The organism is Nonomuraea sp. NPDC003560, assembly GCF_042878785.1.
Lineage (GTDB): Bacteria > Actinomycetota > Actinomycetes > Streptosporangiales > Streptosporangiaceae > Nonomuraea.
Map to the genome: position 1 here is coordinate 505,126 of NZ_JBIAOF010000001.1, position 52,647 is coordinate 557,772.

The window sequence follows — 52,647 nt, forward strand, 5'->3', positions numbered from 1 at the left end:
GCGCCTCCCACCCGGTCTTCAGCCCGCCGAGGAAGCCCGCCGGCTCCTCGGCCGGGTCCTCGACCACGGTCACCGGCCCGACCAGCCGGAGCGTCAGCGTGGCCATCGCGACCTGGGTGGCCAGCTCCTTCTGCTGGGCCTGCAACGCCTCCAGGTCCGCCTCGCGGGAGTTGATCTCCCGCTCCACCTCCAGCACCTGCCCGATGGTCTCGGCCTTCTTCAGCAGCGTGCGCAGCGACTCCAGCGACTTCCGCGCCGACCTCAGCCGGCTCTCGACGTCGGCGACCTGGAGGGTGACGTCCTGGGTGCCCTGGGTCATCGAGAGCTGCTTGCCCAGCTCCTTGCCCAGCCTGGCGGTCACGTCGGCGTACCGGGCAGGCGGGATCTTGAACTCCAGCAGGGCCGAGTCCTCGGTGTCGCCGGCCGACTCGGCCTCCTCCTTCGACAGGTAGCCGCCCGCCGCCGTGACGAGCTGCTTGGCCTGCTGCGCGGCCGAGGTGACCTGCTTGGCGCGTACGGTCATGCTGCCGGTGTAGATCACCTGCCGGTCCGGCTGCCGCTGGGCCAGCTTGACGCCGGAGACCGCGCTGTCGCCGTCCTGCGGCGCGGCTTGCCTCTTCGGCGCGGCCAGGTCCCGCGCCTCGGGGGCGGCCATGCCCTGCGAGGCCACCGCGGGCGAGCCGCCCGACGACATCTCGATGTTGCCGCCGCCGCAGCCCGCGAGCAGCAGGGTGGCGCAGGCCGAGAGCGCGATGCCCAACCGGATTCTCCTCATGCCCTTATGACGGAAACGGGATCACCCCGGTTTGGCGACATACATCACGGTAGGGTCACGTGCCCCAATCAGCTGGGCGGTCTGCCGAGGCGGTAGCGTCAGGAGACGTGGAAGGGAAACGGGCGCACGTCGTCGTCATCGGCGGTGGGATCTCCGGCCTGGCGGCCGCGTGGTTCCTCCGTCAGGGTACGAGCGAGCAGGTCAAGGTGACCGTGTTGGAGGGCAGCCCCCGCCTCGGCGGCAAGCTGCACGCCTCCGAGGTCGCGGGGGTGAGCCTCGACGCCGGGGCCGAGGCCATGCTGGCCCGCCGGCCGGAGGGCGTCGAGCTGGCCAAGGCCGTCGGGCTGGAGGACGAGCTGGTCCTGCCCGGCACCGTGCGGTCGGCCGTCTACTCCAGGGGCGCGCTGCGGCAGATGCCGAAGGGGCACGTCATGGGCGTGCCGGCCGACCTGGCGGAGCTGGCCAGGTCCGGCATCGTCTCGCCCGGCGGCCTGCTGCGGGTGCCGCTCGACCAGGTCCTGCCGCCCACGCTGGTGCGCACCGACGTGTCCGTGGCCTCCTACATCCGGGCCAGGATGGGCGGTGAGATCGTCGAGCGCCTGGTCGAGCCGCTGCTCGGCGGGGTCTACGCCGGCCGTTCCGACATGCTGTCGCTGGAGGCGACGATGCCGCAGGTCGCGGCCGTCGCCAGGGCCGAGCGCTCGTTGCTGAGCGCCGCCCGGCACATCGTCGAGGACGCGCCCAAGAACGGCGGGCCGGTCTTCACGACGCTGCGCCAGGGCCTGGGCGGCCTGCCCGAGGCGGTGGCCAAGGCGTCCGGGGCCGACGTCCGGACCGGCGTGACCGTGCGCGAGCTCCACCGCGCCGAGCACGGCTGGCGGCTGGTCGCCGGGCCGGTGCCGCGGCCCGAGGTGATCGAGGCCGACGCGGTCATCCTGGCCACGCCCGCGCCCGCCGCCGCCCGCCTGCTCAAGGCCGAGGTGCCCAAGGCCGCCGCCGAGCTGGCCAGGATCGAGTACGCCAGCATGGCCGTCGTCACGCTCGCCTACCCGATCGACGCGCTCCCGCAGCCGCCGACCGGCAGCGGCTACCTGGTGCCGCCGGTGGAGGGCCGGCCGGTCAAGGCGGTGACGTTCAGCTCGGTCAAGTGGCCCCACCTGGCCCAGGACCTGCTGCTCGTACGCTGCTCGGTCGGCAGGATCGGCGAGGAGCACCTGCTCCAGCGCGACGACGCCGAGCTGGTGTCGCTGGCCACGGCCGAGCTGGCCGACGTGATCGGCGTGCGCGGCCTGCCGGTCGACAGCCGGGTCACCCGCTGGGGCGGCGGGCTGCCGCAGTACAACGTGGGCCACCTCGACCGGGTGGCCAGGGTGCGCGCCGCGGTCTCGGGCGCCGCCGGGCTCGCCGTGTGCGGCGCGGCCTACGACGGCATCGGCGTCCCCGCCTGCATCGCGACCGCTCGCACGGCCGCGGCCCGGATTCTGGACCACCTGTCGCGAGAAGGAGAATGAAGGACATGACAGAGGGCGCGCCGCGGCCGAAGGCCCGCGATCTCAACCAGGTGATCCGTTACACCATGTGGTCGGTCTTCCAGGTGACCGAGCAGGTCCCGGGCAACCGGGAGAACATGGCCGACGAGGTCGAGGAGCTGCTCGCACAGGCGGCCGGCAAGGACGTCGTGACCAGGGGGGTCTACGACGTCGCCGGCTTCCGTGCCGACGCCGACTACATGTTCTGGTGGCACGCTCCCACGCCCGAGGACCTCCAGGACGTCTACTCCCGGTTCCGCCGCACCGGCCTCGGCCGGCACAGCAGGCCGGTCTGGTCGGCCATGGCGCTCCACCGGCCGGCCGAGTTCAACAAGTCCCACATCCCGGCCTTCCTGGCCGAGGAGGAGCCGCGGGCGTACGTCAGCGTCTACCCGTTCGTGCGCTCCTACGAGTGGTACCTGCTGGAGGACTCCGAGCGGCGGGCGATGCTGGCCGAGCACGGCCGGATGGCCCGCGACTACCCCGACGTGCGGGCCAACACCGTGGCCTGCTTCTCGCTCAACGACTACGAGTGGATGCTGGCGTTCGAGGCCGACGAGCTCCACCGCATCGTCGACCTGATGCGCACGCTGCGCGGCGCGCAGGCCCGCCGCCACACCCGCGTGGAGATCCCGTTCTACACGGGCGCCCGCAAGCCGGTGCAGGAGCTCGTCGCGGCCCTGCCCTAGCGGTCATGGCGGCCCGAGGCAGCGAGGAACGTCGGGGCCAACTTGACGATCTCCCTGAAGTGATCTATCCCCTTTGTCACAATCGAGGGTGAATTCCCTTTCGGTGGCGTAACGTCGGTGGCACGGTCCACGCAGGGGCTAGGAGGGCCGGGTGGAACAGTCCGCGGAAGGTCAGGGCCCCGGGCGCCGGCGCGCGCCAGGCCGTCATGCGGCGTTACGGGACACGACACCGTCCGCCCGGCAGCCCGGCGACCGGGCGGAGCCCCGCACCGGCGGCCGGGCTGAGGCGCACACGGGTCACGCGCGGGTGAGCGGCGGCCCGGCGGAGGCGCGCACGGGTCACGCGCGGGCGATCGGCGGCCCGGCGGAGGTGCGTGCGGGACGCGGGCGGCGTGGGCGGCGGCGGCGCGGGCGTGCGGGAACACGGGGCCTGGCGGCGGGCGCGGTGGCGCTGGCCGGGGGAGTGGCGCTGCTGCTCGGCCTGAACGGCGCGTTCGGCGGCACGGTCGCCGCCTCCGGAGCCCCGGCCGGCGCGGAGGGCGCCACGGCCCGGCAGGACCCGGCGGCCGAGGGCGGCGTCCCGGCGAACCCGGGACGGGCGCCGGCCACCGGCAAGGGCGCCGCGGAGGCGCGCGAGCTGCCGAAGGGCCAGGCCCGGCCGAGCACGCCGGCCACTGCCGACCCCGCCGGCTCAGGGACGCCCGCCCGGACCGGCGCCGCCGACCCCGCCGCGAAGCCGGACGCCGTCCAGGGCAAGCCGGACACCGTCACGGGGAAGACCGAGACCGGCGACGCCCAGGTCAGCCTGCCCGAGGCCGACGACCCGGGCGCGGCCAAGGGCGGCGACTCGGCCGGTTACAAGGCCGACGGACCGTCGCGGCACACCGACCGGGAGGCCGCGGAGTACTTCCGCGCCCGTTGGGGGCGGGGCGACAAGGCGATGAAACACCTCAAGGACATCCGCACCGTAGGCGGATATCTGCGCATTTACACGAACTTACCGGACAGCGCCGACAACTCCGCCGCGGCCATCACGCTGTGCAAACGCGGCCTGGAGTACCTCAGGGCGAACGGCGTGAAGCGTCCGATCGTGTTCGTGCAGGCGGAGTTCGGCGAGAACGGGAACCCCGTCCTCGCCAACATCCTGGGCCCGTCCGACCATAGTTGCCGTGTCACGTACCCCCGGCCGAACTGACGTGCGTCGGGAAACGCGGGAGCCGCCGAGGCGGGCTAGCGCACCCGGACCCTCGTCTTCGAGCACACCTCACACCGCTGAGTCACGACACGCCCGATCGTCTCAATCGTCACCCAGCGGTGGCGAAGATGGACACGGCCCACAAGCAGGCCCCTACCCCTTGTGGACGATCGGTACGCTCTGTCGCTGATCGATCACCCCTTGGGTTCGAGCCTCAGTGAGACCGAGTTGATGCAGTAACGGTCGTCGGTCGGCGTCGGATAGCCCTCGCCGTGGAAGACGTGACCGAGGTGGGAGTCGCAGCGGGCGCAGCGCACCTCCGTGCGCACCATGCCGTGACTGTCGTCCTCGATCAGCCTCACCGCCTCCGACCCCGACGGCTCGAAGAAGCTCGGCCATCCGCAGTGCGACTCGAACTTCGTGTCGGACCGGAACAGCTCGGCGCCGCAGGCGCGGCACGAGTACACGCCCTCGGTCTTGGTGTCGACGTACTCCCCCGTGAACGGGCGCTCGGTCCCGGCCTCCCTGAGCACGTGGAACTCCTCAGGAGAGAGCCTGGCCCGCCATTCGGCCTCGCTCTTGACCACCTTGTCCATGCGTCCAGACTACGAGATCCGGCAAAAAGAGATCTCCGCAGGGTGAAGCATCCTTTCTCGGCCGAATTCGCGTCTTTGTCGGTAAGGGGGTGTCATCGCCTCCTGCCAAGGGGTGAGATCGTCCGCGGCTCGCCGTAGCGGCACAGCCCACGCCCGTGCTGGCGCCGCTGGCGACCCGAGATGGCCGGCCGGGTGGCGCGCCAGCGCCCGGAACGGCGATGGATGATCTTAGGTCCGTCCCGTCGAGCCCCGGTCCCGCCACCGACGCGGCTCCGGGACGGGCCCGCCTCTCACGTCGGCCCTGTCGTCGGCCCTGTTGTCGGGTCTGTCGTCGGCTGTTCTGTCGGCGCGGGGGAGTAGGTTCGGTGGCATGGCATCGCCGTTCATAGAGCTCAAGGTGGGGGAGCGGACCGTCAAGGTCACCAATCCCGACAAGGTCTACTTCCCGGAGATCGGGGCGACAAAGCGGGAGCTGGTCGAGTACTACGTGAGCGTCGGCGAAGGGGCCCTGCGCGCGCTCAGAGACCGGCCGACCAACATCAAGCGCCATCCTGACGGCGTCCAGACCGAGGCCATCTACCAGAAGCGCATGCCGCCCAGGCATCCCGAGTGGCTGCAGTCGGTCACGGTCACCTTCCCCAGCGGCCGCACCGCCGACTCGCTCCGGGTCACCGAGGTCGCCGCGATCGCCTACTGCGCCAACCTGGGCACCATCGACTTCCACCCCTGGCAGGTGCGGGCCGCCGACGTCGAGCACCCCGACGAGCTGCGCATCGACCTCGACCCGCAGCCCGGCCTGGAGTTCGACGCCGCGCGCCGGGCCGCCGAGCGCACCCGCGAGGTGCTCGACGAGCTGGGCATGGCGGGGTTCGTCAAGACTTCGGGCAACCGCGGGGTGCACATCGCGGTGCGCATCGAGCCCCGCTGGGACTTCGTCCAGGTGCGTCACGCCGGCATCGCGCTGGCCAGGGCGGTCGAGGCCCGCGATCCCGACCTGGTGACCACCGCGTGGTGGAAGGAGGAGCGCGGCGACCGCGTCTTCATCGACTTCAACCAGAACGCCAGAGACCGCACCGTCGCCAGCGCCTACTCCGTCCGGGCCCAGCCGCACGCCCCCGTCTCGACCCCGCTGACCTGGGACGAGCTGGCCGACGCCGACCCGCGCGACTTCGACATCCGCACCGTCCCGGCCCGCTTCGCCAAGCTGGGCGACGTGCACGCGGCCATCGACGACCGGGCGTACTCGATCGAGCCCCTGCTGGAGATGTACGCCGCCGACGACCGCGGCGACCTGCCCTACCCGCCCAACTACCCGAAGATGCCGGGCGAGCCCAAGCGCGTCCAGCCCAGCAAGGCCAGGAACGCGCCGGAGGAGCAGTGATCACTCACGTGCCGGGCGAGGCGGGAGTCCCGGTCACCGACGGCTGACCTCCGGTGTCGGCAACCCGAAAGGCCGGCCCCCGTCGTGAGGCCGGCCTTTTCGCGGGAGCCGGTCAGCAGGTGTCGGCTCCGTCGAAGGTGCGCACGCCGCGCGGCACGCGCGAGTAGATGGTCTCGCCGGGGTCCACGGTCTGGCAGGCGCCGTCCGTCCCGCGCGCCCAGATGATCTTCAGTCGCAGCCGGTAGCCGCAGTCGTTGCGGGCGTAGCCGGTCTTGGTGATGGTCCCGGTGTTCTGCCAGACGGTCACGCACGACGGCGCGTTCCCGGCCGGCGCCGCCCAGGCCGGCAGCGAGCTGAAGGTGCAGCACGCGACGGCGAGGGTGGTGAGGGCTGCTCGGGTGGCTGGGCGCATGTGAGGTGTCCTTCCGTTCCGGCCTCGGCCAGGCGGCTGCCTGGGCAGGGGGCGAGGTGGAGACATAAGCGAACATCTCAGATCGATAACGGCGGTGGCGATCGTGAGCTGGTACAGGATGCGAGCCGCAGGTCTGGGCGTGTCGCGCGTAACGCTGGGACGACGCTTCCGAAAATGTGGTCGAGTCCCCACAAAGCCCTGCACCCCTTCCGCCTGACGAAACGCACCGGATGGCATGACGGACAAGACGCTCCGGACGGCATGACGCCGGAAGTCACGCGGTTCGGGCCGAACCAGTCAGGCGTTTCCCGCATCGAAACGGTCATGAACTCAAGCGCCACGCACAAGAGCAGCCCGATGGCCCGCCGACTCCGCGTCTGGGCGTCGACCGTCGCCCTGTCGACCTCACTGGCGCCGATCCTCGCCACGGGCGCCGCCTTCGCCGCGACCGGCCCGGCGGCGACCGACCCGTTCCAGGGCATCGACTGGGCGCCCGTCGTGGAGCGGGCGCTGCACTGCCCCAAGCCGGGGCCGAAGGACAAGTGGTACGTCGTCCGCGCCCGGGTCGCCGCGGTCGGCGACCTCACGCGGGACGGGCGTCCGGACACCGTCGTCACCTCGTCCTGCCCGAGCCCCACGGCGGGCAACCCGGTGCTGGCCTTCGTCTACGACGGCGCGTCCCGGCGTTCGGCCCCGCGGCTGATCGGCACGCTCGGCAAGAACCGGTACTTCAAGACCCAGACCGTCGCCGTCCAGAACGGCGAGGCGCGCCTGAGTGGCAAGGTGGTCAGCGACAAGGCTCCCCGGTGCTGCCCCGACCTGCTCGTCCGCCAGACCTACAAGTGGACCGGCAAGGCGTTCAAGCGGACGTCGGAGAAGCTGGCCAAGCTCTCCTGAGCAGGACGGCGGCTGTGGGCCGCACGGCCGGACCCGGCGCCTGGGACGGGACCCGACGGCCCGGCCGTGCGGCGGCACAGGAGGTGCGGCCGAGATCGAAGGTAACTCCCGTACCTCCCGCTGGGGGAGAAATCGGATATGTAAACTTCCGCCCCCGGTAGGGGATTCTTCATCCGAGTAGAAGAAACCTCATCCCCGGCGAAACGCCGAAGCACCCGTCCCGAAACGGCCTCGGACGGGTGCGCGCCTCGGACGGGTGCAGGTTCGGACGGGTGCGGGCCGCGGAGAGGTGCCCGTCCGGGCAGGTGCGGGGCCCGGACGGGTGCCCGTCCGTGCGGTCAGCGGCGCACGAGGTGGTGCGGCGCCAGTTCGCGGGTCTCGCCGCGTTCCAGGTAGACCACCCGGTCGGCCAGGCCCACCTGCTCGATGTGGTGCCGGAAGTCGTCCAGCGGTGAGCTGAAGACGCCGTAGTCGTCGTAGTGCACCGGCACCACGGTGTGCGGGTTGATCAGGTCGACCCAGGTCGCGCCCTGCTCGCCGTCCATGGTGACCAGCAGGGTGCCGAGCAGGCGGGTGCCGCCCAGGTGCACGAGCGCGAGGTCGACCTCCGGGAAGCGACGCGGGATCGCCTCCAGGCGGCGGTCGAGCAGGGTGTCGCCGCTGATGTGCAGGCGCAGCTCCACCAGGCCCTCGGGGCCGCGGAACTCCAGCATCGTCCCGATCACCGGCGGCAGCAGCGTCTCGGCGGGGCCGGGCGCGTGCCTGGCGGGCAGGGCGGTGACGGTCACGCTGCCCTGCGGGCCGCTCAGCTCGTGCTGCTCCCACACCTCCAGGCCCGTGCTGCGGCCGAAGCCGCGGCGGCGCAGCGTGCGCGCCGCCTGCCGGGTGGTGATGATCTGGGTGCCCTTGTCCAGGCCCTTCTCCGTCACCCGGTCCCAGTGGTCCCCGTGCAGGTGCGAGAGCACCACCGCGTCGATGGGCGGCAGGTCCGACACGTCGATGGCCGGGTCCTTCAGCCGGCGCGAGCTCAGGCCGTAGCCCAGGTACGCCCGCTGGCCGCGGTGCAGGAAGTTGGGATCCGTCAGCAGCGTGAAGCCGTTGTAGCGGATCAGCGTGGTCGCGTTGCCGATGAACTGCAGGCTGCCCTTCATCCCGCTCACCCCGGATACGGAGGGTGCTGGCCCGGAGGCACGCCGCCGCCCTTGCCGCCGCCCTTGTGTCCCTTGTCGCTGCCGTGCGGACGACCGGCCCGCTTGCCGCCGCTCTTGGACTCCGGCACGGCGTCGGTGGATTTCGAGTTCGCGCCGGACTTACCCGACCGGCGAAGTTCGGGCTGTTGCGGATTACTCATGGCTTTTGTCCCCCTTTGCGGCTTATCACCTACCTCGCTGCTCCGCCGCCAAACCCGCCGCCAAACCCGCCGCCCGCGGCGCCTACCGGGTCAGGCCCGCGTCGTGGGCGATGAGGCTCGCCTGGGTGCGGTTGTGGCAGCCCAGCTTGTCCAGCAGGCGCGACACGTACCCCTTGACGGTGGGTTCGGCCAGGTGGAGGCGGGCGGCGATCTGCGCGTTCGACAGCCCCTCGCCGAGGCAGGCCAGCACCTCGCGCTCGCGTCCGGTCAGCGACTCCAGCAGTTCGCGGGCGCGGGCGCGGGCCGGGTCCGCGGCGGCCGAGGCCGCCACCAGCCTGCGGGCGGCGACCGGCGACAGCACGGTGTGCCCCTCGGCGGCCACCCGGACGAGCCCGATGAGGTCCTCCGGCGGCGTGGACTTGACCAGGAAGCCGGCGGCCCCCGCGCGCAGGGCGCGCAGCACGTACTCGTCGGCGTCGAACGTCGTCAGCACCACGACGACCGGCGGCCGGGGCAGCTCGGCCAGGCGTTCGATCGCGGTGAGCCCGTCCACGCGGGGCATGCGCAGGTCCATCAGCACGACGTCCGGACGGCTGCGCACGACCGCCTCGACGCCGGCGGCGCCGTCGTGGGCCTCGTCCACGACCTCGATGTCGGGCGCCGAGCCGAGGATGGTGCGCAGGAAACGGCAGACCATCGGCTCGTCGTCCACGACCACGACCCTGATCATGTCGCCACGTACGCCGGGAGAACGGCCTCGACGGTGAACCCGCCGTCGGGGGCCGGCCCGGCGCGCAGCGTGCCGTGCACGACCTCGACCCGTCGCCGCAGGTCGGCGATGCCGAGGCCGGAGCCGGTGCCGGCCAGGGGGCCGCCGGGCAGGCCGGTCGGCGGCGTGTTGCGCACCGTGAGCCGTACCCGCGCCTGGCCGTACTCGATGCGCACCTGCACCCGCGCGCCCGGCGCGTGCTTGCGCACGTTGGTCAGCGCCTCGCGCACGATCCGGTACGCCGTGCGCCCCACCACCGGCGAGGCCAGCGCCCGGTCACCCTCCTCGACCAGCTCGGCCGGGGTGCCCACGGAGGCGGACTCGGCGACCAGCGCGGCGAAGTCGGCCGCCGACGGCGGCACCTCCGGCTCCGGCGCGGTGCGCAGGACGCCGATCAGGTCCCGCAGCTCGTCGAGCACCTGGCAGCCCGCGGCCCGCAGCTCCTCTGCGGTCTGCCGGGTGTGCTCGTCGGCCGCGGTGACCCGCAGCGCACCGGCCTGCAGCACCATGAGGCTCACCCGGTGGGTGACGACGTCGTGCATCTCGCCGGCCAGCCGGGCGCGCTCCTCGGCGCGGGCCTGCTCGGCCAGCAGGTGCCGCTCGCGTTCGGCCCGTTCGGCGCGTTCGACCAGCATCCTGAGCACCCGCCGCCGTCCGTCGAGGTAGAGCGCGAGCAGCGGGCCGACGGCCGTGCGCAGCACCCCGTCGACCAGCACGCCTGCCGACGGGTCCCACACCCGCGCGATCACCATCGTGTACGCGGCCAGCGCGGCGACGGCGATCCGCCGGTCCCTGCGGTCGTAGAGCGGCCCGTACGCCGCCGCGATGGTCGCGAACGGCGCCCACACGTTCCCCTGCCCGGCCGGGACCAGCACGCCGCCCGGCGAGATCAGCAACGTCACCACGAGCGTGTACGTCCCCAGCACGCCCAGGACCGTCAGCGGCGCCCGGCGGCGGGCCACCAGCGACAGGCACGCGGCCGCCTGGACCGCCAGCAGCGCCCAGGCGAGCGGACCGGGACGCTCGGGCCACCACGACAGGCCGAGCAGCGTCGAGCCGGTGTCCAGCAGCGCGAATCCGCCCGCGATGGCCACGTCCAGCACGCGGGAACGGCGACACGCCCCTGCACCCATGCCGCAAACGCTACGACATCCCCACATGCCGTAAATATCGGGTAAGCGGGAAACCATACGAAAGTCGCATGCGCTCCCGCCGATCGTCGCCCCGGTGACCGACGGCTCGCCCTGCCGCACGGCCACCCCGCCGCCGTGCAATGAACCCATGACGAACCTCCCCCCGCTGGGCCGCTACGAGATCGACACCGAGAACTCCGCGATCCGCTTCACCACCCGGCACCTGTACGGCCTCGCCCGCGCCCGCGGCACCTTCGACGTCAGGGGCGGCACCGTGGAGGTCGCCGAACCGCTCGCCGACTCCCGCGTGCGCGTGGAGATCGACGCCGCCGGCTTCCACACCGGCAACCACCGGCGCGACGAGACCGTGCGCTCGTCCCGCTTCCTCGACGCCGTCCGCCACCCCCTCATCACCTTCACCGGCGGGCCCACCGGCGACGGGACGCTGACCGGCACGCTCACCGTCACCGGCGTCGAGCGCCCGCTCACCCTCACCGTCGAACGCTGCGACGTGACCGCCAACGGCTTCACCGTCGTGGTCGCCGCCCGCGTGGACCGGACCGCCTTCGGGGTGACCGCCATGCCCGGGCTCGCCGCCCGTCACCTGGCGATGTCGGCTGAGGTCAGGTGCGTGCGGGCGGGCGTCACGGATCGCGGGGAAGGCCCAGCGCGCGCTCGGCGATGATGTTGAGCTGCACCTCCGTGGTGCCGCCGCCGATGGTGAAGGCCCGGGTGGTCAGGATCGTGCGGTTCCAGTGGCGGTCGGACGGCGCCAGCGACCAGCAGAACTCCGAGACCGCCTGCGCGTGCCGCATGCCGAGCAGCTTGCGCACGCTGGAGGCGGGCCCCGGGTCGGCCCCGGCCAGCCTGGACAGCGTCACGCGCAGCCCGAGCGCCGAGATCGCCTGGCCCTCGGCCCACAGGCGGCCCGCCTGCTCGCGTTGCGACTGCCGCAGCGGCGGCAGGGTCCCGATCAGCCGGATCATGTCGGTGTGCCGGGAGCCCGGCCCCCAGGAGTCGCCGAGCGCGACCCGCTCATGGGAGAGCGTGTCGCGGGCCACCCGCCAGCCGCCGTCCACCTCGCCCACCACCAGGTCGTCCGGGACGAAGACGTCGTCGAGGAAGACCTCGTTGAAGATCTCGTCCCCGTTGATCTCCTTGAGCGGCCTGATCGTGACGCCGGGGGCGGACATGTCCACCAGGAAGTACGTGATCCCCTCGTGCTTGGGCCTGCCGGGGGAGGTGCGGGCCAGGCAGATGCCCCAGTGGGCGTACTGGGCGAGGGACGTCCAGATCTTCTGGCCGGTCAGCGACCAGCCGCCCGCCACGCGGGTGGCCCTGGTGGACAGGCCGGCCAGGTCGGACCCGGCGCCCGGCTCGCTGAACAGCTGGCACCACACGAGCTCGCCGGTGAACGTCCTGGGCAGGAAACGGTCCCGCTGCTCGGGGGTGCCGTACGTGACGATGGACGGGACCGCCCAGGCGGCGATCCCCAGGTTGGGACGCTTGAGGTCGCGGAACTCCTGGTGGATGATCACCTGTTCCAGCGGCGTGGCCGCGCGGCCCCACGGCCTGGGCAGGTAGGGCATGATCCAGCCCTCCCGCGCGAACCGGCCCAGCCGGGCGAGCGGCTCCTCGCGCCGCAACGACTCGGCCTCCGCCCTGATCGCCTCCCTGAGCGGGACGGACTCCTCGGGCAGGTCGGGCTCCATCGCGCGGCGGGCGCCCGCCAGGGCCAGCCCGGCGACCTGCTCGGCCCACGGCCACGGGTCGCCGGCGAGCATGCGGCCGGACAGGGCGCGGCGGTAGTGGCGGTGGGCGTCGTGCTCGAAGGTGTAGCCGATGCCGCCGAGCACCTGGATGGCGTCGGCCGCACAGCGCACCGCCGCGTCCGGCCCCAGCACCGCCGCCACCCCGACGGCCAGCCGCACATCGTCACCGAGCCCGCCGGGTTCACCGGGCCCGGGAGACACGCCGGGTGGGCCGGACGCGCCGGGCCCGTTCGCGGGTGGGGTGTCCAAGGCGCGGGCGGCGTCCCAGACGGCGGCGCGGGCCTGCTCCAAGGCCACCAGGGCGGCCGCCACCCGGTGCTTGACGCCCTGGAACTGGCCGATCGGGCGGCCGAACTGCTCGCGTACCTTGGCGTGGGCGGCGGCCGTGCCGACCGCCCAGGCGGCGGTGCCGCACGCGTCGGCGCCCAGCAGCACCGCGGCCAGCTCCCGCACCGGCACCGGCCCCAGCAGGCGCTCCGGCGGGACGTCGCGGCCCGCGACGGCCGTGACCGTGCACAGATCCCGGTCCAGGTCGACGCCCTCGGCGGGCTCGGCGCGCACGCCGGCCCGGTCGAGCAGCGCCCACCCGTCACCGTGCGGAACGAGGAACAGGTCGGCCCCGGCCGCCCCGAGGGCGAGCGGCCCGAGCACGACGGCCGCCGTCAGCGACCCGTCGGCCAGCCCGCGCAGCAGGCCGGGCGCCCGCCCGGACCGGGCGAGCGCCGCCGAGGCCAGCACACCCGGCAGGTACGGCCCCGCCACCCGCAGCTCGCCCAGCACCTCCAGCGCCACGCACAACTCGACCAGCCCGTACCCCTGCCCGCCGTGCTCCTCCGGCAGATGCAGCCCCAGCAGCCCCTGCCCGGCCAGCGCCCGGTGCTCGACGGTACGTCCCGCCAGCCCCCGCACGGAGTCCGCCAGCGCCCGGTGTTCCTCGGTCAGCCCGATCCCCATGGACGAACACTAGAACGATATTCGGTCGATCTCCAGGGCCCGGGAAAACCGTTGGCGCGCGACCGGAGGGGGTGGTTAGCCTGGCAACCGTCCTGTTCGGTGCGACTTGTGGAGGTGGGTTGATGACCGGCACGGCGCCCAGCGCGCCTCTCTCGTGCCGCGGGTGTGCTCGCCTCCCTGTGTTCCAGAGCCTGAGGACGAGTATCTGAAGTCCTGGCCTCAATGTGCCGGACCGCCTGTGGCACCAGCGTGCCTGTGAGGCCCGCTCGGCGCTCCCTTGCTGCCTTTTTCACGACAAATCCGGCAAGGAGAACCCAGGTTGTCTGCCAACGGCAAACCTCGTTCCATCATCAGCACCGACACCTTCGCCTGCGTCCGCTGCGGCCTGACCGTCGCCGCGTACGCGCCCGGCGGCGTCCGCCGTAACCACTGCCCGAGCTGCCTGCACTCGTTGCACGTGCTCGACCGGGTGGAGGGCGGCCCGTCGGAGTGCCGGTCGCGGATGAACCCGATCTCCATCGCGGTCCTCCGCACCGGCGACTGGATGATCATCCATCGCTGCTCGCGCTGCGGCGAGCTGACGTCCAACCCGATCTGCGGGGACGACAACCAGCTCATCCTCATGCGCATGGCCGTACGCCCGCTCGCGCAGCCGCCGTTCCCGCTCGAAGCGTTCGGCGATCTGTGACATGCCCAGGAGGAACCCTGGCCGGGCCAGGCCGCAACAGCCGAAGGCCATGCGACGTGACGAGCGCGGCGACGCGTTCCGCTGCGTCGGCTGCCGGCTGGACGTACCGATGGACGCGCCCGGCACGGCGCACCGCAACCACTGCCCGCACTGCCTGACCAGCCTGCACGTCGACCAGCGGATCCCGGGGGACCGGCGGGCGGGCTGCCGGGGCCCGATGGCGGCGCTCAGCGTCACCGTCAGGCCGGACGGGGAGTGGCTGATCATCCACCACTGCCAGGCGTGCGGCGGGCTCAGCGCCAACCGCATCGCCGGCGACGACAACGCGCTGGCCCTGCTGCGCATCGCCGTACGGCCGCTGTCCGACAGCCGCCTGCCGGTGAACGCCCTGCTGGCGCTCTGACGCAAGGCGCTGTCAGAGAGGTGCCTTGACGACGGCGGGCCGCCCTCCGGGGCGGCCCGCCGCTCGCGTCGGCCTACTCGCGTCGGCCTAGTCGTCGCCGAACTCCAGGCGCAGGGCCAGCGTGAAGTCGTTCACCGCTTCCTCGTGCCGCTCCATCTCCTGGAAGATCTCGCCGCGCACCCGGTAGGCCCAGATGTACTCGGGGTCCAGCTCGATGGCGCGGTCCAGGTCGCGCAGCGCGGCCTCGTTGTCGCCCATCTCGCTCAGCACCGCGCCCCGGCTGCCGAACGCGCGGTCGTTGTCGGGGTCGAGCTCGACCGCTCGGTTCAGGTCGGCCAGCGCCTCCTGGTAGCGGTCGGTCATGCGCAGCGCCTCGCCGCGCCGGCTGAGCGCCCGCACGTGATCGGGGTCGGCCTCCAGGGCCCTGGTGTAGTCGGCGATGGCCTCGCTGTAGAGGTGCATGCGCTGGTACAGGTCACCGCGCGCCACCCACGAGTACGCCAGCTCCTCGTTCAACGCGATGATCTTGGCATGCTCGTCCAGGGCCTCGTCCAGCCGGTCCATGTCCACCAGGGCGTCGGCCTTGGCCTCCAGGATCCACAGGGACTCGGGGGCGAGGGTGAGCGCGTGGTCGAAGTCGTCCATCGCCTCCTCCAGCCGGCCGAGCGCCGCGTACGCCTGCCCGCGCGAGCCCAGCGCGTACGCGCTGTCGGGTTCCAGTCTCAACGACTCGTCGAAGTCGGCCAGGGCGGCCTCGTACCGCTCGATGACCCGATGGCTCTCACCGCGCAGCCGCCAGGCCCGGGCGTTGTCCGGGACCAGCGTTATCGACTCGGTCAGATCGGCGATAGCGGCCTCGTGCCGCGACAGCGCGATGTACGATTCGGCTCGGCTGCGCAGCACGGACGCCCGCGACTGGGCGGCTGCCTCGGACAGCTCGGTCAGCTCGGACTGGTCGTTGATCCCCTCGCTCATGGAGGGAATCTATCTAACTAAATCTGGATGATGGCCGCCTTTTCCCGGGTGTACTCCAGGACGGAATCGTGGCCGTACCCGCTGTCCTTCACGCCGCCGAACGGCAGGCCCGGAGGCATCTGGCGGTAGGTGTTCACCCACACGGTGCCGCTCTGCAGATCCCGCACGAACCGGTGCGCCCGTCCGAGGTCCCGCGTCCACACCCCGGCCGCCAGCCCGTACGGCGAGTCGTTGGCGATCTCCAGCGCCTGCTCGTCGCTCTCGAACGGGATGGCCACCGCCACCGGCCCGAAGATCTCCTCCTGGCAGATGCGCAGGCCGTTGTCCTCGGTCGTGTAGAGCGTGGGCTCCACCCAGTAGCCGCCCGGCAGGCCGGGCACCACCTCGGCCCCCGACCGCCCGCCGAAGACCAGCTCGGCCCCCTCCTTCTCGGCCGTCTCCAGGTACGAGCGCACCCGCTCGAACTGCCCGGCCGACACGATCGGGCCCATGGTCGTGGCCAGGTCGAGGGGGTCGTCCAGGACCAGCCCGGCGCAGATGTGCCTGATCCGCCCGAGCAGGTCGTCCCAGATCGACCGGTGGACGAGGATGCGCGAGCCGGCCACGCACACCTGCCCGGCGTTGCCGGTGTAGACGGAGTTCACGGTGACGCCCTGCGCGGCGGCGTCCAGGTCGGCGTCCGGGAAGACGATGTTGGGCGACTTGCCGCCCAGCTCGAACGTCAGCGGCTTCAGCGCGTCCGCCGAGGCCCGGGTGATGGCCTGGCCGGTGGCCGTGGAGCCGGTGAGGCTGATCTTGCCGACGTCCCGGTGCCGGACGAGCGCGTCGCCGACCTCCTCCCCGAGCCCGCTGACGATGTTCAGCACGCCCGGCGGGAACACCTCGGCCAGCAGCTCGCCCAGCCGCAGCACCGACGCGCCGGCCTGCTCGGCGGGCTTGACGATCACCGTGTTCCCGGCGGCCAGGGCGTAGGCCGCCTTGGCGGAGAAGGTGGAAATGGGGGAGTTCCAGGGGATGATGCAGACCGCCACCCCGTACGGCTCGCGCCGCGTCAGCCCGAGCGTGTCGGGCCCGAGCAGGACGGTGTCGCCCTTGACCGCCTCCAGGCACTGCCCGGCGGCCAGCTGCCACAGGTACGCCATGCCCGGCAGGTCCTTCTTGAGCGTGTCGCGCAGGATGCGGCCGTTGTCGCGGGTCTCCAGCCGGGCCAGTTCCTCGGCGTGCCGGGTGAACACCTCCGACACCTTGCGCAGGAAGTGCGCCCGGCCCAGGGCGGGCATGGCCGACCAGGCGGGGAAGGCCGCCCGCGCCGCCGCCACGGCGGCCTCGGCCTCGCGTGCGCCACTGGCCGGGATCCGGGCCCACGCCTCGCCCGTGGCGGGGTTGACGGTGTCCATCGTCCGGTCCGCGGGGACCAGCTCGCCGCCGATGAGATTGCGGTAGTCAGGCACGCGCCCAAGCATATGCTTGCTTGCCGTGGGCGGGCCAGCCCTGGATGGATCGGGGCATAATGGTCTTCCGTGAAAATCGACCTGACCTGGCCGGAAACCGCCGACGAGCCCCTGCTCGCCGCCGTCCACCGCGTGCTGCACGCCGTCGTCGAGCTGGGCGGCGCGGTCGGCTACCTGGCGCCGCCCACCAGGGACGAGACCGACCCGTGGGTGGAGGCCACGCTCGCGATGGCCAGCAAGGGCGAGGGTCGGCTCGCCCTCGCCACGGTCGACGGCACCGTGCAGGCCATGGGCCTGTGGCGGCGCGGCCAGGAGGCGGTCTTCCGGCACTCCGGCGAGATCGGCAAGGTCATGGCCCACCCACAGGCACGCGGACTCGGGCTCGGCCGGGTGGTCGTGTCCGGCCTCGCGGACGACGCCCGCTCCGCCGGCATCGAGACGCTCACGCTGCGGGCGCGCGGCAACAACCACGGCGCGATCGCGCTGTACGAGAGCCTCGGGTTCCGCGAGTGGGGGCGGCTGCCGAACGTGGTCGAGGTGGGCGCATGGCGCTTCGACGAGGTGAACATGTACCTGGAGCTCGGCCGCCCGCCCGGCACCATCCTGCACGGCTCCTCCCCGGGCGGCCCCGGCTCCTCCCCACAGCCCGGCTCCTCCCCCCAGCCCGGCTCCTCTCCACAGCCCGGCGATTCCCCGGGCGGCCCCGGCTTCTCGCCTCAGCCCGGCTAGGATCGGGGCATGCTGCTGGCCCCCGGAGTGCACGCCGTCGTCACCGACCGCCACGGAGGGGTGAGCGCCCCGCCGTACGGCTCACGCAACCTCGGCGGCATGGTCGGCGACGACCCGGCGGCCGTACGGGCCAACCGCGAGGGCCTGGCGGCCGAGCTGGGCGTGCGCGCCGTCGTCTACATGCGCCAGGTCCACAGCGCCGACGTCGCCTACGTGAGCGAGCCGTTCGGCGACGACCCGCCGCCGCTCGACGGCGTGTTCACCACCGAGCCGCGCCTGGCGCTGGCCTCGCTGGGCGCCGACTGCCCGGCCGTGCTGCTGGCCGACCCCGAGGCGCGCATGGTCGGCGCCGCCCACTCCGGACGTCCCGGCACGGAGGCGGGCGTGGCCACCGCCCTGGTCGAGGCCATGGCGGCCAAGGGCGCCCGGCCGGGCCGGATGGTCGCGCTGATCGGCCCCGGCGCCTGCGGCCGCTGCTACGAGGTGCCCGAGGACCTGCGCGAGCAGGTGGCCTCGAAGGTGCCGCCGACGTGGTCCACGACGTCGTGGGGAACCCCGGCGCTCGACCTGCGGGCCGGGATCGAGTCCCAGCTCAGGGCGGCGGGCGTCGCCGACGTGCGGCACGACGCGCGCTGCACCATCGAGTCCGCCGAGCTCTACTCCCACCGCCGCGAACAGCCCGGCGGCCGCTTCGCCGGCCTCATCTGGCTGACCTGACCCGGAAGCCCGCCCCCGGAGGGGGTTACTTCTCGCGGGAGCCGTTGAAGACGACGTTCACGATGATGATCCCGACCCAGATCGGGATCAGCGCCATCGCCCGCCCGCCCCCCGCGAAGGCGAGCGCGACCGTGGACAGAGTGCCCAGCGAGAGCGAGACGATCGCCAGCGCCAGCCGCTGGCCGTCGGACCCCCTGGCGGGCGCCTTGGCGCGCGGGGCCGTGCCGGCCAGGCGCTCGTCGACCCGCCGGTCGACCTCCTGGCCCACCTTGTCGAGGAACGACTCCACCAGGGCGTCCTCGAAGTCGGGGCCGAGGTCGCGCCGCGCGGACACGGCCGCCTTGAGCTCATCACCGGTGGTCATAAGGGAGAGACTAGACCGCTTTGCCCCCTAACGGGCGAGGATGTCGTCGAGGTCGTAGCTGACCGGCCGTTCCAGCTGCTCGTACGTGCACGACTCGGGCGTGCGGTCGGGCCGCCACCGCCGGAAGTGCGCCGTGTGCCGGAACCGGTCGCCCTCCATCTGGTCGTAGGCCACCTCGATCACCAGCTCGGGCCGGAGCGGGATGAACGACAGGTCCTTCTTGGCGTTCCACCGCGACACCGCGCCCGGCACCCGCTGTCCGCCGGTCGCGGGCCCCGCCGCCGGCTGCCCGGCGTTGGCCGTGGCCTGCTCGGCCCAGTGGCCCCACGGGTGCTCGCTCAGCTCCGCCAGGTACGGCTTGAGCTCCTCCACCAGCTCGGCCCGGCGCGCCATGGGGAACGAGGCCGCCACGCCCACGTGATGCAGCCGGCCGTCGTCGCCGTAGAGGCCGAGCAGCAGGGAGCCGACGATGGGCCCGGTCTTGTGCTCGCGGTAGCCGCAGATCACCACGTCGGCCGTGCGCTCGTGCTTGACCTTGAACATCGTGCGCTTGTCGGGCACGTACGGCTGGTCGCCCGGCTTGACGATGATGCCGTCGAGGCCGGCTCCCTCGAAGGCGTCGAACCATTCGCGCGCCTGCTCGTCGGCGGTGGTGACCGGCGTCAGCCGGACGGACCCGCCCTGGTGCGGGAACAGCTCCTCCAGCCGCCGCCGCCGCTCGGAGAAGGGTTCCTCCATCAGCGACTCGTCGCCCACGGCCAGCAGGTCGAAGGCGATGAACTGGGCCGGCGTCTGCTCCGAGAGCAGCTTGACCCGCGAGGCGGCCGGATGGATGCGCTGCTGGAGGGCGTCGAAGTCGAGCTGCGCCCCCCGGGGCAGCACGATCTCGCCGTCGATCACCACCTTGCCGGGCAGCTCGGCCTTGACCGCCTCGACCAGCTCGGGGAAGTAGCGGGTGAACGGACGCTCGTTGCGGCTGCCGAGGTAGACCTCGTCGCCGTCCCTGAACACGATGCAGCGGAAGCCGTCCCACTTGGGCTCGTAGAACAGGGTGCCGTCCTGCTTGGGCATGGCCTTGACCGGCTTGGCCAGCATCGGCGGCACGGGCGGCCGGACCGGGAGGTTGGGCACCGGCTCCGGCTCTTCGACGGGCTGCTCGGTCATGGGCTCTGCTCCCTCGTGTATCTGCAGAAGAGGACCCCCTCCTCTTCCAGGACCTGGCGGAGGTCAAGCGGGACCTGCGCGGCCACGCCGTTCAGTATGCGGGCCGCGCCGCCCGCGACCAGCATGGGACTCACCGACAGGCACAACTCGTCGATGAGGTCGTCGGCGGACAGCTGCGCGTTGATGCGCGGGCCGCCCTCGCACAGGACGCGGGTCAGGCCGCGCTCGTGCAGCTCGCGCACGGCCAGCCGCATGTCGACGCCGTCGTCGCCGGCGATGATCAGGTCGGACCGCCGGCCGGCCAGCTTGCGGCGCTCGGCGGGCGCGGACTCGCAGGTGATCACGATCGTCGGGTTGGTCGCGTCGGTGAACAGCTCGCCGTCGAGGTCGAGGTCGAGGCTGCGGGTGATCACCGCGATCGGCGGCACGTCGGGACGCCCGGCCCGGATCGACGCCCAGGAGGCGCGCGGCTTGACCGGGCCGTAGCCCTCGGTGCGGACGGTCGCCGCCCCCGCGACGATCACGTCGGACAACCCGCGCAGGACGGCGAAGATGCGCTTGTCGCCCCTGCTCGACAGCCCGCCCGAGCGCCCCTGCAGCCACGCCGCGCCGTCGGCGCTGGACACCATGTTGAGCCGCAGCCAGGGCCGCCCCTCGGGGTAGGCGTACGCCTCGGGGATGTCCGGATTGTCTTGAAAGTCGGGATAGATGCGCCGCACTCCTCTACCTTGGCACACCCCACCGACAAACCGTCCCCAGGGGTTTTGCGGCTGACAGCACTTTTGAGTAACTGAAGGACGAAAGGCCCGGAGACTGCATACGGTGGCGGCAGAGCCTCGCCGGGAGGGGACATGGGCCTGCTCACCGCCGTCACATGGACGATCGCCGCACTGATCGGGGTCTACCTGCTCTACCGCTGGCTCTCGGCCGGCGGCCTGCGCCGCCAGGAGGCCAAGGTCACCCGCTTCCCGGTGACGCTGCTGCTGTCCCATCCGGCGCTCGCGGCCGCGTCGCTGGCCTGCTGGGTGGCCTACCTGCTGACCGGCCGCGCCCCGCTGGCCTGGCTCGCCCTCTGCGGGCTCACCGTGGCCGCGCTGCTGGGCTTCACGATGTTCACCCGCTGGCTCGGCGGCGGACGCCACCAGCGCCGGGTCACCGGCTTCCCGGTGCTCGCCGTGGTCCTGCACGGCGTGGCCGGGGTGACCACGTTCGCGCTGCTCCTCGTCACGGCCGGCATCGCCCGCGTCTTCTGACGGCCCGCCGGCGACATCGGCCCGGCGGCTAGGGCGTCTGCGGCGCCCTGGGCAGCCGCAGGACCTGGAAGGACCGGCCGGTCACCGCCACCAGGTCGCCCGCCCGCCACCGCTCGTCGCCGAACGCCTCCTCCACCACGTCGTGACAGGTGTCGAGCACCGGCAGCCACTCGGCCCCGAACTCCGGCCCCGGCAGCGTGAACGACAGGTTCTCGTGGTGGGCGTTGATGAGCAGGAGGAAGGAGTCGTCCACGATCCGCTCGCCGCGCGGGCCGGGCTCGGTGATGGCCTCGCCGTTGAGGTAGACCATCAGCGACTTGGCGTAGCCGGTGTGCCAGTCGCCGGCCGTCATCTCCTTGCCGCCCGGGGTCAGCCAGACCAGGTCGCGCTTGCCGTTGTCGGGGTGGCGGCCGTGGAAGAAGCGGCGGCGCTGGAAGACCGGGTGCTCGCGGCGCAGCTTCGACAACGTCTTGACGAACTCCAGCAGGTCGGACTCGGCGTGCAGCATCGACCAGTCGATCCAGGCCAACTCGTTGTCCTGGCAGTAGGCGTTGTTGTTGCCCCGCTGGGTGCGGCCGATCTCGTCGCCGTGGGAGAGCATCGGCACGCCCTGCGACAGGAACAGCGTGGTCAGGAAGTTGCGGCGCTGGCGGCGGCGGAGGGCGACGATGTGCGGGTCCTCCACCGGGCCCTCGGCGCCGCAGTTCCAGGACCGGTTGTCGTTGGTGCCGTCGCGGTTCTCCTCGGCGTTGGCCTCGTTGTGCTTGTGGTCGTAGGAGACCAGGTCGGTCAGGGTGAAGCCGTCGTGGCAGGTGACGAAGTTGATCGAGGCCACCGGGCGGCGGCCGGAGGACTCGTACAGGTCGGCCGAGCCGGTCAGGCGGGAGGCGAACTCGGGGAGCGCGGAGTTGGTGCCCCGCCAGAAGTCGCGCACGATGTCGCGGTACTTGCCGTTCCACTCGGTCCAGAGCGGCGGGAAGTTGCCGACCTGGTAGCCGCCCGGCCCGACGTCCCAGGGTTCGGCGATCAGCTTCACCTGCGAGATCACCGGGTCCTGCTGGATGAGGTCGAAGAACGCGCTCAGCCGGTCGACGTCGTGCAGCTCCCTGGCCAGGGCCGAGGCCAGGTCGAAGCGGAAGCCGTCGACGTGCATCTCCAGCACCCAGTAGCGCAGCGAGTCCATGATGAGCTGCAGCGCGTGCGGCGAGCGCACGTTGAGCGAGTTGCCGCACCCGGTGTAGTCGAGGTAGTAACGCCGGTCGCCGTCGTGCAGTCGGTAGTAGTTGACGTTGTCGATGCCCCGGAAGCCCAGCGTGGGGCCCATGTGGTCGCCCTCGGCGGTGTGGTTGTAGACCACGTCGAGGATGACCTCGATGCCCGCCTCGTGCAGCGCCCGCACCATCGCCTTGAACTCCAGCACCTGCTGGCCGCGGGTGCCCGAGCCGGAGTAGCGGCCGTGCGGGGCCAGGTAGGCCATCGTGTTGTAGCCCCAGTAGTTGGTCAGCCCCCGGGCCACCAGGAAGTGCTCGGGCACGTAGTGGTGCACCGGCATGAGCTCGACCGCCGTCACCCCGATGGACAGCAGGTGCTCGATGATCGCCGGGTGCCCGACCCCGGCGTACGTGCCGCGCAGGTCCTCCGGCACGCCCGGGTGGCGCATGGTGAGTCCCCGCACGTGCGCCTCGTAGATCACCGTCTCGTGGTACGGGATGCGCGGCGGCCGGTCGTTGCCCCACTCGAAGAACGGATTGATCACCACGTTCTTCGGCATGTACGGGGCGCTGTCCTCCCTGTTGCGCACCGACGGATCGGTGAAGTAGTAGGGGAACAGCGCCTCGTTCCAGGTCAGCTCACCGTCGATGGCCTTGGCGTAGGGGTCGAGCAGCAGCTTGGAGGGATCGCAGCGACGCCCCTGCGACGGCTCGTACGGCCCGTGGACGCGGTAGCCGTACCGCTGGCCCGGCTGGATCCCCGGCAGGTAGCCGTGCCAGACGAAGCCGTCGACCTCCGGGAGCGGCACCCGCTCCTCGCTGTCGTCGTCGTGAAAAAGGCACAGCTCGACCCGCTCGGCGACCTCGGAGAACACGGCAAAGCTGGTGCCGACGCCGTCCCAGGTGCCGCCGAGTGGATAGGGTTCGCCCGGCCAGACCTCGCGCATGTGACCCAATTGTCGCACGCGAATGCGTTCCTGTTAGAGGAGTTCGGCTTTCAGGGTGATCGTGGTGCCCGCCAACGCCTTGCTGACCGGGCAGTTCGCCTTGGCGGTCGCGGCGGCCTCCTGGAACTGCTCGGCCGAGACGCCCGGAACGTGCCCCTGCACGGTGAGCACGATGCCCGTGATGCCCTCGCCCGGCTGGAACGTCACGTCCGCGCTCGTGCGCAGCGACTCCGGCGGCGTGCCGGCGCCGGCCAGGGCGTGCGACAGGGCCATGGAGAAGCAGGAGGAGTGGGCGGCGGCGATGAGCTCCTCGGGGGAGGTGCGGCCGCCGGGAGCCTCGGCCCTGGAGGGCCAGGAGACCTCGAACGTGCCCACGCCCGAGCTGTCGAGCGAGACGGTGCCCGAGCCGTCGAGCAGGGCGCCCTTCCATTGCGTGGTGGCGGTGCGGGTGGTGGCCATGGCGGGTGATCCCTCCGGTCGTCGTCCGTTCGACACTATCGCGGGGCCGCGGAGCGGGTGGCGGGGGGCGTTCGCCTCAACATTTCCGGCGAATGGTGACATGCTCGGGTCGCGGCGCGCCCGCCCGCCTTGGTCCGGACCACGGGAGTGTGGTGCCAGTGGAGGCACCGTACGACGACCGCCTGCTGCACCAGCGGGTGGTCGGCGGCGACGAGTCGGCGCTGGGGGAGGTCTACGATCGGCTGTCCGCACTGATCTTCGGGCTCTCCTTACGGGTCACCAGGGACCGCGTGATCGCCGAGGACATCACGCAGGAGGTGTTCCTGGTGTTCTGGGAGCGCCCGCTGGCCTACGACCCCGGACGCGGCCCGCTGCGCGCCTGGCTGGCCACGATCGCCCACCGCCGCGCGGTCGACCACGTACGCGCCGAGGAGCGCCGCCGGGTCTCCGCGCTCGGACCGAGGCTGTTCGAGCGCGAGCCCGCCAGGCTGGAGGAGGCCGTGCTGGCCGCCGAGGAGGCCGAGCGCGTGCGGCAGGCGGTGACGTCGTTGCCCGAGGGGCTGCGCCGGCCGGTGGAGCTGGCCTACTTCGGCGGCCGGACGTACCGGCAGGTGAGCGAGGAGCTGGGCGTGCCCGAGGGCACGGCCAAGTCGCGCATCCGGCTGGCGCTGCGGCGCCTGGCCGACGCGCTGGCGGAGGAAGAAGCGTGATGGATCCTGTCGAGCGCCTGTATCTGGACACGTTGATGGAGGATCCGGCGGTGCCGGTCCGTTCCCTGCGCCCGCAGCTCCTGGCCGGGGCCAGGGCCCGCCGCCGCCCCGCGGCGCCGACCGCCGGCTGGGCGCTGCCGTACGCCGGTCGCGTCGCCGCCATGGACGCGCTGCTGGCCGCGGCCGCGGACGACGACTGGGCGCGCGTCATCGTCGAGGGCTGGACGCTCCAGGAGCTCGTGGCCCACCTGGCCGCCAAGGACGGCCTGCTGGCCGCCTCCGTCGGCGCGCCCGTGCTCGGCCCGCCGCTGGCCGCCCGGGACGCGGCCGGCCGCACGGCGGACGTGCAGGCGTACGAGCGGGCCCGCAGCCCGGAGCAGACCAGGCGAGACTGGCGGGCCCAGGCCGACGCCCTCTGCCGCCACCTGGGCGGCCTCGACCCGGCCACCCCGGCCACGGTGGACGGCATGGAGACGGTCGTGCGCGACCACGTCCTGGCCAGGAGCCTGGAGACGTGGGTGCATGCCGCCGACGCCGCCACGGCGGCCGGGGTGCGCCTGCCCGACCCGGTGCCCGAGCACATCCGCCCCACGGCCGACCTGTGCGCCCGCCTGCTGCCCTGGACGATGCTCCTGTCCGGCCTGGACGGCTCCGGCCGCACCCTGCGCCTCACCCTCACCGGCGCGGGCGGCGGCGACTGGCGCATCCCGCTCGGCGTCACCGACACCGCCCCGGGCACGCCGGACGCCCACCTGACCGCGGACGTGGTCGCGTTCTGCTTCCTGCTGGGCGGCAGGGGCGAGCCGGACGCCTTCCCCGCCGAGCTCAGGGGCGACCTCGCGCTGGCCCGCGACGTCCTGACCTCGGCTCCCGCCCTCTCGGGACCGTGAGCTGGTAAGCTGTGATCGATCTGTGACCTAATATAGGGTGATAAATCGGGATCCATAGGGAATCCTTTGATCCGAAGTCCAGCAGAGGGCTTCACTCACGTAGAAACGTGGCGTGCCTCTGCCTGGGCTTTTTCCATGGACGGGGCCGCCTTCGGGCATATGGAGCTACTCAGATGGCCGTCCTGGATATCGCACTCGACGAAATGACCGCCGAACAGCTTCTGGCTGAGATGAACAGGCCGGAAGCCTCGGACGAGCACAAGGCCCGCATCCGTGAGCGCGTCGTCACCATGTACGACTCCCTCGTCACCGAGGTCACCCGTCGCTACCGCCACCAGCGCGAGCCGATGGAGGACCTGCGCCAGGCCGCGTACGTCGGCCTGATGAAGGCCATCAACGGCTTCGACCCCGAGCTCGGCCACGAGTTCCGCGGGTACGCCATGATCACGATGGTCGGCGAGGTCAAGCGGCACTTCCGCGACCGCACCTGGGCCGTCAAGGTGCCGCGCGTCTACCAGGAGCGCCGGCTGGAGCTCAACAAGGCCACGGCCGACCTCACCCAGACGCTCGGCCACTCGCCCACCGTCGCCGAGCTCGCCGCGCACATGAACATCACCGAGGAGGACGTCCTGCTCACCCTGGACGCCTCCACCGCCTACAGCGCCCTGTCGCTGGACGCCCCCGTCGGCGGCGACAACGACGGCGCCGACCTCGGCGACTTCCTGCCCTCGCAGGACGAGTCGCTGGACACGCTGCTCGGCAAGTACTCCGTCAAGCCGCTCATCGACGCCCTGCCGTCGCGGGAGCGCAACATCCTGCTGATGCGCTTCTACGGCAACATGACCCAGTCGGAGATCGCCGCCGAGTTCGGCATCTCGCAGATGCACGTCTCCCGCATCCTGCGCGCCGTGCTCAACCAGCTCCGCACCGCCCTGTCGGACTGACCGGGTGGGCGGGCGGCCCCTGCTCCAGGGCCAGAACCCAGGCCCCCGGCGGCCCCGCCCAGCGGGCGGCCGCCGGGGGCGACAGGGTCACTCCCCGCCGATCCCCGTGACGAGGTCTCGGGCGTAGTCGTCGTCGCTCTCCTCCAGCACCCGCCTGACGCCCCGCTCGGCCCGCTCGTCGCCGCGCGCCGCGAGCCCCCGCGCCGCCTCGGCCACCGTGCGCAGGTCGGCGTCGGCCAGCCGGTCGGCCAGCGCCTCCCGGATGCGGGGCGTGTCCGCCGACAGCCCGGCCAGCCCGGCCGTGGCCCAGTCGCGGATCTCGGCCTCCTCGTCCCGGGACATCTCGATGAGCAGCGACAGGCCCTCCTCGTGGTCGGCGGGCAGGACGTCGGCCAGCGCGATGGCGTCCGTCATCGTGCGCTTGTGGCCCGGCCGGCCGATGATGTCGAGCACGGCGGGCAGCGCGCGCGGGTCGCCCTGGTGGCCCAGCGCGGCCAGCACCGAGCGCAGCACCTGCGGGTTGCCCTCGGTGGTCACCATCTTCTGCAGCAGCGCCAGCGTGCGGTCGAGGTAGGGCTTCTCGCCGTCGGCGAACCCGAACTGGGCGATCGCGTCGACCCCGAACTCCCGCTCGCGCGCGTCCTCGCTCACGCACAGCCGGGACAGGGCCTCGTAGGTCTCGTCGTCGGCCCGCCGGCCGAGCGAGTCGGCCACGATCCACCAGGTCTCGGCGTCCTCGTCGACGTCGCGGTGGGCGACGGCCCTGGCGACGAGCTGATCGACCGGCGTGTGGACGCCCGCCGCGTCCTCCAGGACGGTCGCCACGGCGGCGTGGCCCCGCTGGGCCTGCACCTGCTCGGTCTGCGAGCCGTCGGGGGAGCGGCCGGCCACGGTGACCAGCTCGGTGCCGTCCTTGGCGTACTGGCGGCCGACGACGTACTCCCAGCCCTCCTGGGCGATCTGGTCGAGCAGCGCGGACTCCAGGTGCACGCCCACCCAGTCGGTCGCGATGTCGAGCGGGCTGTCGCCGTCGCCGTCGAACTTCTCGTGGTCGGCGCCCGCCTCCAGCAGCGTCTGGACCACGCCCAGCGCCCCGCGCCTGGCCGCCAGCGTGAGCGGCGTGTCGCCGTCGTCGTTGGCCGCGTCGACCTCGGCCCCGGCCTCGATCAGCACGCCCGCGGTCGCGGCGTGGCCGTTGGCGGCGGCCCAGAGCAGCGCCGTCCAGCCGCCGGCCTCGCGGCCGTTGACGTCGGCCCCGGCCGCCAGCAGCGCCTCGGCGACCTCGACGCGGTCCCAGGCGGCGGCCGCGCAGAGCGGCAGCCCGGCCTCCTCGCCCTCGCTGGCCTTGTTGGGGTCGGCGCCGCCGGTGAGCAGCTTGCCCACGGTCTCGGTCTCGCCGTTCAACGCCGCGCGATAGAGCTGTTCCTCATGCATGACAGGACCCTAGCGTCTTCGCAGCCCTCGGTCGCCGGAGCACGCTGAGGGCCGGTCTGGAGGCCCCGGAACCCATCCAAGGGTGTACGGATGTTCCTCCCTGGGGAGGAGCCCCAACCGGCCCAAGACGCGATATGTTGCGTCTATGACAGATCCGGGTGAGGTGCGCGCGTCGGACGCCGAGCGCGAGGCCGTCGTGGAACAGCTCCGTGTCGCCTCGGTCGAGGGCCGGCTCACGCTCGCCGAGCTGACCGACCGCACCGAGGCCGCCTACACCGCGACCACGCACGCCGAGCTCGCCCTGCTCACCCAGGACCTGCCCGTGGGCGGGGGGCCCGCGCCCACGCCCGCCCCGGCCCGCGAGGGCGGCAAGCGGCGCTGGTTCGTCGGCATCATGGGCGACACCAAGCGGCGCGGCACCTGGCGCATCGACCAGGAGCTCGGCGCGGTCGCCGTCATGGGCGACGTGCTGCTCGACCTGCGCGAGGCCGAGGTGCGCACGGACGTGGTCGACGTCACGGCGGTGTCCGTGATGGGCGACGTCAAGATCATCGTGCCCGACGGCGTGAACGTCGACCTCGACGGCGTCGCCGTGATGGGCGACAAGAAGGTCGACGTGCTGGAGGCGGCCCCCGGCATGAACGTGCCGGTGATCCGGGTGCGCGCCTACGCCGTGATGGGCGACGTCAAGGTGCTCGGCGACTCCCGCGCCCAGCCGGTCAAGCGCGGCCTGGCCGCCTGGCGGGAGCACTGGCGGGCGCTGCACGGCGACGACTGGCGCGAGGTCGGCCGCCAGATGCGCGACGACGCCCGCGAGGTCGGCCGGCAGATCCGCGACGAGCACCGCGCCCTGGAGCGCGAGCGCCGCGACCGCCGCCGCGACTACAGGGGTTACTGAGGCCGTGCAACGCGGGCGGGGGTCTTCGGCGTAGTGATCGGTGAACATCACCGGACAGTGAGGACCCCTCGATGCGGGATCGTGCCGACTTCGAGCGATACGTCGAGCAGCGCTCGGCCCGCCTGCTCAGGACGGCGTACCTGCTGTGCCGCGACTGGGCGACGGCCGAAGACCTGACGCAGACCGCGCTGGCCAGGGCCTGGCTGGCCTGGCGGCGGGTCGGCGCGAACCCCGACCCGTACGTCTACCGCATCCTGACCAACACGCACGCCTCCTGGTGGCGGCGGCGCTGGCGGGGCGAGGTGGCCACGGGCGAGCTCCCGGACCGCCCCCAGGAAGCGGACGACACGGCCGGGCTCGGCACCCGGGACGCGCTCAGGGCCGCCCTGGCCGCGCTCCCGGCCAAGCAGCGGGCCGTGGTCGTGCTGCGGTACTTCGAGGACCTGCCCGACGAGGCCATCGCCGAGATCGTGGGCTGTTCGGTGTCCACCGTACGCAGCCAGGCCAGCCGTGCGCTGGCCAAGCTGCGGCTCGACCCCGCGGCCAGGGCCGCGGCGGAGACGGGGAGCTGACGATGACGGAACAGCGCCTGCATGACCTGCGCGACCTGCTCGAACACGACACCGCCGACGCGCCCCCTGGCGGGGTGCGGCTGGCCGACGTGGACGCCCGCGTCCGCCGCATCCGGCGGCGCCGGGGCCGGGCGGCGGCCTCGGTGGCGGCGGCGGCCCTGACGGTCACGGCCGTCACGGTGCTCACCGTGGACGCCCGGCCCGTTCCCGTGTCCGCCCCCGCCGCCGGGGACGTGTGGGCCGGCGCCCTGGCCCAGCCCGCGCCGACGCGCGCCCAGCCCCGGCCGCCGCTCTTCCACGGCTACACCCAGGGCGGCAGGCGGGAGACGTTCACCTTCGAGTCGAAGGCCGGGAAGGTGTCCTTCGCCCTCACCTGCCCGTCGGGCGGCTACGGGCTGGTCTGGCTCAACGGCGACCTGGTCGCCACCGGCGCGTGCGGGCCCACGGTCCGGCAGCCGCCCGGCTGGTTCGGCGACGCCACGGCCCACGACGGCGTGAACGAGCTGAGCGCCGCCGTGGTGAAGGCCGCGGACGCGGGCACCGGCACGATGACCGCCGAGCGCGCCGACGAACTGCTGGCCTGGACCGCCTCCTACCCCGCCGACTGGCGGCTGACGCTGGTGGACGCCCGCACCCGCGCGTGCCGGCCCGACGTGGTCAGCGTCGATCCGAGGACCGGCGCGATCACGGCCCGGTGCTGAGGGCCCGGTGCTGAGGGCTCAGCCGGCCACGGGCAGGCGCTCGCGCAGGGCCGACTCGTACCGCTCCAGCAGCACGTCCACCAGCTCGGGCGCCGGGCCGAGCACGTCGGCGCAGACGGCCGGGGCGGTGGCCCGGCGGATCCGGTCGGCGAAGAAGCCGGGAGCCAGCAGGTAGGGGGCGACGGCCACGCGCGGCGCGCCCGCCGCCCGCAGCCGCGCGACGGCCTCCCCGGGCGTCGGCCCGGCGGCCGAGGCGTAGGCCGCGGTCACCGTCCACCAGCCGGCGCGCCGCCAGGCGCGGGCCATGCCGGCGATCACCTCGTTGGCCCTGGCGTCGCTCGACCCGGCCGAGACCAGCACGACCGCCGTCTCCGGGTCGCCGGCCGGCACGCCCGCCTCCGCCAAACGCCGCTCCAGCGCCGGCAGCAGCAGCGGGTGCGGCCCGAGCGTCGTGCCGTAGCGGACCCGCAGGCGCGGATCGCGCGCGCGGGCCTCGTTGAGCGCGGCGGGCAGGTCGACCCGGCTGTGGTAGGCCTCGGTGAGCAGCAGCGGCAGCACCACGGCCTCGCTCAGCCCGTCGAGCGCCTGACCCAGCGTGGGCGCGCAGTGGTCGAGGTAGGCCACCCGCACCGGCAGGTCGGGACGCGCCAGGCGCACCCGGTCCAGCAGCGCGGCCACGGTGGCGGCGGCACGCGGGTCGCGCGACCCGTGCGCGACCGCCACCAGTGGCACGCGCCCGGGGGCCGGCCCGTCTGCCAACGGGACGCGGCCCCTGCCGGGGATCACAGGTGAATGCCGCATTCGACCTTCCCCAGCCCTGCCCAGCGGCCGCTGCGCGGGTCCTCGCCCTCGGCGACCTGGCGCGTGCACGGCGCGCAGCCGATCGAGGGGTAGTTGTCGTAGTGCAGGGGGTTGATCAGCACGCCGTTGTCGGCGATGTAGTTGTCGACGTCCTCCTGCGTCCAGGCGGCGATCGGGTTGACCTTCACCATCTGGCGCTTGGCGTCCCACTCGACGACCCTGGTGTCCGTACGGCTGGACGACTCGTCCCGGCGGATGCCGGAGATCCAGGCCAGGTACGGCTCCAGCGCCCGGTTGAGCGGCTCGACCTTGCGCAGGTAGCAGCACAGGTCGGGGTTGCGGCCGAACAGGCGCGGCCCGAGGTCGCGATCCTGCTCCTGGACCGTCCTGGACGGCTTGATGTCGATCACGTTGACGTCATAGACCTGCCGCACGGCGTCACGGGTGCCGATCGTCTCGGCGAAGTGGTAGCCGGTGTCGATGAACAGCACGTCCACGCCCGGTTTGACGCGGCTCACCAGGTCGATGAGCAAGGCGTCGCTCATGGAGGACGTCAGGCACAACCGGTCGCCGAACGTCGCCGCGGCCCACCGGATGATCTCCCGGGCCGGGGCGCCCTCAAGGAACGTGGCGGCGGACTCGACGATGTCCTGCAGGTCGAGGGTGCCACGCTGATCTCGCAGACCCACCTCGATGTCGACGAGCGTCATATCTTCACTCCGATTCCGAGAAACTTCAGCTTGAAGGCGCGGGCGCAGGCGCGGCAGTACCAGCCGCCGTCCCCCTCGTAGGGCTCCAGGTCCTCGTCACCGCAGTAGGGGCAGTGGAAGGGGACCGCTCGCGTGGTCATTTCAGGTCCGCCTCGTCCGCGCGCTGCACCCAGTCGGCGAAGGACTCGCCTTCCTTCTTCTGGGCGTCGTAGTTGCTCACCACGCGCTCGACGTAGTCGGGCAGGGCCTTGGCGGTGGTCTTCAGGCCGCGCACCTTGCGGCCGAAGCCGGAGTTCACGCCGAGCGAGCCGCCCAGGTGGATCTGGTAGCCCTCGACCTGGTCGCCGTTCTCGTCCACGACGAGCTGGCCCTTCAGGCCGATGTCGGCGACCTGGATGCGGGCGCAGGAGTTGGGGCAGCCGTTGACGTTGATGGTGAGCGGCTGCTCGAAGTCGGGCAGCCGCCGCTCCAGCTCGTCGATCAGGTTCGCGGCGGTGGCCTTGGTCTCGACGATGGCGAGCTTGCAGTACTCGATGCCGGTGCAGGCCATCGTCTGGCGGCGGAACGTGGAGGGGTTGACCTGGAGGTCGTTGGCCTCCAGCTCGGCGACGATGGACTCCACCCGGTCCGGCGCGACGTCGAGGACGACCATCTTCTGCTCGACGGTGGTGCGCACCCGGCCGGAGCCGTGCCGCTCGGCGATGTCGGCGATCACGTGGAGCTTGTCGCCGTCGAGACGGCCCACCTTGGGCGCGAAGCCCACGTAGAAGTTGCCGTCCTTCTGCGGGTGGACGCCCACGTGGTCGCGGCGGCTGCCGCGCGGCAGGGCGGGCGCCGGGCCGTCGGGCAGGCTCTCCTTGACGTACTCGGTCTCCAGCACCTCGCGGAACTTCTCCACGCCCCAGTCGTTGACCAGGAACTTCAGCCGGGCCCTGTGCCGCAGCCGCCGGTAGCCGTAGTCGCGGAAGATGCCGATCACGCCCGCGTACACGTCGTCGACGCGGTCGGGGCTGACGAAGACGCCGAGGCGCTTGGCCAGCATCGGGTTGGTGGACAGGCCGCCGCCGACCCACAGGTCGTAGCCCGCCTCGCCGTGCTCGTTGACGACGCCGACGAAGGCGACGTCGTTGATCTCGTGCACCGTGCAGTGGGCCGGGCAGCCGCTCAGCGCGCTCTTGAACTTGCGCGGCAGGTTGGAGTACTCGGGGTTGCCGATGAACTGCCGGTTGATCGAGTGGATGTCGTCGGTGGCGTCCAGCACCTCCTCGGCGTCGATGCCGGCCAGCGGGCAGCCCAGGATCACCCGCGGGGTGTCGCCGCACGCCTCGGTGGTGGACAGGCCGACGGCCTCCAGGCGCTCCCAGATGTCGGGCACCGACTCGATCTCGATCCAGTGGAGCTGGATGTTCTGCCGGTCGGTGAGGTCGGCCGTGCCGCGCGCGTACTCGTTGGCGATGTCGGCGATCGTGCGGAGCTGGCGCAGGTCGAGCTGGCCGCCGTCGATGCGCACGCGGAGCATGAAGTAGCGGTCGTCGAGCTCCTCCGGCTCCAGGACCGCGGTCTTGCCGCCGTCGATGCCGGGCTTGCGCTGGGTGTAGAGGCCGTACCAGCGCATCCGCCCGCGCAGGTCGGCGGGGTCGATCGAGTCGAAGCCGCGCTTGGCGTAGACGTCGATGATGCGCTGGCGGACGTTGAGCCCGTCGTCGTTCTTCTTGTTCTCTTCGTTCTTGTTCAGCGGTTCCCGGTAACCGAGGGCCCATTGGCCCTCGCCGCGCGGGCGCTTGTGATGCCGGCTGGCAGGGGTGCTCATTGCGCGTCCTTCGTTTTGTGGGCGCGCGCAGCGTTCCTCCTGCCTCGTCATCGAGTGCAGGGGTTCAGGTGAATGCGACGCGCTCTGCGGTAAAGAAGATGAGTTAGCGGGCGTCGCAACAGATGGCACTGCGGACACGCTGAAGGTCGACGTGGCGTCGACCGACGAGCATGGGGTCCGCTGGCATACCTTGAAGATACTCCGGAGATCCCGGATGTCCAAGATGGGGTCCAGAGTCTGGACTCCGCGGGCCCCTACCCTTGGCGCGGCCAGTCGAGCGGCGACTCCTGCGGCCGCTCCTCGCTCTGGTGCTGGCAGTCGCACCAGGAGCCGCCGCGGCAGTCGTCGTGACGCTTGTCCTTGCAGCTCTCGCAGATCACGTCTCGATTATTCTCCCAGAACGTTGTTCGGGTTAGGCTGGCGCGCGTGGACCTCATGGCCGGACTGCTGGCCGACCTCCGGGCCGAGAGCGATTCCCTGGAGGCGCTGCTGGCGCCGCTGCGCCCCGCCGACTGGGAGACGCCCACGCCCGCCGCGGGCTGGGCGGTGCGCGACCAGGTGAGCCACCTGGCCTGGTTCGACGACGCCGCCGTGGTGTCGGTCACGGACCCCGACGGTTTCCGTGCCCTGGCCGCGCGGGCCGGCTCGGTGGACGAGCTCGCCGAGGCCGCGCGCGGCCTGCCGCCGGGGGAGCTGCACGCCTGGTTCCGCGCGTCCCGCGCCCGGTCGCTGGAGGCGTTCGCGACGCTCGGCGCGCGCGTGCGGGTGCCGTGGTTCGGGCCGGCGATGTCGGGGGCGTCCTTCGTCACCGCGCGACTGATGGAGACCTGGGCCCACGGCCAGGACGTGGCCGACGCGCTCGGCGTCGCCCGGGAGTCCACCGAACGGCTGCGGCACGTGGCCCTGCTCGGCGTCCGCGCCCGGCCCTACAGCTTCGCCGCCCGCGGCCTGCCCGAGCCCGCCGGACCGGTACGCGTCGAGCTCACCACCCCCGGCGGCGACCTGTGGACCGCCGGCCCCGTGGACGCGCCCGCCGCCGTGCGCGGCCCGATGCTCGACTTCTGCCTGCTCGTCACCCAGCGCGTGCACCTGTCGGACACCGCCCTGGAGCCGGCCGGCGAGCCCGCCCGCGCCTGGCTGGAGATCGCCCAGGCGTTCGCCGGGCCGCCGGGGAGCGGGCGGCCGCCCAGGTCAGGGTAAGTTCAGGGTCGTACCGGATGACGTCGGCGGCACGGCCGGTGACATCCTGTGAGCATGCGGACCATTCTGAACGTCATCTGGCTCGTGTTCGCCGGCATCTGGCTGGCGATCGGCTACGCCGTGGCCGGGATCATCTGCTGCATCCTCATCGTCACCATCCCGTTCGGCATCGCCTCGTTCAGGATCGCCGCCTACGCTCTGTGGCCGTTCGGCCGTACGGTCGTGCGCGATCCCGACGCCGGCGTCTTCTCCCTCATCGGCAACGTCATCTGGTGCGTGGTCGCGGGCATCTGGCTGGCGATCGGGCACGTCATCACCTCGATCCCCCTGTTCATCTCCATCATCGGCATCCCCATGGGCATCGCCAACCTCAAGCTGATCCCCGTCTCCCTCCTCCCGCTGGGCGCGCGCATCGTGGACAACGACTAGGGCAGGAGCCGGGACGTAAGCTGTCCCGGAGAGTCACTGCGAAATACCGTTGGGTGCCATGACGTCCACCAATGCGCCTTCCCGGTCAAGGAGGCGGCTCGCCTCGAACGCCCGGGCCAGGCTGAACTGGGTGCTCGACACCAAGTCGTGGGCGATCGTGCGCGCGGCCACGAACGCCGGTGTCAACTACCGGGTCACCGGCCTGGCCGGCGAGGCCGCGTTCTTCGCGCTGCTGTCGCTGCCGCCGTTCGTGCTGGGCCTGATCGGCGTGCTGGGCAAGCTCGGCACCTGGCTCGGCGGCGGCGTCGTCACCGAGGTCAAGAGCTGGGTGATCGAGCAGGCCGGGCTGCTGTTCACCGACGACGCCGTCAAGAAGGTCATCAACCCGCTCATCACCGACGTGCTCAGGGACGACGCCAACAAGGTGTCCATCATCTCGCTGGGCTTCCTGCTGTCGCTGTGGTCGGGCTCGCGGGCGCTCTACGTCTACGTCGACCTCATCTCGGTCGCGTACGGGCTGGGGGAGGAGCGCGGCATCATCCGCACCCGGCTGATGTCGTTCGGCCTCTACGTCGTCGGCCTGATCATCGGCATCATCGTCATGCCGATCCTGGTCATCGGCCCCACCCTGCTCAAGGACGCCCTCCCCGGCGAGTACGGCATCCTCATCGACATCCTCTACTGGCCCGTCGTGATCAGCGGCTCGGTGCTGTTCCTGACCGTGCTCTACCACGTCAGCGTGCCGGTGCGGACGAAGTGGTACCGGGAGCTGCCCGGCGCGATCCTGGCCCTGTTCCTGTGGATCGTGTGCGCCGCCGTGCTGCGGGCGGTGCTGGCGGCCTGGTTCTCGCCGGTGTCGGTCTACGGCTCCCTGGCCGCCCCGATCGCGCTGCTGCTGTGGCTGTACATCACCGCCCTGGCCGTGCTCATCGGAGCCATCCTCAACGCCGAGGTCGACCGGCTCTGGCCGGGTGTGAGCCGGACCAAGTAGCGGGACGAGCGGCCGGTTGCGCATCCGCTATCGTCTAGGGCGACGCGACTGGCGCATTCGGTGGGATCGACCACCAGGGAGCGAATCAACCGGGAGCGGAGGCCGAGCGCCTGGGTCTTCGCCAATTGTCAATGATGACAGGGGAGTCATGAGTTCTCTTGCTAGCGCCGACCCGCAGCTCGCCGAGCTCATCAAGGCGGAGGAGCGCCGCCAGGCCGACACCGTCAAGCTGATCGCGTCCGAGAACTACGTGTCCAAGGCCGTGCTCGAAGCGACCGGCACGGTGCTGACCAACAAGTACTCCGAGGGCTACGCGGGCAAGCGTTACTACGAGGGCCAGCAGGTCATCGACCAGATCGAGACGCTGGCGATCGAGCGGGCCAAGGCCGTGTTCGGCGTCAACCACGCCAACGTCCAGCCGTACTCGGGCTCGCCCGCCAACCTGGCCGTCTACCTGGCCTTCCTGCAGCCCGGCGACACCGTGCTCGGCATGGGCCTGCCGTTCGGCGGCCACCTGACCCACGGCTGGTCGGTCTCGGCCACCGGCAAGTGGTTCAACCCGGTCCGTTACGGCGTGCGCCGCGACACCGGCCGCGTCGACCTCGACGAGGTCCGCGAGCTGGCCCTGGAGCACCGGCCGAAGCTGATCTTCTGCGGCGGCACCGCGATCCCGCGCACGATCGACTTCGAGGGCTTCGCCTCCATCGCCCGCGAGGTCGGCGCCGTGCTCGCGGCCGACATCGCGCACATCGCCGGCCTGGTCGCGGGCGGCGCCCACCCGTCGCCGGTGGGCCACGCCGACGTGATCTCCACGACCACCCACAAGACGCTGCGCGGCCCGCGCGGCGCCATGCTCATGGCCACCAGCGACGAGCACGCCACCGCGCTCAACAAGGCCGTCTTCCCCGGCCTCCAGGGCGGCCCCCACAACCACACCACCGCCGCCATCGCCGTCGCGCTGCACGAGGCCGCCCAGCCGTCCTTCCGCGACTACGCCCACCAGGTCGTCGCCAACGCCAAGGCGCTGGCCGAGGAGCTGTCCAGCCGGGGCTTCGACCTGGTCTCCGGCGGCACCGACAACCACCTGATCCTGCTCGACCTGACGCCCAAGGGCATCGGCGGCAAGCCCGCCGCCCAGGCGCTCGACCGGGCCGGTCTGGAGACCAACTACAACGCGGTGCCGTTCGACACCCGCAAGCCGTTCGACCCGTCGGGCATCCGCATCGGCACCCCGTCGGTCACCTCGCGCGGCATGGGCGAGGCCGAGATGCGGCAGATCGGCGCCTGGATGGACGAGGTCGTCACGGCCCTGGCCAAGGGCGACGCCGAGGACGTCATCACCCGCGTCCACCACGAGGTCAGCGAGCTGACCGCCCAGTTCCCGGCCCCCGGCCTGTCCTGATCCGGCGGCCCGCCCGTCCGGCCCGTCCCGCCCGTCGTGGCGGGCGGCCGGACGGTCAGTGCCGGACCGTCACCACGATCTTGCCGAACTGCGCGTTCGACTCCAGGTGCCGGTGGGCCCGCACGATCTCCTCCAGGTCGAACGTGCGGTCCACCACCGCCCGGAAGGCCCCCGAGCGCAGCCCCGACGCCACGAACGCCGCCGCCCGCCGCAGCCGCTCGGGCACCCGCGTCGTCTCGTGCATCGTGTACGTCCGCATGTTCAGCGCCGGCATGCCGAGGTCGATCCCCGGATAGGGCGTCGGCTCGCCGCTCAGCGCGCCGTACACCAGCAGCAGCCCCTCGGGGGCGACCACCCTGGCCAGGTCCGTCACGCCCGGCCCGGCCACGGCGTCGAAGACGAACTCCGCGCCGCGCCCGCCCGTGGCCGCCAGCACCCGCTCGGTCACGTCCTCCTCCCCGGTGACGATCACCTCGGCCGCGCCCTCCTTCAGCAGGGCCTCCTTCTTGGCCGCGGTGCGGGTGAGCGCGATCGGCGTGGCGCCCATGCGGTCGGCGACCCGGATGGCGGCCAGGCCCACGCTGCTGGAGGCGGCGTTCAGCACCACCGTGTCCCCGGGACGCATCCCGCCCACCTCCACCAGCGCGCCGTAGGCCGTCACGTACGGCATCCACACGGCCGCGCCCTCCACCGGGCCCACCCCCTCCGGACGGGGCAGCACCGCCGCCGCCGGCACGACCGCCCGCCCGGCGTACACGCCGTAGTCGTTCTGCGAGAACGCCGGGACCGTGCTCACCGGCTGCCCGGCCCGCAACCCGGTGACGCCCGCGCCCACCGCCTCGACCACCCCGGCGGCCTCGGTGCCCAGCCGGGCGGGGAAACTCCGTACGGGCTCGATGTAGTGGCCGCTGCGGAACAGCGCCTCGGCCCGGTTGAGGCCGATCGCGTCCACCCGGATGCGCACCTCGCCGGGCCCCGGCTCGCCGGCCGCCACGTCCGCCAGCTCCAGCACCTCGGGCCCGCCGAGCTCGTGGAACAGCACCGTCCTGGTCATCACATCGTCCTTCCGCGTCAGAGGCCGCCATTCAACCGCCGAAGTACGACTGCCGTCAAACTTCGATGAATGTCGTACTATGGACCCATGGACGCCGACCGCACCCCGGACCACCCCGACCTGCGCGAAGTCACCCTGCAACGGGTTCTCGAAGCCCTCGTCGACCCGGTCCGGCGCAGCATCGTCACCCAGCTCGCCAGCGCCTCCGGCGACATCAGCTGCGGCGGGTTCGACATCTCGGTGAGCAAGTCCACCGCCACCCACCACTTCCGGGTGCTGCGCGAGGCCGGCCTCATCCGGCAGCACTACGCCGGCACCTCCCGCCTGAACACCCTGCGCAGGGCCGAGTTCGACCAGGCGTTCCCCGGCCTGCTAGACGCCGTCGTCACCGCCGACCGCGCGTCCGCCTGAACGCGGTGAGGCCCTCCCGCCCGCGGCGGAAGGGCCTCGCGCGGGTCCGCGACCTCAGGTCCTGACGGTGAGCAGGGTCGTGCCCGTCCTGGTGACCACCTCGAAGCGGTCGATCTCCGCCAGCGGCGTCGCGCTGCCGCCGTGCATGTAGAGCGGGGCCGGCGAGCCCGGCACGCCGTAACCCGGCGCCGGCACCGACCATCCGGTCATCACCCGCCGCTCGCCCGACTTGCCCACCGACACCAGCTCGCACTCCAGCGGCCCCTTCACCCCCGACAGCTTGAGCGCGGCGTGCGTGCCCCAGCCCTTCGACTCCACCACCAGCCCGCCCGACACCCCGCCGACGCCCTTGCCCGCGATCGGCGTGCCGTCGGCGTAGAACTGCTCGGCCGGGCCCATGTGGTCGGCGCGTCCCGCCATCGCCTGCGGCGGGTCGCCGCCGCCGGTGAGCTGCGTGCCGACGGTCAGCCCGCCGGCCACCAGGGCGACCGCCGCGGCCATCCCGAGCAGGAACGTCCCCCTGCGGGCCCGCCGGTCGGCCGCCTTCTTGCGCAGGAGCAGGTCGACCACGCCGGCCTGCCCCTCACGAGGAGGGCCGGCGTCCTCCAGGGGGCCGATGCCGTGCAGCACGCTCGCGACCCCCGCCAGGTCCGACAGCTCGAAGCGGCAGGAGGGGCAGGTGCGCAGGTGGGACTCGAAGGCCAGCCGGTCGTCCTCCTCCAGCAGGCCGAGGGCGTAGGCGCCCACGTCGGTGTGCTCGACTTGCGAGGTCACGCCGTCACCCCCCGCTCCTCCAGCGCGACCCGCAGCGCGCGGACCGCGTAGTAGACCCGCGACTTCACGGTGCCCACCGGGATGCCGAGCGCGGCGGCGGCGTCGTTGACCGACCGGTCCCGCAGGATCGTCTCGTTCAGGATCTCGCGGTGCGCCGGTGACAACGCCTTCAGCGCCTCCGACACGACCACCTGGCGCAGCAGCCCCTCCAGCTCGTCCGGCACCGGCACGCTGTCCAGCGCCCCGTCGCCCGATTCCGGCGGGCGCGCCTCCCTGCGCCGCCGGTCGTCGATCACGATGCGTCTGGCCACCGTGGCGAGCCAGGGCATGAGCGAGACCGAGTCGGGGTCCAGCCGCTCCGCGCTGCGCCAGGCCCGGATCATCGTCTCCTGCACCACGTCTTCCGCCCACTGCCGGTCGCCCGCCGTCAGCCGTACCACGAAGGCCAGCAGCGGCCGGTGGTACTCCCGGTAGAGCGCGGACACGACCACCTCGTCGTCCGGTCGCACCCGCCGCATCAGATGGCGTAGGCGCGGCTTGCCCACCGGGGCCGTCCCCTCGGCCGAGGGCGGGGGATACGTGCTGATCCGCATCATTCCCCTTTCTCGCGTCCGTCGGGAGGGAGTACGCTCGGCCGCCCTGGCGGGGTTCAACGGATCGCCGAACATAATGCGATTGCATCTGCCGGGACAGGGTGGTTAGAGTCGCCTTCGTAACCGATCGAGGAGGTGAGGGCTATGCGGGTCGTTCTGTTCCGCCTGTCGTCCGTCTACCTCCGGGCCCTCGTCTGAGCTGCCCGTTTCCTTCTCGATCAAAGGTTTCACCGTCTTGTCTTATGACCTTTCCCTGCTCGGCTGGACCGATCTGCGTGCCGCCGAGCTCCCTGCTGACACCGTCCCGGCGCGGGTGGCCCGCGTCGACCGCGGCGCCGCCGAGGTGATCGCCGCCGACGGTCAGCACCACGTCCGCTACGGCGCCCGCGTGCGCCGTTCCTCCGCCGACGACCCGGTGGCCCTGCCGTGCGTCGGCGACTGGGTCGCGCTCAGACGGCTGCCCGAAGGCCGGTACGAGCTCGACCAGGTGCTCTCCAGGACCACCGCGTTCATCCGGGGCGGCGTGAGCCGCCACTCGACCGGCGGCCTGTCCGGCGACGGCCAGGGCCAGGTGCTCGCGGCCAACGTCGACGTCGTCTTCGTGGCCGAGCCGTCCATGCACTCGACCGACTTCGCCGACCTCGGCCGCATCGAGCGCCTGGTGGCGCTGGCCTGGGAGTCCGGCGGCACGCCCGTCGTGCTGGTGACCAAGTCCGACCTGTTCGAGGCGGGCCTCGACGAGCTGATGGCCGACGTGCGCGCCGCCGCGCCGGGCGTCGACGTGCACGCCGTCTCCTCGGTGCTGGGGGAGGGGGTCTCGCTGGCCGCCGGCTACCTGCACGGCTCCCGTACGGCGGTCGTGCTCGGGCCTTCCGGCGCGGGCAAGTCCACCCTGGTCAACGCGCTGGCCGAGACCGGCGTGATGGACACCCAGCAAGTGCGCGCGGCCGACGGGCGCGGGCGGCACACCACCGTCCACCGGGAGCTGATCCCGCTGCCCGGCGGCGGCCTGATCATCGACACCCCGGGCATCCGCCGGATCGGCCTCTACGACATCGGCGAGGGCGTCGACCTCGTCTTCGCCGACATCGAGCAGCTGGCCGAGCGGTGCCGCTTCGCCGACTGCGGGCACGTGAGCGAGCCGGGCTGCGCCGTCCTCGACGCCATGGAGAACGGCGAGCTGCCCGAACGCCGGCTGCAGAGTTGGCGAAAGCTGCAGCGCGAGGCCGCCTGGATGGCGTCCCGCACGGATGCGCGGCTGCGCAAGGAGCAGCAGAACAAGTGGAAGATCATCCACAAGGAGATGCGCCGCTCCAGCCGCTACCGCCCCTGACCGTCTTCGGCCGGTTTTCTCGCCTTCCTCCTGGCTGGTGCGGGAGGGAGGCGAGTAGAGCCGGTCGTGCGGGTATGCACAGGTCATGCAGGTGTTCGCGGATCGGGCCGAGGCCGGGGCGTTGCTGGCCGAGCGGCTGCCGGAGGTGCGCGACCCCGTCGTGCTGGCGTTGCCGCGCGGCGGGGTCGCCGTGGCCGTGCCGGTCGTCCGCCGGCTCGGCGGCGAGCTGGACGTGCTCGTCACCCGGAAGATCGGCTACCCGCCCGCTCCCGAGCTGGGCGTGGGGGCGATCGCCGAGGGCGGCGAGCCGGTGTTCGACCTGACGATGCTCGACCGGCTGGGCCTGACGCCCGAGGACCTGGCCGACGTGGTCGAGCGGGAGCGGCACGAGCTGGCCAGGCGGGTGCGGGTCTACCGGGGCGACCGGCCGCTGCCGCCGCTGGCCGGACGTGAGGTGATCGTCGTGGACGACGGCCTGGCCACGGGCGGGACGGCACGGGCCGCCCTGCGCGCGGTGGCCGCGGCCGGCCCCGCCAGGGTGACGCTGGCCGTGCCGGTCGGCGCCGCGGAGACCGTCGAGATGATGCGTGCGGAGGCCGACGAGGTGGTGGTGCTGCTGACCCCGGTCGACTTCAGGGCGGTCGGCCAGTGGTACGAGCACTTCGACCAGCTCACCGACGACGACGTGCTGGACCTCCTGGAGCGGCGGTGACCTTCACCGGACGTCGCCGCTCGTGCCGGTGTCTATGCGGACAGGACCGCCCAGACCAGCTTCCGCGAGCCGCCGGGGGCGAACCAGCCCCACGCGCTGCAGAGCGCGTCGACCAGCCGCAGCCCGCGCCCGAACTCGGCGAACACGTCGGCCGACGCCGCCACCGGGACGGTCTGGCTGTGGTCGGTCACCACGCAGGCCAGCTCGGGCCGGCGGAAGAGCAGCCGGAGCTGCACGGCTCCGCCGCCGTGCCGCATCGCGTTCGTGACCAGCTCGGAGACCACCAGTTGCACGTCGTAGGCGAGGTCGGCGGCGGCCCACGAGGTGAGCGTCTGGTCCACGAACCGCCGGGCCGTCGCCACGCAGGCCGGCTCGAACGCGGTGCGCTCGTGGAAGGGGAACACCGCGTCGCACTCTCCGGCGCGCCCGTCCACCAGAATGGTGGCGAGCCACCCTGGTGGCCCGGAACCGATGGCGGCTTGCGGCCGAGCGTCGAAAGTCGTCATTCTGGCCCCCGAAGCGCGGTCTGGTGATCCAGTGCCCATCTTTACGGGGTGTGGGTAGTGATGCAAGACTTTTCGTGTTTTACCGATGCGAATACCATCTGCACGTGCAGATGATCTAGGAGCGGTCGAGTGAGCGCACAGAGCGCGGAGGGAAAGCTTCTCAGCTACACGCCGGGAAGCCCGACGGTGCTGCGGATCCTGCTGGGTACGCAACTGCGCAGGCTCCGTACCGAGAAGGGTATCTCCCGGGAGGATGCCGGGTACTCCATTCGCGCATCTCATGCGAAGATCAGCCGACTTGAGCTCGGTCAGGTCAGTTTCAAGCAGCGGGACGTCGCCGACCTGCTCACCCTCTACGGCGTCACCGCCCCGGACGACCGTGAGCCGCTGCTCGCCCTGGCCCGGCAGGCCAACGCGCCGGGCTGGTGGCACAAGTACGGCGACCTGCTGCCCGGCTGGTTCGAGGTCTACATCGGGCTGGAGGGGGCCGCCTCGGCCATCCGCACGTTCGAGAACCAGTTCGTCCCCGGCCTGCTGCAGACGCCCGCGTACGCCAAGGCCGTGATCCGGCTCGGCAACGAGAAGGCGCTCGACCCCGAGCTCGACCGCCGCGTCACCCTGCGCACCACCCGGCAGAAGCGCCTGGAGAGCGGGCTCAAGCTGTGGGCCGTGATCGACGAGGCCGTCCTGCGGCGGGGGCTCGGCGGGGCCGGTGTCATGCAGGAGCAGATCCGCCACCTGCTCGACGCCACGGAGGAGCGCAACGTCACCGTCCAGGTGATGCCGTTCGAGAGCGGCGGGCACGCGGCGGCCGGCGGTTCGTTCAGCATCCTGCGCTTCCCCGAGCGCGAGCTGCCCGACGTGGTCTACATGGAGCAGCTCACCAGCGCCCTCTATCTGGACAAGCCGGCCGACTCCGACCACTACATGGAGGTCATGGACCGGCTGAGCATCCAGGCCCTGGAGCCGAAGCAGACCCGGCGCTTTCTGGAACAGCTCATTTCCGGATGAGCTGCTGAAACTCCTGTGATCCACTCCATAGTCGGATTTTTGGTCATCCGGTATATGGAGTCTGTCGTGCTGTCGTATGGTCAGCGCAAACGCGGATGCACGTGCATCCGTAAGATCGCTAGGAGCTTCCCCCATGCACGAGTTCCGGAACGGAACGCCCGCCGGTCACCTCCCCGTCGTGTGGCGCAAGAGCAGGCGAAGCAATCCCAACGGCAACTGCGTCGAGGTCGCGGGCCTGCCCACGGGTGAGATCGCCATGCGCAACTCCCGGTTCCCCGACGGCCCCGCGCTGGTCTACACGCAGGCCGAGATCAGCGCGTTCGTCCTGGGGGCCAAGGACGGCGAGTTCGACGACCTGATCGTCTGAGCACCCGGTCTGATCCCCCCGTCTGATCCTCCGTCTGATCAGCGGGGTCCGTTGTACCAGCGCCACCGGGTCTGACGCGGCCGTCCGGGCAGCTCGCCGCGGCCGGTCGCCCACAGCAGCGTGGCCCAGGGGGCGGTGTCCACGGGGGCGTCGGGGAACAGGCGGGCCAGCACCCGCGAGCACAGGTCGGCGGGCGGCTCCCAGGCCAGCCCCAGCCCCTCGGACACGTCGTGCATATGCACGAGCGTTTCCACCAGGCCCATCGCGGCGGTCGCCGACGCGTCCGCCATGCCGAAGACGTGATGACCGCGCGCCTGCCGCGGCGCGGTGCGGACCATGGCCGACAGCAGCGCGCCGCAGGCCTGGAGCACCTGCAGCAGCCCGGTGGGCCCGGCCGCGCGGTCGGCGTGGATGGTGTTGTTGGGGCCGCCGGGCCTGCGCCGCTCCAGCGCGAACGGCACGTACGTGTCCAGCGGCGGCACGTTGAGCCCGAGCTGGGCGGCGTAGGCGAACAGGTCGTCGGCGAGGTGCTCGACGGTCTCCCAGCAGGTCCACTCCAGTGAGCCCGCCTTCGCCTCCCACGCCTGCGGCGGCGCGTCCCGCAGCGTGTCGACGGCGAGGGCGACGGCCTGGTCGAGGTCGTCCGCGGTCACGAGCGCTGAATCCGGCATGCAGGGCACCTTATCGCCGTCCGCTTCGTGCGCCCGCGTGTAGGGTCGTCACGATCCGAACGTCCGGACGGGAGCCGTACCGCATGACCGACCCCGAAGACCTCACCGCGCGCGCCCGCATCAGGGAGGCGGCGCTGCTGCACTTCGGCGAGCACGGCTTCGAGGGGGCCACGACCCGCGCCATCGCCGGGGCCGCCGGGGTGTCCCCGGGGCTGCTGCGCCACCATTACGGCTCCAAGCAGGCGTTGCGCGAGGCGTGCGACGAACACCTGATCAGGCTCGTCCGGCGGATCGACGACGACGTCCGCGCCGGCGCCGTGCCCGCCGGGCGCAACCCCGTGGCCGCGGCGCTCGACGCGCTGGCGCCCTACCGGCTGTACGTGGCGCGGGCGCTGGCCGAGGGCTGGGCGGCGCCGCTGTTCGACGGCATCGCCGAGCTGAGCGAGCGGTGGCTGGCGGAGCTCGACGAGACCCGCAGCGACGAGCCGTTCGCCGGGCGCAGGGCGCGCGCGACCGTGTCCACGGCCATGTCGCTGTCGGTCGGCGTGCTGCACAAGCACGTCTCCCGCGGCCTCGGCGTGGACGTGTTCAGCCCCGAGGGCGCCCACCTGCTCGCGCTCACCCTGCTCGACCTCTACTCCCACCCCCTGCTGACCCCGGAGGCGGCGGCGGAGCTCCGCGACGCCCTCGGCAAGCCCCCCGGAAGCGGATGATCTAGCCCAGAGAGGCTCTTTCCGGTACGTGCCCGCTCAGGACAGGAAGTCGGTCAGCGTCGGCAGCAGCGCCTCCGGCCGGCCGAGCACGCCGTGGTCCTCGCCGGGCAGCACCACGTGCCGGGCGCCCGGCACGGCGGCGGCGACGGCCCGCACGGCGTCCAGCATCCACTTCGGGGACTGGTCGCCGCCGATCGCCAGGGTGGGCACGGTGATGCCGGACAGCCGCTCGACCGGCAGTGACTGCCCCGGACCGCACACGGCGGCGTCGTAGGCGAGCGTGTGCGCCAGGGTGGTGAACCAGCCCCACACGGGCTCCGACCGCATGCCCGCCACCACCTCGGCGGGCACGTCGGCGCCCTCGGTCAGGAACAGCGCCACGGCCTCGTCGCGGCGATCGCCCTCGACGAGGGCGCGCAGCCGCTCGGCGAAGTCGCCGCCGGGCGCGGTGCGCGCGCCGTCCACGACGTACGGCGGCTCGTAGACGGCCAGGCGGGCGATCGGCAGCCCGTACGCGGCGGCCTCCAGCGCCAGGATGGCGCCGGAGGAGTGGCCGAAGACGCTCGCCGAGCCGCCCGCGTGCTCGATCAGCGCGGCGAGGTCCTCGATCTCGCGCTCGACGGCGTAGGCGGGCGCGTCGCCGCTGCCGCCCCGGCCGCGGCGGTCGTGGGCGATCGCGCGGAAGCCGGGGGCGAGCGCGGCGGCGAGGGCGGCGACGGTGGTGCGGTCGTTGAAGGCGCCGCCCACCAGGATCACCGGGTGGCCCTCGCCGCTGCTCTCGAACGCGATGCGGGTGCCGTCGGCCGAGGTGACGGTCTGAACCGTGGACTGCATGTCGAACTCCTTCTGCGGGCTCTTGTCAGCAGGAGGTCGGAGCCGTCCCACGCTTCTCTACATGCTTCTACCGGAAAATTCGCGGATCGGCCTGAAGGCCGCGCGAGAGCCGGACGGTGATGAACTCGTTGTCGTCGGGACGGCCCGGCGTGCGGCCGCTGGAGAAGGGGAAGTTGTTGTCGTCCAGCAGGCCCAGGGTGCGGTCGTCGAGGACGACGACGTCCTCGATGGTCTGGAACGGGAACCGGAACGTGCCGGGCGTGCCGCCGAGGCCGCGCGGGTCGGCCAGGTCGAGCAGGTCGGCCACCTGCGTCTTGTCCAGGGCGCCGTCGTGGTCGCGGTCGCGCGTGTCGGCCAGGTAGACGCGCTTGACCTTGGCCGCGTCGCCCTGGAGGTTGTCCCGCTCGATGATCAGGAAGCGGTTCGCGTCCACGGCGACGGCGTCGCCGATGGAGTGCGCGGGGTCCTCCAGCCGGTACGTCCACGTGCGCCCGGTGTATGCGCGCTTGCGCAGGTCGAACTCGTTCATCCGCAGAGTGCCCGCCGGGTCGCCGTTCACCGTGCCTTCGAGCAGCGGGTAGAGCCGGCGGCCGTCCACCGACCTGGCCATGCCCTCGAAGCCCTTGGAGCTGGCCAGATTGGGCTGGGCGCCGTTCAGCCAGGGGTTCTCGGGGGCCTTGACGCCGGGCAGCTCGATCGGGGCGTCGAGCAGCCGGCCCTTGCGGTCGAAGTGCAGCAGGAAGGGCCCGAACTCGTCGCCGATCCAGTAGGTGCCGTCCGTCGCGCGCACGATCGACTCGACGTCGAAGTCGGAGCCCGTCAGCGTACGGTCCTGGCGGGTCAGGGCGAACGGGACGAGTCCCCGCGGGTCGGTCAGGTTGAAGCCGCCGAGCACCTCGACCGTTTTGGCGGCGAAGTCCGGCTTGACGCGGTGCACGCGCAGGAGGAAGTCGGCGCTGTTGGCCTTGTTGCCGAAGCCGTTGTCGGACAGCACGTCGAAGGTGCCGTCGTGGCGGCGGGCGATGCCGCTGAAGCCCTGCACGGGCTGGCCGGGGAAGGGCGGGGTGACGCCGTTGACCGGCGCGGCGCCGAGGAGGGAGCCCGACGGCTCGCTGCCGGGCACGTAGGTCTGCGCGGGCAGCGCGGCGAAGCCGGTCAGCGTGGCGCGGCCGAACGCGGCGGGTCCGCGGTCCCCGGGCCGGGCGGGGTCGGCCATGGCGGCGGTGGCCGGGGCGGCGAGGGCGAGCGCCAGGGCCGCCGCGCACGTCAGGGTGGTGATGCGTCTCATGGCGGGCACGCTAGAGGCGGCACATGACGGCATTCCGAACATGAGACGACCTTCAGGGACGCTCATGGATTAATCGGACATCATTGCCGGTCCGCCCGAGCCCGGTGACCTGCGCACATTCCCGGACGAAAGGCGCGCGCGACGGGAAACGCGACCGGCCACCCCTGCCCTGGGTCGGGCGGGGGTGGCCGGGCGATGCTTGGTGCGGGATGACGATCTCGGGCCTGATCAGGCAGTTGCCCCGACCGGGTTCGCCAGAGCCTGGACATGGAAGGCCAGGCTCCGGTTCATCGGGACAACTGAGTGATCACGCGATGATCGTTGATGCTGCCGAGGTGTGTCAGGCGGCGGAGATGCCGGCGCTGGCGGCGCGGCGCATGCGACGGCGACGCTCGCTGGCGCGCTCGTCCTCGTTGAGACCGCCCCACGTGCCGTACTTCTCCGGCCGGGACAGCGCGTAGTCTAGGCACTCGTTGCGGACAGGGCACCCGGCGCAGATCGCCTTGGCCTTCCGCTCACGTACGTCACGCTCGGGCTGCCGCTCCCCGTCGGGGCCGAAGAAGAGCACGAGATCCTCACCCCGGCACGCGGCATCATCCTGCCAACCCCAGCTGGGGCGCGGGCGGGCGAGCTGCCGACGTACCTGAGACATGAGAAAACCACCTTCGTGAGAGGTATTTCGGTAATTGAGCCGCATTGGACGCTTTTGGCGTCACTGTTCCAACGCAAGGACGGGCCGTGATGTTCCCTAGTCAGGCGAGGGCGGGCGTGGCGTACCGCACAGGCGTGAGCCTGTCCAGCGAAACCAGCCGGTAGGTGGTGATCGTCTCGGCGCAAGCCGTACCACACGGCGCTGTGAACGCCGATGGCTCAACCACAACCTGGAACCGGACGTCTCCGCAGCGCACGACTGCTTCGGTGACGTCGCCGTCCGACCTGGAGGATTCCACGGCCACTGCGCCGACGGAGCACTCTCCCGTATGGGCTCGGGCAAAATGCTCGACGGCTTGCAATGGCTCAGGGATGCCTGCGCGCCCCCGGAGACGGTCGAGAATGATCTCGCCCGACCGGTACGCGTTAGCCGCTGCCAGTGCAGCAGCCTGAGACATGCTGCCGTAGAAAATTCCGTGTGGCAAGCACACGAGGTTGGCGGCGTAGCGATCGCCGCCAACGTGTGACGTTTCCCACACTCTGTCCGGCAAAGATTCGGCCAGCGACCGAGCGAGGGGTAGTCCAATGCGGGCGCAGCACGCATTGCGCTTGGCGTGCGTGCAGACCAGAAATACCGGCTCGTCTTCAAGTATGCAGGACTCCGGGAGCACTCCGGCCACGAAGGCGTCCAGGTCAAGATCGTCCGGACCTGCGACGACGCCGCCGGCCAACCAGGGGCGGTCGCCCGCCGCGTAGGCCAATAGCACACGGATCCCCTGGTCCCGCTGGCGGGTTCGCTTGCCCGGCCGCCTGATGAGCTGGGGCCTGATACCGCGTTCGAGCGCTCTGCGCACGAGTTCGGAGATTTCTTCAGGAAGTTGCAAGCTTTCCAGGTGGGACGGCCACGGCCCGGCGTACTCGACGAGCAGCCACAGCCTGGCTCCCACGGTGGCGCTGGCCAGGGTGGGCAGGGCTCCCGTGTGGCAGCCCGCCGGATGCTCGCATCCCCTCGCCAACGCCTCCCCCTTCCCGAAGAATTAGGTAAGGATAACCTAACGCATCCGGCGGGTTCGGGGCCGGGGTCACCCGGTGCCGAGCACGTCGCGTGTCGCGGGCAGCGCGCGGTCGCGGTCGGCGGCGACCAGGCCGATCCTGGTCCTGCGGTCCAGCAGGTCGGCCTCGTCGAGCGCGCCCTCGTGCCGGACCGACCAGAGCAGGTCGCCCTTGGTCAGGCCGAGCCCGACCTCCTCGGGGTGGGCCTTGACCAGCTCGTACGCCGCCGCGGCCTCGCTGCCGTACCGCTCGGCCAGCCGGGGCGGCACGCCGTCCGGCTGGGGGCCCGCGCCGACCAGGGGGAGGTGCTTCGTCCGGCTCGGTCCGGCGTTGAGGTCTTTGAGGGAGACCGCCCGGTCGATGGCGTCCTCGGCCATTCGTCGGTATGTGGTGAGTTTGCCCCCGACGACCGTGACCACGCCGCCGTCCGACAGCACCGCGTGCCGGCGCGAGAGGTCCGCCGTGCGGCCGTCCGCGGCCAGGAGCGGCCTCAGGCCCGCGTACGCGCCCGCGACCGCCTCAGGGGTCACCGGAGCCTCCAGAATGCCGTTCAGCACCTCCAGGAGCGCCGTGACGTCCTCGGCGGGCACCTCGGGGACGTCGGGCACCGGCCCGTCCAGCGGCTCGTCGGTCAGTCCGACGTAGACGCGGCCGTCGCCCTGGGGCAGTACGAGCGCGAATCGGTTGCTCTCTCCGGGAATGGGCACGTGCATGCCGGCGATCAGCCCCGGCAGCGTCCCGGCGTCGAGCACGAGATGGCTGCCCCGGGACGGCCGCAGCCGCACCGCCGGGTCGAGCTGCCCGGCCCACACGCCCGTCGCGTTGACCACCGCTCTGGCCCGGATGGTGAACCGCTCGCCGGTCAGCTCGTCGCGCATCTCGGCGCCCTCGTCCGTGAGCCGCAGGGCGCGGCAGCGGGTCAGGACGCGGGCGCCGTGCCCGGCGGCGGTCCTGGCCAGCGCCACGACCAGGCGGACGTCGTCGAGCAGCCGGCCGTCCCACGACAGCAGGCCGCCGCGCAGGCCGTCGCGCGCCAGCACCGGCGCGAGCGTGTGGGCGCGCGCCGCGCCGAGCCGCGTGGGGCCGGGCAGCAGGCGGCGCGGCGTGCGCGCGGCGGTCCGCAGCCCGTCGCCGAGCCGGTAGCCGGTCATCACCAGGGCGGCCTGCCGCGGGGAGACCGCCGGCGTCAGCGGCAGCAGGTACGGATGGGCCTTGACCAGGTGCGGAGCCGTCGTCCTGAGCAGGATGCCGCGCTCGACCGCGCTCTCGTAGGCCACGTCCACCTGGCCCTTGGCCAGGTAGCGCAGCCCGCCGTGGACCATCTTGGAGCTCCACCTCGACGTGCCGAAGGCCAGGTCGTGCGCGTCGACCGCCGCTACGCTCAACCCGCGGGAGGCGGCGTCGAGGGCCGCGCCGGCTCCCGTCGCGCCGAGCCCCACCACCAGCACGTCCAGCCGCCCGTCGGCGACCACGCCCAGTTCGTACGTCCTTCTGCGGGCGTTCAGCGAGCTATCCAAGGTAGGCCTCCAGCAGGGCGGCGAGTTCGGCGTCCAGGTCGTCGAGCGTCACGGGGTCGAGCATCGTGGGGGCCGACAGCAGGAACGACTGGGCGACCAGCAGCACGGCCCGCGCCCTGGCCGGCCCGCCGACGGCCGGCTCCAGCAGGGCCAGCACCGCCTCGTGGCTGGCCCCCCGCCGGTCCAGCAGGTACGGCAGCAGCAGCTCGGGGTCCGCCTCCACGATCTTGCGCCAGAGCGGGTGCCCGCGCAGCCCGCGCACGCCCGCCACGATCGCGGGCACCGGATCGGACAGGTCGAGCCCCGACACGACCGCGACCCACTCCCGCGTCATCAGGTCGGCGACCAGCGAGCGCACGTCCGGCCAGCGGCGGTAGATCGTCATCCGCGACACGCCCGCCCGCCTGGCCACGTCCGTGAGCGTGGTCCTGCGCACGCCGTAGGCCAGCACGCACGCGCGGGCCGCGTCCAGCACACCCTCATTGTGACGGTTCGACGTCATGTGTCACAGTGTATGCGTGACCGGTGAACCCATGCTGTGGAGTGGCTGGGGCGACCCCGCCAAGGCCCGCGAGCTGCCCGAACAGATCCGCAAGCTGCTGCACGACCTGCTCGGCGTGCGCGCGCCCGAGACCCCGGCCGCCGCCATCGAGGAGGTCCGGCTGCCCCCGGTCGCGCTGCCCGAGCCGGTGCTGGCCGCGCTCGCGGCCGTCACCGGGCCCGCGCACGTGCTGACCTCCCACGAGGCCAGGCTGCGGCACACGCGCGGCAAGTCCACGCCCGACCTGCTGCGGATGCGCGCGGGAGACGGCTCCGACGCCCCCGACGCGGTCGTGCTGCCCGGCTCGCACGAGGAGGTGGCGGAGCTGCTGCGGCTGTGCGCGGCCGAGCGGATCGCGGTCGTGCCGTTCGGCGGCGGCACCTCCGTCGTCGGCGGGCTCGTGGCCGCGCGGGCCGGCTTCACCGGTGTGATCGCGCTCGACCTGGGCCGGCTCGACCGGCTGCGCTCGGTCGACGCCGAGTCGATGGTGGCCGACTTCGAGCCGGGCGTGCGCGCCCCCGAGGCCGAGCGGCTGCTCGCCGAGCACGGCCTCACGCTGGGGCACTTCCCCCAGTCCTTCGAGTACGCCACGCTCGGCGGCTTCGCCGCGGCCCGCTCCAGCGGCCAGGCCTCGGCCGGGTACGGGCGCTTCGACGACATGGTCGTCGGCCTCACCCTGGCGACGCCGTCCGGGACGCTGGAGCTGGGCCGCGCGCCCAAGTCCGCGGCCGGGCCCGACCTGCGCCAGCTCGTCCTGGGCTCGGAGGGGGCGTTCGGCGTCATCACGTCGCTGCGCCTGCGGGTGCGCAGGCGGCCGGCCGAGCGCCGTTATGAGGGCTGGCGGTTCGAGTCGTTCCGAGCGGGGACGGCCGCCGTGCGGTCACTCGCCCAGGAAGGACCGCTTCCCACCGTGCTGCGGCTCTCCGACGAGACCGAGACCATGATCGGGCTGGCCGGGCCGGACGCGATCGGCGGCGGTGGCTCCGGCTGCCTGGTGATCCTCGGCGTCGAGGGTGACTGGATCGGCCACCGGCACGCCGCGGCCGCCGCGGTCCTGGCCCGGCACGGCGGCGAGCCGCTGGGGCCCGAGCCCGGCCAGGCGTGGGAGCACGGCCGCTTCTCCGCGCCGTACCTGCGCGACTCGCTGCTCGGCGCGGGCGCCACCGTGGAGACCCTGGAGACGGCCGGGTTCTGGTCGAACCTGCCGCGCCTGTACGACGCCGTCCGGCTGGCCCTGCTCGGCGCGCTCGGCTCGCCGCTGGTCATGTGCCACGTCTCGCACGTGTACGAGACCGGCGCCTCGCTGTACTTC

The 52,647-nt window shown here is 72.4% G+C and carries 61 protein-coding genes (2 of these 61 cut by a window edge); 28 read left to right on the forward strand and 33 right to left on the reverse strand.

What is annotated here, in order from left to right; all coding sequences use genetic code 11:
* Positions 1–760: the 5' portion of a DUF4349 domain-containing protein gene (locus tag ACFYUV_RS02385; protein ID WP_387664066.1), read on the reverse strand. Its footprint begins 185 nt before the window's first position; the window shows 760 of its 945 coding nt (coding positions 1–760); the start codon lies at positions 758–760; its stop codon lies off the left edge, out of view.
* 122 nt (positions 761–882) lie between these two features.
* Between ACFYUV_RS02385 and hemG the strand changes: the two genes are divergently transcribed.
* From hemG to ACFYUV_RS02400, 3 genes are all read left to right on the forward strand, one after another.
* Positions 883–2,286 (forward strand): protoporphyrinogen oxidase, encoded by a 1,404-nt coding sequence (gene hemG / locus ACFYUV_RS02390; protein ID WP_387664068.1) that lies wholly within the window; start codon positions 883–885, stop codon positions 2,284–2,286.
* A gap of 5 nt (positions 2,287–2,291) precedes the next feature.
* Positions 2,292–2,993, forward strand: a complete 702-nt coding sequence (gene hemQ, locus ACFYUV_RS02395) for a hydrogen peroxide-dependent heme synthase (protein ID WP_352365611.1) — start codon at positions 2,292–2,294, stop codon at positions 2,991–2,993.
* A 151-nt stretch (positions 2,994–3,144) separates the two neighbouring features.
* Positions 3,145–4,188, forward strand: a complete 1,044-nt coding sequence (locus tag ACFYUV_RS02400; protein ID WP_387664070.1) for a hypothetical protein — start codon at positions 3,145–3,147, stop codon at positions 4,186–4,188.
* A gap of 194 nt (positions 4,189–4,382) precedes the next feature.
* Here ACFYUV_RS02400 and msrB read toward each other — a convergent pair whose 3' ends face one another.
* On the reverse strand, positions 4,383–4,784 hold the full coding sequence (msrB, locus tag ACFYUV_RS02405; protein WP_387664072.1) for a peptide-methionine (R)-S-oxide reductase MsrB: 402 nt from the start codon (positions 4,782–4,784) through the stop codon (positions 4,383–4,385).
* A gap of 370 nt (positions 4,785–5,154) precedes the next feature.
* On the opposite strand from msrB, the gene ligD reads away from it, so the two are divergent.
* Positions 5,155–6,165 carry a non-homologous end-joining DNA ligase gene (ligD, locus tag ACFYUV_RS02410; protein WP_387664074.1) on the forward strand — a complete coding sequence of 337 codons (1,011 nt, stop codon included), beginning with the start codon at positions 5,155–5,157 and terminating at the stop codon, positions 6,163–6,165.
* A 112-nt stretch (positions 6,166–6,277) separates the two neighbouring features.
* On the opposite strand, the gene ACFYUV_RS02415 is transcribed toward ligD, so the two are convergent.
* Positions 6,278–6,577, reverse strand: coding sequence for a hypothetical protein (locus tag ACFYUV_RS02415; protein WP_358284770.1), 300 nt, complete (start codon positions 6,575–6,577; stop codon positions 6,278–6,280).
* A 324-nt stretch (positions 6,578–6,901) separates the two neighbouring features.
* On the opposite strand from ACFYUV_RS02415, the gene ACFYUV_RS02420 reads away from it, so the two are divergent.
* Positions 6,902–7,474 (forward strand): hypothetical protein, encoded by a 573-nt coding sequence (locus ACFYUV_RS02420; RefSeq protein ID WP_387664076.1) that lies wholly within the window; start codon positions 6,902–6,904, stop codon positions 7,472–7,474.
* Between the two features lie 338 nt (positions 7,475–7,812).
* Here the strand turns inward: ACFYUV_RS02420 and ACFYUV_RS02425 are convergent, their stop codons facing one another.
* The 4 genes from ACFYUV_RS02425 to ACFYUV_RS02440 form a co-directional block, all read right to left on the reverse strand.
* Positions 7,813–8,625, reverse strand: coding sequence for an MBL fold metallo-hydrolase (locus tag ACFYUV_RS02425; protein WP_358284774.1), 813 nt, complete (start codon positions 8,623–8,625; stop codon positions 7,813–7,815).
* 5 nt (positions 8,626–8,630) lie between these two features.
* Positions 8,631–8,825 (reverse strand): hypothetical protein, encoded by a 195-nt coding sequence (locus ACFYUV_RS02430; protein WP_352325673.1) that lies wholly within the window; start codon positions 8,823–8,825, stop codon positions 8,631–8,633.
* Between the two features lie 82 nt (positions 8,826–8,907).
* The gene (locus tag ACFYUV_RS02435) at positions 8,908–9,555 is read right to left on the reverse strand and encodes a response regulator (protein ID WP_387664079.1); all 648 of its coding nucleotides are present in this window, start codon (positions 9,553–9,555) and stop codon (positions 8,908–8,910) included.
* Positions 9,552–10,727 (reverse strand): sensor histidine kinase, encoded by a 1,176-nt coding sequence (locus ACFYUV_RS02440; RefSeq protein ID WP_387664081.1) that lies wholly within the window; start codon positions 10,725–10,727, stop codon positions 9,552–9,554. The genes ACFYUV_RS02435 and ACFYUV_RS02440 overlap by 4 nt, the downstream gene beginning before the upstream one ends.
* 148 nt (positions 10,728–10,875) lie before the next feature.
* Here ACFYUV_RS02440 and ACFYUV_RS02445 point away from each other — a divergent pair, with 148 nt between their 5' ends.
* On the forward strand, positions 10,876–11,412 hold the full coding sequence (locus ACFYUV_RS02445) for a YceI family protein (protein WP_387664083.1): 537 nt from the start codon (positions 10,876–10,878) through the stop codon (positions 11,410–11,412).
* On the opposite strand, the gene ACFYUV_RS02450 is transcribed toward ACFYUV_RS02445, so the two are convergent.
* Positions 11,372–13,453, reverse strand: a complete 2,082-nt coding sequence (locus ACFYUV_RS02450; RefSeq protein ID WP_387664085.1) for an acyl-CoA dehydrogenase — start codon at positions 13,451–13,453, stop codon at positions 11,372–11,374. The two genes, ACFYUV_RS02445 and ACFYUV_RS02450, sit on opposite strands and share 41 nt — an antisense overlap.
* 319 nt (positions 13,454–13,772) lie before the next feature.
* Here ACFYUV_RS02450 and ACFYUV_RS02455 point away from each other — a divergent pair, with 319 nt between their 5' ends.
* Entirely contained in the window at positions 13,773–14,141 is a 369-nt protein-coding gene (locus ACFYUV_RS02455; protein ID WP_352325680.1) for an RNHCP domain-containing protein, read from the forward strand.
* A 1-nt stretch (position 14,142) separates the two neighbouring features.
* The gene (locus tag ACFYUV_RS02460) at positions 14,143–14,544 is read left to right on the forward strand and encodes an RNHCP domain-containing protein (RefSeq protein WP_387664087.1); all 402 of its coding nucleotides are present in this window, start codon (positions 14,143–14,145) and stop codon (positions 14,542–14,544) included.
* 87 nt (positions 14,545–14,631) lie between these two features.
* Here ACFYUV_RS02460 and ACFYUV_RS02465 read toward each other — a convergent pair whose 3' ends face one another.
* Positions 14,632–15,519: a tetratricopeptide repeat protein gene (locus ACFYUV_RS02465; RefSeq protein WP_358284786.1), complete on the reverse strand. Its 888-nt coding sequence runs from the start codon at positions 15,517–15,519 to the stop codon at positions 14,632–14,634.
* A 17-nt stretch (positions 15,520–15,536) separates the two neighbouring features.
* Positions 15,537–16,982, reverse strand: coding sequence for an aldehyde dehydrogenase family protein (locus tag ACFYUV_RS02470; protein ID WP_387664089.1), 1,446 nt, complete (start codon positions 16,980–16,982; stop codon positions 15,537–15,539).
* Positions 16,983–17,039: 57 nt separating this feature from the next.
* On the opposite strand from ACFYUV_RS02470, the gene ACFYUV_RS02475 reads away from it, so the two are divergent.
* Complete coding sequence (locus ACFYUV_RS02475) at positions 17,040–17,699, forward strand: GNAT family N-acetyltransferase (protein WP_387664091.1); 660 nt, start codon at positions 17,040–17,042, stop codon at positions 17,697–17,699.
* Between the two features lie 9 nt (positions 17,700–17,708).
* A complete protein-coding gene (pgeF, locus tag ACFYUV_RS02480; protein ID WP_387664093.1) occupies positions 17,709–18,416 on the forward strand; it encodes a peptidoglycan editing factor PgeF in 708 nt (235 codons plus the stop codon).
* 25 nt (positions 18,417–18,441) lie between these two features.
* Here the strand turns inward: pgeF and ACFYUV_RS02485 are convergent, their stop codons facing one another.
* From ACFYUV_RS02485 to ACFYUV_RS02495, 3 genes are read right to left on the reverse strand one after another with little or no spacing between them, the layout of a single operon-like run.
* Positions 18,442–18,780: a hypothetical protein gene (locus ACFYUV_RS02485; protein ID WP_357964915.1), complete on the reverse strand. Its 339-nt coding sequence runs from the start codon at positions 18,778–18,780 to the stop codon at positions 18,442–18,444.
* A gap of 27 nt (positions 18,781–18,807) precedes the next feature.
* The gene (locus ACFYUV_RS02490) at positions 18,808–19,944 is read right to left on the reverse strand and encodes an ATP-dependent DNA ligase (protein ID WP_352363783.1); all 1,137 of its coding nucleotides are present in this window, start codon (positions 19,942–19,944) and stop codon (positions 18,808–18,810) included.
* Positions 19,941–20,663 (reverse strand): pyrimidine reductase family protein, encoded by a 723-nt coding sequence (locus tag ACFYUV_RS02495; RefSeq protein WP_387664095.1) that lies wholly within the window; start codon positions 20,661–20,663, stop codon positions 19,941–19,943. The genes ACFYUV_RS02490 and ACFYUV_RS02495 overlap by 4 nt, the downstream gene beginning before the upstream one ends.
* A gap of 132 nt (positions 20,664–20,795) precedes the next feature.
* Between ACFYUV_RS02495 and ACFYUV_RS02500 the strand changes: the two genes are divergently transcribed.
* Positions 20,796–21,197 (forward strand): hypothetical protein, encoded by a 402-nt coding sequence (locus ACFYUV_RS02500; RefSeq protein WP_387664097.1) that lies wholly within the window; start codon positions 20,796–20,798, stop codon positions 21,195–21,197.
* A 28-nt stretch (positions 21,198–21,225) separates the two neighbouring features.
* Here the strand turns inward: ACFYUV_RS02500 and glgX are convergent, their stop codons facing one another.
* Together glgX and ACFYUV_RS02510 are read right to left on the reverse strand one after the other, a co-directional pair.
* Entirely contained in the window at positions 21,226–23,355 is a 2,130-nt protein-coding gene (gene glgX, locus ACFYUV_RS02505; RefSeq protein ID WP_387664099.1) for a glycogen debranching protein GlgX, read from the reverse strand.
* Between the two features lie 33 nt (positions 23,356–23,388).
* Positions 23,389–23,814 carry an OsmC family protein gene (locus tag ACFYUV_RS02510; RefSeq protein WP_387664101.1) on the reverse strand — a complete coding sequence of 142 codons (426 nt, stop codon included), beginning with the start codon at positions 23,812–23,814 and terminating at the stop codon, positions 23,389–23,391.
* Positions 23,815–23,972: 158 nt separating this feature from the next.
* On the opposite strand from ACFYUV_RS02510, the gene ACFYUV_RS02515 reads away from it, so the two are divergent.
* From ACFYUV_RS02515 to ACFYUV_RS02525, 3 genes are all read left to right on the forward strand, one after another.
* A complete protein-coding gene (locus ACFYUV_RS02515) occupies positions 23,973–24,524 on the forward strand; it encodes a sigma-70 family RNA polymerase sigma factor (protein ID WP_358284805.1) in 552 nt (183 codons plus the stop codon).
* Positions 24,524–25,414 (forward strand): maleylpyruvate isomerase family mycothiol-dependent enzyme, encoded by an 891-nt coding sequence (locus tag ACFYUV_RS02520; protein WP_387664104.1) that lies wholly within the window; start codon positions 24,524–24,526, stop codon positions 25,412–25,414. The genes ACFYUV_RS02515 and ACFYUV_RS02520 overlap by 1 nt, the downstream gene beginning before the upstream one ends.
* A 173-nt stretch (positions 25,415–25,587) precedes the next feature.
* A complete protein-coding gene (locus ACFYUV_RS02525) occupies positions 25,588–26,358 on the forward strand; it encodes a SigB/SigF/SigG family RNA polymerase sigma factor (RefSeq protein WP_387664106.1) in 771 nt (256 codons plus the stop codon).
* Positions 26,359–26,445: 87 nt separating this feature from the next.
* Here ACFYUV_RS02525 and ACFYUV_RS02530 read toward each other — a convergent pair whose 3' ends face one another.
* On the reverse strand, positions 26,446–27,792 hold the full coding sequence (locus ACFYUV_RS02530) for an ankyrin repeat domain-containing protein (protein ID WP_387664108.1): 1,347 nt from the start codon (positions 27,790–27,792) through the stop codon (positions 26,446–26,448).
* Between the two features lie 145 nt (positions 27,793–27,937).
* Between ACFYUV_RS02530 and ACFYUV_RS02535 the strand changes: the two genes are divergently transcribed.
* The 3 genes from ACFYUV_RS02535 (at position 27,938) to ACFYUV_RS02545 (ending at position 29,963) form a co-directional block, all read left to right on the forward strand.
* A complete protein-coding gene (locus ACFYUV_RS02535; protein WP_387664110.1) occupies positions 27,938–28,690 on the forward strand; it encodes a DUF1707 domain-containing protein in 753 nt (250 codons plus the stop codon).
* 71 nt (positions 28,691–28,761) lie between these two features.
* Positions 28,762–29,262 carry a SigE family RNA polymerase sigma factor gene (locus tag ACFYUV_RS02540; protein WP_352363802.1) on the forward strand — a complete coding sequence of 167 codons (501 nt, stop codon included), beginning with the start codon at positions 28,762–28,764 and terminating at the stop codon, positions 29,260–29,262.
* A 2-nt stretch (positions 29,263–29,264) separates the two neighbouring features.
* Entirely contained in the window at positions 29,265–29,963 is a 699-nt protein-coding gene (locus ACFYUV_RS02545) for a hypothetical protein (RefSeq protein WP_387664112.1), read from the forward strand.
* Positions 29,964–29,981: 18 nt separating this feature from the next.
* Here ACFYUV_RS02545 and ACFYUV_RS02550 read toward each other — a convergent pair whose 3' ends face one another.
* The 6 genes from ACFYUV_RS02550 to ACFYUV_RS02575 all read right to left on the reverse strand — a co-directional run bounded on the left by ACFYUV_RS02550 (position 29,982) and on the right by ACFYUV_RS02575 (position 33,664).
* Positions 29,982–30,686 carry a sirohydrochlorin chelatase gene (locus tag ACFYUV_RS02550; RefSeq protein ID WP_387664114.1) on the reverse strand — a complete coding sequence of 235 codons (705 nt, stop codon included), beginning with the start codon at positions 30,684–30,686 and terminating at the stop codon, positions 29,982–29,984.
* A gap of 59 nt (positions 30,687–30,745) precedes the next feature.
* Positions 30,746–31,474, reverse strand: a complete 729-nt coding sequence (locus ACFYUV_RS02555; RefSeq protein WP_352328173.1) for a phosphoadenylyl-sulfate reductase — start codon at positions 31,472–31,474, stop codon at positions 30,746–30,748.
* Entirely contained in the window at positions 31,471–31,614 is a 144-nt protein-coding gene (locus ACFYUV_RS02560; RefSeq protein ID WP_103955276.1) for an Insertion element protein, read from the reverse strand. Before ACFYUV_RS02560 ends, ACFYUV_RS02555 begins: the two co-directional genes overlap by 4 nt.
* A complete protein-coding gene (locus ACFYUV_RS02565; RefSeq protein ID WP_387664116.1) occupies positions 31,611–33,284 on the reverse strand; it encodes a nitrite/sulfite reductase in 1,674 nt (557 codons plus the stop codon). Before ACFYUV_RS02565 ends, ACFYUV_RS02560 begins: the two co-directional genes overlap by 4 nt.
* A gap of 103 nt (positions 33,285–33,387) precedes the next feature.
* The gene (locus ACFYUV_RS02570) at positions 33,388–33,471 is read right to left on the reverse strand and encodes a putative leader peptide (protein WP_311132608.1); all 84 of its coding nucleotides are present in this window, start codon (positions 33,469–33,471) and stop codon (positions 33,388–33,390) included.
* 67 nt (positions 33,472–33,538) lie between these two features.
* Complete coding sequence (locus tag ACFYUV_RS02575) at positions 33,539–33,664, reverse strand: hypothetical protein (protein ID WP_352328175.1); 126 nt, start codon at positions 33,662–33,664, stop codon at positions 33,539–33,541.
* 55 nt (positions 33,665–33,719) lie between these two features.
* Between ACFYUV_RS02575 and ACFYUV_RS02580 the strand changes: the two genes are divergently transcribed.
* From ACFYUV_RS02580 to glyA, 4 genes are all read left to right on the forward strand, one after another.
* The gene (locus ACFYUV_RS02580) at positions 33,720–34,484 is read left to right on the forward strand and encodes a TIGR03084 family metal-binding protein (protein WP_387665287.1); all 765 of its coding nucleotides are present in this window, start codon (positions 33,720–33,722) and stop codon (positions 34,482–34,484) included.
* A 54-nt stretch (positions 34,485–34,538) separates the two neighbouring features.
* Entirely contained in the window at positions 34,539–34,913 is a 375-nt protein-coding gene (locus ACFYUV_RS02585) for a YccF domain-containing protein (RefSeq protein WP_352328176.1), read from the forward strand.
* 58 nt (positions 34,914–34,971) lie between these two features.
* Entirely contained in the window at positions 34,972–35,904 is a 933-nt protein-coding gene (locus tag ACFYUV_RS02590; RefSeq protein ID WP_358284824.1) for a YihY/virulence factor BrkB family protein, read from the forward strand.
* Between the two features lie 148 nt (positions 35,905–36,052).
* Positions 36,053–37,306: a serine hydroxymethyltransferase gene (gene glyA / locus ACFYUV_RS02595; protein ID WP_352328178.1), complete on the forward strand. Its 1,254-nt coding sequence runs from the start codon at positions 36,053–36,055 to the stop codon at positions 37,304–37,306.
* Positions 37,307–37,361: 55 nt separating this feature from the next.
* Here the strand turns inward: glyA and ACFYUV_RS02600 are convergent, their stop codons facing one another.
* Positions 37,362–38,360 carry a zinc-dependent alcohol dehydrogenase family protein gene (locus ACFYUV_RS02600; RefSeq protein ID WP_387664119.1) on the reverse strand — a complete coding sequence of 333 codons (999 nt, stop codon included), beginning with the start codon at positions 38,358–38,360 and terminating at the stop codon, positions 37,362–37,364.
* Between the two features lie 87 nt (positions 38,361–38,447).
* Here ACFYUV_RS02600 and ACFYUV_RS02605 point away from each other — a divergent pair, with 87 nt between their 5' ends.
* On the forward strand, positions 38,448–38,771 hold the full coding sequence (locus tag ACFYUV_RS02605) for an ArsR/SmtB family transcription factor (RefSeq protein ID WP_387664121.1): 324 nt from the start codon (positions 38,448–38,450) through the stop codon (positions 38,769–38,771).
* Between the two features lie 54 nt (positions 38,772–38,825).
* On the opposite strand, the gene ACFYUV_RS02610 is transcribed toward ACFYUV_RS02605, so the two are convergent.
* Positions 38,826–39,545, reverse strand: a complete 720-nt coding sequence (locus ACFYUV_RS02610) for an anti-sigma factor family protein (protein WP_387664123.1) — start codon at positions 39,543–39,545, stop codon at positions 38,826–38,828.
* Positions 39,542–40,030: a sigma-70 family RNA polymerase sigma factor gene (locus tag ACFYUV_RS02615; protein ID WP_352327191.1), complete on the reverse strand. Its 489-nt coding sequence runs from the start codon at positions 40,028–40,030 to the stop codon at positions 39,542–39,544. Before ACFYUV_RS02615 ends, ACFYUV_RS02610 begins: the two co-directional genes overlap by 4 nt.
* 343 nt (positions 40,031–40,373) lie before the next feature.
* On the opposite strand from ACFYUV_RS02615, the gene rsgA reads away from it, so the two are divergent.
* Together rsgA and ACFYUV_RS02625 are read left to right on the forward strand one after the other, a co-directional pair.
* Positions 40,374–41,471, forward strand: a complete 1,098-nt coding sequence (gene rsgA / locus ACFYUV_RS02620) for a ribosome small subunit-dependent GTPase A (RefSeq protein WP_387664125.1) — start codon at positions 40,374–40,376, stop codon at positions 41,469–41,471.
* Positions 41,472–41,556: 85 nt separating this feature from the next.
* Positions 41,557–42,183: a phosphoribosyltransferase gene (locus ACFYUV_RS02625; protein ID WP_387664127.1), complete on the forward strand. Its 627-nt coding sequence runs from the start codon at positions 41,557–41,559 to the stop codon at positions 42,181–42,183.
* 32 nt (positions 42,184–42,215) lie between these two features.
* Here ACFYUV_RS02625 and ACFYUV_RS02630 read toward each other — a convergent pair whose 3' ends face one another.
* Positions 42,216–42,689 (reverse strand): ATP-binding protein, encoded by a 474-nt coding sequence (locus ACFYUV_RS02630; protein ID WP_387664129.1) that lies wholly within the window; start codon positions 42,687–42,689, stop codon positions 42,216–42,218.
* Between the two features lie 129 nt (positions 42,690–42,818).
* On the opposite strand from ACFYUV_RS02630, the gene ACFYUV_RS02635 reads away from it, so the two are divergent.
* On the forward strand, positions 42,819–43,700 hold the full coding sequence (locus tag ACFYUV_RS02635; protein ID WP_387664131.1) for a helix-turn-helix domain-containing protein: 882 nt from the start codon (positions 42,819–42,821) through the stop codon (positions 43,698–43,700).
* 133 nt (positions 43,701–43,833) lie between these two features.
* Entirely contained in the window at positions 43,834–44,067 is a 234-nt protein-coding gene (locus ACFYUV_RS02640; protein WP_352327185.1) for a DUF397 domain-containing protein, read from the forward strand.
* Between the two features lie 38 nt (positions 44,068–44,105).
* Here the strand turns inward: ACFYUV_RS02640 and ACFYUV_RS02645 are convergent, their stop codons facing one another.
* Positions 44,106–44,738, reverse strand: coding sequence for a hypothetical protein (locus tag ACFYUV_RS02645; protein ID WP_387664133.1), 633 nt, complete (start codon positions 44,736–44,738; stop codon positions 44,106–44,108).
* Positions 44,739–44,821: 83 nt separating this feature from the next.
* Between ACFYUV_RS02645 and ACFYUV_RS02650 the strand changes: the two genes are divergently transcribed.
* Positions 44,822–45,451: a TetR/AcrR family transcriptional regulator gene (locus ACFYUV_RS02650; protein ID WP_387664135.1), complete on the forward strand. Its 630-nt coding sequence runs from the start codon at positions 44,822–44,824 to the stop codon at positions 45,449–45,451.
* A 36-nt stretch (positions 45,452–45,487) separates the two neighbouring features.
* On the opposite strand, the gene ACFYUV_RS02655 is transcribed toward ACFYUV_RS02650, so the two are convergent.
* From ACFYUV_RS02655 to ACFYUV_RS02680, 6 genes are all read right to left on the reverse strand, one after another.
* Positions 45,488–46,285, reverse strand: a complete 798-nt coding sequence (locus ACFYUV_RS02655; RefSeq protein ID WP_387664137.1) for an alpha/beta fold hydrolase — start codon at positions 46,283–46,285, stop codon at positions 45,488–45,490.
* A 67-nt stretch (positions 46,286–46,352) separates the two neighbouring features.
* Positions 46,353–47,573 carry an esterase-like activity of phytase family protein gene (locus ACFYUV_RS02660; protein WP_387664139.1) on the reverse strand — a complete coding sequence of 407 codons (1,221 nt, stop codon included), beginning with the start codon at positions 47,571–47,573 and terminating at the stop codon, positions 46,353–46,355.
* A gap of 340 nt (positions 47,574–47,913) precedes the next feature.
* Complete coding sequence (locus ACFYUV_RS02665) at positions 47,914–48,225, reverse strand: WhiB family transcriptional regulator (protein WP_125634885.1); 312 nt, start codon at positions 48,223–48,225, stop codon at positions 47,914–47,916.
* Between the two features lie 100 nt (positions 48,226–48,325).
* A complete protein-coding gene (locus ACFYUV_RS02670) occupies positions 48,326–49,171 on the reverse strand; it encodes a sucrase ferredoxin (protein WP_387664141.1) in 846 nt (281 codons plus the stop codon).
* Between the two features lie 135 nt (positions 49,172–49,306).
* A complete protein-coding gene (locus ACFYUV_RS02675) occupies positions 49,307–50,794 on the reverse strand; it encodes a glycerol-3-phosphate dehydrogenase/oxidase (RefSeq protein ID WP_387664143.1) in 1,488 nt (495 codons plus the stop codon).
* On the reverse strand, positions 50,787–51,296 hold the full coding sequence (locus ACFYUV_RS02680; protein WP_352363842.1) for a helix-turn-helix domain-containing protein: 510 nt from the start codon (positions 51,294–51,296) through the stop codon (positions 50,787–50,789). Before ACFYUV_RS02680 ends, ACFYUV_RS02675 begins: the two co-directional genes overlap by 8 nt.
* Before the next feature lie 31 nt (positions 51,297–51,327).
* Here ACFYUV_RS02680 and ACFYUV_RS02685 point away from each other — a divergent pair, with 31 nt between their 5' ends.
* Positions 51,328–52,647: the 5' portion of an FAD-binding oxidoreductase gene (locus ACFYUV_RS02685; RefSeq protein WP_387665289.1), read on the forward strand. Its footprint extends 255 nt past the window's final position; only the first 1,320 of its 1,575 coding nucleotides appear in the window; its start codon is at positions 51,328–51,330; its stop codon lies off the right edge, out of view.

Bases quoted from the DNA above. Each gene is read 5' to 3' on its own strand.
- ACFYUV_RS02425 (WP_358284774.1), bottom strand. From the start codon at position 8,625: ATGAAGGGCAGCCTGCAGTTCATCGGCAACGCGACCACGCTGATCCGC.
- ACFYUV_RS02590 (WP_358284824.1), top strand. From the start codon at position 34,972: ATGACGTCCACCAATGCGCCTTCCCGGTCAAGGAGGCGGCTCGCCTCG.
- ACFYUV_RS02465 (WP_358284786.1), bottom strand. From the start codon at position 15,519: ATGAGCGAGGGGATCAACGACCAGTCCGAGCTGACCGAGCTGTCCGAG.
- ACFYUV_RS02665 (WP_125634885.1), bottom strand. From the start codon at position 48,225: ATGTCTCAGGTACGTCGGCAGCTCGCCCGCCCGCGCCCCAGCTGGGGT.
- ACFYUV_RS02630 (WP_387664129.1), bottom strand. From the start codon at position 42,689: ATGACGACTTTCGACGCTCGGCCGCAAGCCGCCATCGGTTCCGGGCCA.
- ACFYUV_RS02645 (WP_387664133.1), bottom strand. From the start codon at position 44,738: ATGCCGGATTCAGCGCTCGTGACCGCGGACGACCTCGACCAGGCCGTC.
- ligD (WP_387664074.1), top strand. From the start codon at position 5,155: ATGGCATCGCCGTTCATAGAGCTCAAGGTGGGGGAGCGGACCGTCAAG.
- pgeF (WP_387664093.1), top strand. From the start codon at position 17,709: ATGCTGCTGGCCCCCGGAGTGCACGCCGTCGTCACCGACCGCCACGGA.
- ACFYUV_RS02500 (WP_387664097.1), top strand. From the start codon at position 20,796: ATGGGCCTGCTCACCGCCGTCACATGGACGATCGCCGCACTGATCGGG.
- ACFYUV_RS02660 (WP_387664139.1), bottom strand. From the start codon at position 47,573: ATGAGACGCATCACCACCCTGACGTGCGCGGCGGCCCTGGCGCTCGCC.
- ACFYUV_RS02520 (WP_387664104.1), top strand. From the start codon at position 24,524: ATGGATCCTGTCGAGCGCCTGTATCTGGACACGTTGATGGAGGATCCG.
- ACFYUV_RS02540 (WP_352363802.1), top strand. From the start codon at position 28,762: ATGCGGGATCGTGCCGACTTCGAGCGATACGTCGAGCAGCGCTCGGCC.
- ACFYUV_RS02585 (WP_352328176.1), top strand. From the start codon at position 34,539: ATGCGGACCATTCTGAACGTCATCTGGCTCGTGTTCGCCGGCATCTGG.
- ACFYUV_RS02640 (WP_352327185.1), top strand. From the start codon at position 43,834: ATGCACGAGTTCCGGAACGGAACGCCCGCCGGTCACCTCCCCGTCGTG.
- glyA (WP_352328178.1), top strand. From the start codon at position 36,053: ATGAGTTCTCTTGCTAGCGCCGACCCGCAGCTCGCCGAGCTCATCAAG.
- ACFYUV_RS02485 (WP_357964915.1), bottom strand. From the start codon at position 18,780: ATGACCACCGGTGATGAGCTCAAGGCGGCCGTGTCCGCGCGGCGCGAC.
- ACFYUV_RS02565 (WP_387664116.1), bottom strand. From the start codon at position 33,284: ATGAGCACCCCTGCCAGCCGGCATCACAAGCGCCCGCGCGGCGAGGGC.
- ACFYUV_RS02525 (WP_387664106.1), top strand. From the start codon at position 25,588: ATGGCCGTCCTGGATATCGCACTCGACGAAATGACCGCCGAACAGCTT.
- ACFYUV_RS02580 (WP_387665287.1), top strand. From the start codon at position 33,720: ATGGCCGGACTGCTGGCCGACCTCCGGGCCGAGAGCGATTCCCTGGAG.
- ACFYUV_RS02570 (WP_311132608.1), bottom strand. From the start codon at position 33,471: ATGCCAGCGGACCCCATGCTCGTCGGTCGACGCCACGTCGACCTTCAG.
- glgX (WP_387664099.1), bottom strand. From the start codon at position 23,355: ATGCGCGAGGTCTGGCCGGGCGAACCCTATCCACTCGGCGGCACCTGG.
- ACFYUV_RS02420 (WP_387664076.1), top strand. From the start codon at position 6,902: ATGAACTCAAGCGCCACGCACAAGAGCAGCCCGATGGCCCGCCGACTC.
- ACFYUV_RS02655 (WP_387664137.1), bottom strand. From the start codon at position 46,285: ATGCAGTCCACGGTTCAGACCGTCACCTCGGCCGACGGCACCCGCATC.
- ACFYUV_RS02460 (WP_387664087.1), top strand. From the start codon at position 14,143: ATGCCCAGGAGGAACCCTGGCCGGGCCAGGCCGCAACAGCCGAAGGCC.
- ACFYUV_RS02435 (WP_387664079.1), bottom strand. From the start codon at position 9,555: ATGATCAGGGTCGTGGTCGTGGACGACGAGCCGATGGTCTGCCGTTTC.
- ACFYUV_RS02680 (WP_352363842.1), bottom strand. From the start codon at position 51,296: ATGACGTCGAACCGTCACAATGAGGGTGTGCTGGACGCGGCCCGCGCG.
- ACFYUV_RS02430 (WP_352325673.1), bottom strand. From the start codon at position 8,825: ATGAGTAATCCGCAACAGCCCGAACTTCGCCGGTCGGGTAAGTCCGGC.
- ACFYUV_RS02605 (WP_387664121.1), top strand. From the start codon at position 38,448: ATGGACGCCGACCGCACCCCGGACCACCCCGACCTGCGCGAAGTCACC.
- ACFYUV_RS02415 (WP_358284770.1), bottom strand. From the start codon at position 6,577: ATGCGCCCAGCCACCCGAGCAGCCCTCACCACCCTCGCCGTCGCGTGC.
- ACFYUV_RS02535 (WP_387664110.1), top strand. From the start codon at position 27,938: ATGACAGATCCGGGTGAGGTGCGCGCGTCGGACGCCGAGCGCGAGGCC.
- ACFYUV_RS02530 (WP_387664108.1), bottom strand. From the start codon at position 27,792: ATGCATGAGGAACAGCTCTATCGCGCGGCGTTGAACGGCGAGACCGAG.
- ACFYUV_RS02600 (WP_387664119.1), bottom strand. From the start codon at position 38,360: ATGACCAGGACGGTGCTGTTCCACGAGCTCGGCGGGCCCGAGGTGCTG.
- ACFYUV_RS02545 (WP_387664112.1), top strand. From the start codon at position 29,265: ATGACGGAACAGCGCCTGCATGACCTGCGCGACCTGCTCGAACACGAC.
- ACFYUV_RS02625 (WP_387664127.1), top strand. From the start codon at position 41,557: ATGCAGGTGTTCGCGGATCGGGCCGAGGCCGGGGCGTTGCTGGCCGAG.
- msrB (WP_387664072.1), bottom strand. From the start codon at position 4,784: ATGGACAAGGTGGTCAAGAGCGAGGCCGAATGGCGGGCCAGGCTCTCT.
- ACFYUV_RS02650 (WP_387664135.1), top strand. From the start codon at position 44,822: ATGACCGACCCCGAAGACCTCACCGCGCGCGCCCGCATCAGGGAGGCG.
- hemQ (WP_352365611.1), top strand. From the start codon at position 2,292: ATGACAGAGGGCGCGCCGCGGCCGAAGGCCCGCGATCTCAACCAGGTG.
- ACFYUV_RS02450 (WP_387664085.1), bottom strand. From the start codon at position 13,453: ATGGGGATCGGGCTGACCGAGGAACACCGGGCGCTGGCGGACTCCGTG.
- ACFYUV_RS02470 (WP_387664089.1), bottom strand. From the start codon at position 16,982: ATGCTTGGGCGCGTGCCTGACTACCGCAATCTCATCGGCGGCGAGCTG.
- ACFYUV_RS02440 (WP_387664081.1), bottom strand. From the start codon at position 10,727: ATGGGTGCAGGGGCGTGTCGCCGTTCCCGCGTGCTGGACGTGGCCATC.
- ACFYUV_RS02555 (WP_352328173.1), bottom strand. From the start codon at position 31,474: ATGACGCTCGTCGACATCGAGGTGGGTCTGCGAGATCAGCGTGGCACC.
- ACFYUV_RS02490 (WP_352363783.1), bottom strand. From the start codon at position 19,944: ATGACCGAGCAGCCCGTCGAAGAGCCGGAGCCGGTGCCCAACCTCCCG.
- ACFYUV_RS02510 (WP_387664101.1), bottom strand. From the start codon at position 23,814: ATGGCCACCACCCGCACCGCCACCACGCAATGGAAGGGCGCCCTGCTC.
- ACFYUV_RS02560 (WP_103955276.1), bottom strand. From the start codon at position 31,614: ATGACCACGCGAGCGGTCCCCTTCCACTGCCCCTACTGCGGTGACGAG.
- ACFYUV_RS02445 (WP_387664083.1), top strand. From the start codon at position 10,876: ATGACGAACCTCCCCCCGCTGGGCCGCTACGAGATCGACACCGAGAAC.